Raw genomic sequence first — 55,735 nt, 5'->3', positions numbered from 1 at the left:
AACCTCTTCGCGCCGGGCACGGAGAAGACGCGGTCCGAGATCTACGCGATGGGCATGCGCAACCCGTTCCGGATCACCACCGACCCGGCGAGTGGGGCGCTGATGGTCGCGGACTACGGACCCGACGCCCGCGAGGCGGTGGCGGACCGCGGTCCGGAGGGCACGGTCGAGTACACCCGTATCACGGAGGCGGGCAACTTCGGCTGGCCGTACTGCGTAGGGAACAACACCCCGTTCAACGACTACGACTTCGCGACGAAGACGTCCGGCCCGAAGTTCGACTGCTCGGCACTGGTGAATGACTCGCCGAACAACACCGGGCTGCGGGAGCTGCCGCCGGCCCAGCCCGCGACGGTCTGGTACGCCTACTCCGCCTCGGCCGAGTTCCCGGAGGTGGGCACCGGTGGCGGCGGTCCGATGGGCGGCCCGGTCTACGACTACGACCCGGACAACACCTACCGCACCAAGTTCCCGGAGTACTTCGAGGGGAAGGCGTTCAACTACGAGCTGACCAGGGGCTGGTTCAAGACGTTCTCGTTCCAGAGCGAGGACCAGACCTTCACCGATCCCCGGTTCGACCCGGTGAAGGCGGGGGACCTCCAGTCGATCAACGGCATCTTCGAGGACATGGAGTGGAACCAGCCCTTCGACGCGGACTTCGGTCCCGACGGAGCGCTGTACGTCATCGACTTCGGCCTCGGCAGCGGCACGGGCCGCGGCGGCAGCAACGAGGGCGCGGGCATCTACCGGATCGACTACGTCGGCGACGGCCGGCTGCCCGACGCCAAGATCACCGTCGACCGGGACAGCGGGCCGGACCCGCTGACCGTGAACTTCTCCAGCGAGGGGTCGGGGCTGCCCGGAGACCAACCGGTGAGCTATGCCTGGGATTTCGACGGTGACGGCACCACGGACTCGACCGAGGCCGCCCCCTCGCACACGTACACCGCCAAGGGGCTGCACACCGCACGGCTCACCGTGACCGGCCCCGACGAACTGACGGCGCTCGCGGTGCAGGACATCACGGTGGGCAACACCCGGCCCGAGGTCACGATCCAACAGCCGCCGGACGGAGGGATGTTCAGCTTCGGCGACACGATTCCCTTCACGGTGGAGGTGACCGACGCGGAGGACGACGCAAGCGGTCCGATCGACTGCTCGCGGGTCGTGGTGCAGTCGCAGCTCGGCCATGACACCCATCTGCACCCGCTGGACAACTACACCGGCTGCGCGGGCGAGATCGTCACGGACGCCGGGGACAGCCACGGTCCGGGGCAGAACCTCTACTACGGGATCACCGCCCAGTACGAGGACAAGGGCGCACCGGACGCACCCGCGCTGACCGGCTCCACCTCGCTGACCCTGCGCACCTCCTTCCGCGAGGCCGAGCACCGTACGGCGACGGGCGGGGCCAACGGCGGTGCGGACATCGGCAGTCGGGCAGACGCGTCCGGCGGGAAGCGGCTGATCGAGATCGAGGACGGCGACTGGGTCAGCTTCGACCCGGTGAACCTCCAGAACGTCGACTCGGTGACGGTCGGCGCGTCGTCCGGCGGGCTCGGCGGCACCGTGGAGTTCCGCGCGGACTCCCCCACCGGCAAGCTGCTGGGCTCGGTGGAGATCCCGAACACCGGCGGCTACGACAAGCTGATATCGCCGACGACGGAGCTCAAGGATCCCGGCTCCACGACCACCCTGTACGCGGTCTTCACCAACCCCGACTGGAGTCCCGACAAGGCCGATCTGCTGTCGGTCGACTGGCTGCACTTCAACGGCCCCGGGGTGGAGAAGGAAGCCGGGACGACAGTGGCGGTGAAGGCCGAACCGGCTTCCGGCGCCGCACCGCTCGCCGTGTCGCTGAGCAGCACGGTCGAGCTCGCGGAGGGCCACACGATCGCCTCGTACCACTGGGACTTCGGCGACAACGTGAAGCCGTCCGGGCCCGAGGGCGCGACGGCGACGCACACCTACGACCGCAAGGGCGCCTACACCGCGCATCTGACGGTCACCGACGACAAGGGCGACACGAGCACCGGAGCCGTCCGCATCGACGTGAAGTGAGCCGATGCGCAGTGAATCGACGTGAAGTGAGGAGTCCTGTGGGAGCGGAGCACGTGAACGGAGCCCGAAGAGCCTTTCTCGGTACGGCGTTGGGGGCGGTGGCCGCCGTCGGACTGAGCGCCGCCCCGGCTGTCGCGGCCGGCCGGCGGGGCTGCCGGCGGATCCCGCCGTCGGGGATCGGGATGCACCTGTACACCATGCGGACGCCGCTCGCGGAGAACTTCGCGGGCACGCTGGAGCAGCTGGCGGAGATCGGGTACGCGACGGTCGGCGTCAGCGGACGGCACGGCAACTCCCCCGCCGCGATACGGCAGATGCTGGACCGGACGCGGCTCAAGGCGGTGCTGGAGCACGTCGGCTACGACATCGTGACCGGCTCCGGTCTGCCGCAGGCGCTGGAGGATGTCCACACCCTCGGCGGTCAGTGGATCGTGGTGCCGAGCCTGCCGGGTTCGCTGCACTCGCCGGACGGATACCGGGAGGTGGCACGGCAGTTCAACCGCGCCGGGCTGGCGGCCCGGGAGTCCGGGCTGAAGCTGCTCTACCACAATCACGGCAGCGACCATCAAGTGGTGGACGGCGTCAGCCTGTACGACATCCTGCTCGCCGAGACCGACCCGGAGCTGGTCGGCTTCGAGCTGGACCTGTACTGGGCGGCCGACGGCGGCTCCTCCGACCCGGGCGAACTGTTCGTCCGCCACCGGGGCCGCTTCCCCGCGCTCCATGTGAAGGACATGGCGCCGAACGGGGACTTCGCGGACGTCGGGTCGGGGATCCTGGACTTCCCGGCGATGTTCGACACCGCGCGGCAGGGCGGGGTGAAGCAGTGGCTGGTGGAGCATGACGCCCCGGCCGATCCGTTCGCCTCGGCGCGGGCCAGCTACCGGTATCTCTCCCGGCTGCGCTACTGAGCGACGGCGTCAACGGTCCGGCCCCGGGTGCGCGGTACGACGCCCGGGGCCGGACCGTGTCTCAGCGGTGGGCGGCGAGGAACTCCCCGTACCAGGCGAGGGTGGCGTCCAGCGCGGTCTCCAGCGGGGTGGGGGTGAGGCCGTAGGCCTTCTCGATGGCGGAGGAGTCGAGGATCTGCGGTTCGGTGTGCTGGTAGAACATCTCGGCGTACTCCGCCATGAAGGTCTCGTCGAACGGGCCGAAGGGGCGGGGCTCGGCGACGACGGTGAAGTCGATCGGGCGGCCGGTGCGTCGCTCGACGAGCGCGAGGATCTCACGGGTGGTGCGGGCCGGCGCGGTGGGCAGGTGCCACACCCGGCCGTCGGCGTCCGGGTGTTCGCCGAGCGTGGCGAGGCCGGCGGCGACGTCCTCGATGTAGGTGTAGCTGTGCGGCAGGTCGATGTCGCCGAGCGCGGGTACGGGCTGCCCGGTGAGCGCGGCGGGGAAGACGGCGCCGCCGAGCGTGGAGTTGAGGACCTCGGGCCCGACGAAGTCGGCTGAGCGCCCGAGGACGACGGGGAGCCGGCCCTCACGGTGGGCGGCGAGGTAGCGGGCGTCGAGCTCGGCGCGCATCCGGCCCTTGCGGGTGGTGGCGTTCCACGGGCTGTCCTCGGTCATCACCGCGCCGTGTGTCTCCCCGTACGGATAGACCGTGTCGAGCACGACCAGCCGCGCGCCCGCCGCCTCGGCCGCCCCGAGGACGGCCTCCTGGATCTTCGGCATGACCTCCACCTGGAGGTGATAGCCGACATTGACGCAGTGGTGGACGACCGCTGCCCCGGCCACGGCGGCGCGGGCACCTTCGGCGGTGGCGACATCGGCGGCGACCCGTTCGACGCCTTCGAGCGCGGGCCCGCTCCCCGACCGGTCGACCAGCCGGACGGGGTGGCCCCGGCGGACGAGTTCCCGGGCGAGGGCGGTGCCGGCGGGTCCGGAGCCGAGGACGGCATGGAGGGGCTGGGCGATGGTCATGTCAGATCCCTTCGGGGTGCTTACTTCTGTTAGAGACTATAACCATCGCTACGGCACCTCGCAATAGCTCTCGTTAGAACCCTTAACAGAAATGGGCCCGCCTACGGAGAGGGGCCCTGCCACGTATGCCCCGGCTGCGGGTCGACGGCGAACGGACGCTCCCCGAGGCACGGGCACTGCTGGAGCTGATACTCGGCGGCGGCCATCACGGCACCGGGCCCGAGATCGAACTGCTGGCACGCAGACTGCGCGCGGTCGGCGTCGTGGCCGAAGCGGTGCGGGCTCCGGGCACGTCCGGCGGATCGTGACCGGGTCGTCGCGACGGCACACCGCGGCCCGTAACGCGGTACGTGCCGGGCGGAATACCCGCCCGGCACGTACCGCTTCTCCTGTCGCCTCCTCGCGAGGACTCCCTCAGTCGTGCGCGGACACCGCCCCCAGCAGGTCGCGGATGTGCGCCGCCGCCGCCCGGAACTCCGGGCGGCCCAGCGTCTCGCTGTAGTCGCGCTCGGCGGGCAGACCCACCTCGATGATCTCCGTGACGGTGCCGGGGCGCGGGCTCATCACCACGACCCGGTCGGCCAGGTAGACGGCCTCCGAGATGGAGTGGGTGACCAGCAGGACCGTGGTGCCGGTGGTCCGCCAGATCCGGTTCAGCTCGGTGTTCATCTGCTCGCGGGTGAGGGCGTCGAGCGCGCCGAACGGCTCGTCCATCAGCAGGACCGGCGGTTCGTGCAGCAACGCCCGGCAGAGCGCGACGCGTTGCTGCATGCCGCCGGAGAGTTCGTGCGGATAGGCGTCCTCGAAGCCGGTCAGTCCGGTCATCCGGATCAGCTCGTCGGCCCGGCCACGCGCCTGGGCCGGTTCCATGTGGCGGATCTCCGCCTGGAGCAGGATGTTGCGGAGCGCCGAGCGCCACTCCAGCAGGGCCGCGCGCTGGAAGACGTAACCGATGTCGTGCCGGGGCCCGGTGACGCGCTCGCCGCCGAGGAGGACGTCGCCCGAGGAGGCGGTGAGCAGGCCGGCCACCAGCTTGAGGAGGGTGGACTTGCCGCACCCCGACGGCCCGACGATGGCGACGAACTCGCCCGGCGCCACATCCAGCGACACCTCGCTGAGCGCCGTGACATCACGCTTCTTGCTGCGGAAGCGGACCGCCACATCCGTGAGCCGGACCCCGGCCGCCGGGCCCGCCCCGGCCGCGGACGGGGCGCGCGGCGTCGTCTGCTGCTTCGGCATCGTCATCCCTTCAGCGCCGTCTTCGTGTCCCAGTACTCCCCCACGGCCTTCGGCTTCGTGACCATGCCCGCCTCGGCGAACACATCGATGGTCTGCTGCCAGTCCTCCTCGGTGTTGACGCCCGGCGCCTTGCCCTCGGTCGCCGCCGTGTGGAGCAGGGTCAGCGTCGTCGTGAACTGCTCGGACAGCACGGTCTTCGGCGGCAGTTGCTCGGAGGCGCCCTCCATCGCCGCCACGGCCGGTTCGGGCGCCTTCGCGGCGGCCGTCCAGGCCTCGCTGACCGCCTTCACCATGCGCTCCGCCACTTCAGGCCTGGAGCTGAGGATCTTCTGGCCGGCGAGCAGCCCGTTGGAGTAGAAGTTCAGCCCGTGCTCGGAGAAGCGGAGGTAGGAGACCGGCTTCTTGGCCTTGTCCTGCATGGTCGGGCCCTGGTCGCTGGCGTAGCCGAGCAGCCCGTCCGTCTTCCCCGAGATCACCGCGGCGATCTTGCCCGCCGGGTCGGTGTTCTGGACCGTGACGTCCGATTCCCCGATGCCGTTCTTCTTGAGGAAGATCGGGAAGGTCTTCGACAGCGCGTCCCCGGCCGTCCCGGCGATCGTCCGCCCCTTGAGGTCGGCGGGCCCCTCGATGCCCTTGGCGTCGAAGGACTGCACGGAGGCCGGGGTGGTCTGGAGGAAGACGCCGAGGCTCTTCACCTTGACGCCCTGGTCGACGCCCGCGAGCAGGGCCGGGGTGTCGGCCCAGCCGAAGTCGGTCTGCCCTGCGGCCGTCGCCTGGACGGTCTTCTGGGAGCCCTGGCCCGCCCGGATGTCCAGGTCGATGCCGTGCTTCTCGAAGATCTTCTGCTGCTTGCCGTAGTAGAACGGCGCGTGTTCGCCGTACGGATACCAGTTGAGCGTCAGCGTGACCTTGTCCAGCTTCTTGCCGGAGTCACTGGTGCTGGTCGAGGCGTCCTCGCCGCCGCAGGCGGTGGCCACCAGGACGAGAGGTACGACACCGATCAGGAGTCTGCGCGCATACATGGGCTGGCCCTTCTCACGAGGAGGTCGGTGCGTGTTTCAGTACGTGGTGGTGGCCGAGGTGTCCCGGCGGCTGGCGTGCCACGGCAGGAGCAGCTTCTCGGCGATCTCGACGACGACGAAGAGCACGACGCCGATCAGCGACATCACCAGCAGCCCCGCGAAGAGCATCGGGGTGTCGAGGTTGCCGTTGGCCTGGAGGATGACGTAGCCGAGCCCCTCGTTCGCCCCGACGAACTCGCCGACGACCGCGCCGGTCACCGCGAGGGTGACGGCCACCTTGAGGCCGGAGAACAGATGCGGCAGGGAGGCCGGGAAGCGGATCTTCACAAAGGTCTGCCAGGGCTTCGCCCCCATGGTGGCGGACAGTTGGAGCATCTCCGGGTCCACCGCCTTGAGCCCGGTGACCATCGAGATCACCACCGGGAAGAAGGCGATGAGCACGGCGATCAGGATCTTGGGGGCGATGCCGAAGCCGAGCCACACCACGAACAGCGGGGCGATGGCGATCTTCGGCACGACCTGGGCGAAGAGCAGGATCGGATAGAGCGTGCGCTCCACCGTCGAGGAGTACACCATCACCACCGCGGCGAGCACGCCGACGGCGACCGCGATGACGAAGCCGAGGAGCGTCTCGTACGTCGTCACCCAGGTGTGCTCCCAGAGGTAACCGCCCTTCGAGGTCAGGACGTCGAGGGTGGCCCCGGGCGACGGTACGAGATAGGGCTCGATCAGCTCGGCGGCCGCGATCGCCCACCAGACCACCAGCGCGGCCAGCAGCAGGGCGAGGGGCCGCCAGCTCTGCTCCGCCGCGCGGGCGAGCCGCTCGCCGGTCGTGGGACCCGCCCTGCGGGCGACCCCCGCCACATCGGCGGGGCGCTTGGTCAGCGCGCTCTGACTCACGGTGAACTCCCTGGACTTCGGGGGCAGTTGTGGAGAGCTGTGCAAGATGCGATGCTGCGGGCCTACCGTGAAGGCGCTTTCAGAAAGCGCTTTCTGGTAAGGTGCCGCCACGCTAATGACTGCTCCCTCGCACGGTCAATAGGTCGTCCCGAAGTTTCGGGGCCCTGCCACCACCGCACCCCTGGGGGTCGAGTTGAGTGAACGGGAAACACCGGTCCACCCCGATACGCGCCGCCGGGCCTCCGCCGCCCATGTGACGCTCGACGCGGTGGCGCGCGAGGCGGGCGTCTCGCTGGCCACCGCGTCCCGGGCGCTGAACGGCACCACCCGGGTCCGCGACGATCTGCGCGGCCGGGTCCGCGCGGCGGCCGATCTGCTCGGCTACATCCCCAACGCCCACGCCCAGGCCCTGGCGAGCGCCGAGGGGAACCGTACGGTCGGGCTGATCTGCCACGACGTCGGCGATCCCTACTTCGCGGGCATCGCCGGCGGGGTGATGCGCGCGGCCGCCGAACAGGATCTGCTGGTGATGCTCGCCTCCACCTTCCGCGAACCCGCCCGTGAGATCGCGTACGTCTCGATGCTGCGGGCCCAGCGCGCGCGGGCCATCCTGCTGATCGGCTCCGGCTTCCAGGACCGGGCCTGGGAGCGGGCGATGGACGCGGAGCTGGAGCCGTACGTCCGGGCCGGCGGGCGGGTCGCGGTGGTCAGCCGGCACCGGTCCATGCGGGTGGACACCGTGCAGCCGGAGAACCGGGCCGGGGCGGCGGCGCTCGCGGCCTCGCTGGTGGCGCTGGGGCACCGGGAGTTCGCGGTGCTGAGCGGGCCGCCCGAACTGACCACGGTGGCCGACCGGTTGACCGGATTCCGCGAGGGGCTGGCCGGGGCGGGCATCACCCTGGAGCGGGTGGTGCGGGGCGCGTTCACCCGGGAGGGCGGGCACACGGCGACACGGCAACTGCTGGCCGCCGGGGGGCCGCGGCCGACCTGTCTGTTCGCGGTGACCGATGTGATGGCGGTCGGCGCGCTCGCCGCGCTGCGGGAGGCCGGCATACGCGTGCCCGAGGACATGTCGCTCGCGGGCTTCGACGACATCCCCGTCGTACGCGAGGTGTCGCCGCCGCTGACCACGGTGGCGCTGCCGCTCACCGAGATGGGCGAGCAGGTGATCGCCCTCGCGTTGCGGACACCGTCGGGAGCGGGGCGCTCCCGGGTGCTGCGGATCGAGGGGAACGTGGTCCTGCGGGGCAGCACCGGTGCGCCGCCCGGGAGTTGAGCGGACCGGACCGGATACGGGGAGCGGTCGGAGTCAGAGCGGGTGGTGGCCCTCCCGGTCGTCGATCTGGCGGACGAGTTCATGGGCGAGCGACTTGATGGTGTCGAGCCCGGCCCGCCCCCAGGGGCGCGGCACGGTGTCGACGGCACAGACGGTGCCCAGCGCGATGCCGGTGCGGTCGATCAGCGGCGCCCCGAGATAGGAGCGGATGCCTATGTCGTCCACCACCGGATTGCCCGCGAACCGCGGGTAGTCGCAGACGTCGTCCAGGACGAGGGCCTTGCGCCGGACCAGAACATGGGGGCAGTAGCCGTGGTCGCGGGCCATGTACCGGCTGCTGCGGCTGCTGCCCGCCGCCGCCGAACCGAGGTCCTGACCACCGCGGTTGCCCGCCGGGGTGTGCAGTCCGGCGAAGAACTGCCGGTTCTCGTCGATGAAGTTGACCATCGAGAAGGGCGTGGCGGTCACTTCGGCCACCTTGTCGGCGAAGGCGTCGAAGTTGTCGTAGGAGGCGTCGGGGCGTTCCCCGAGATCCAGCTTGCGCAGCCGCTGTGCGCGGGCCGGGCCGTGCCGGTCGGTGGGCGTCAGGAGCATCCTGCCGGTGGCGAAGGATGTCACGGGTGGGCTCCGAAGGTCTGCAGCGGTGCGGGGGCCGTGGTGGCGTTGATGAGGTGTTGTACGAGGGTGACGAGGGCGCCCGTGCCGGAGCTGGCGATCCGGGCGTCGCACAGGACGACGGGCACCTCGGGCCCGAGGTCGAGCGCGGCGCGGACCTCGTCCGGTTCGTAGCGGTAGGCGCCGTCGAACTCGTTGACGGCGACGATGAATCCGATGCCGCGCCGTTCGAAGAAGTCCACCGCGGCGAAGCATTCGGCGAGGCGTCGGGTGTCGGCCAGCACCACGGCTCCGAGCGCGCCCTGGGAGAGTTCGTCCCACATGAACCAGAAGCGCTCCTGGCCCGGTGTGCCGAACAGATAGAGCACATGCTGCTCGGAGAGGGTGATACGGCCGAAGTCCATGGCGACGGTGGTGGCCGTCTTGGACTCCACGCCGTCCAGATTGTCGGTCCCCACACTGACCTGGGTGAGCAGTTCCTCGGTGGACAGCGGGGCGATCTCGCTGACCGCTCCCACGAACGTCGTCTTGCCGACGCCGAATCCGCCGGCGACCAGGACCTTGAGGGCGACGGGAAAGAACTCGGAGGTTCCGGGGCGGTCAGAGCTGTCGTCGTAAACCATCGAGCACTGCCTCCAGCAGGGATCGGTCGGTGGGCATGTCATGGAAAGCGGGAGCGTGCGCGGTGACGGCGCCGCAGGCGACCAGGTCGGAGAGGATGACCTTGGCGACGACCGCGGGCAGCCGGAGGTGTGCGGCGATCTCGGCGACGGACATCGGCCCTTCGCACAGGCCGAGGGCCACGGTGTGCTCGGGGCCGAGCGGGATGTCCGGCTCGATGCCGGTGGCCATGATCAGGGACAGCAGGTCGAACGCGGTGGACGGCCGGGTGCGGCCGTTGCTGATCGTGTACGGGCGGATCAGCCGGCCGGCCGCGTCGTCGAGCAGGGGCCCGTCCTGCGGGGCCGGCATCCTCAGATCCCCGGGGTGAACGGCGCCCCGGCCGGCTGCCGGATCGGGGTCGTCAGATAGGGACGGACACTCTTGACCAGCATCGCCATCTCGTAGCCGAGCACCGCGGCGTCCGCCTCGCGCCCGGAGAGGACGGCGAGACAGGTGCCGGATCCGGCGGTGGAGACGAACAGCAGTGTGGAGTCCAGCTCGACGACCACCTGCCGGACGTCCCCGTTGTCGCCGAAGCGGGCCCCGGCACTGCGGCCCAGTGAGTACAGACCGGCGGCGAGGGCCGCCATGTGGTCGGCGCTGTCGGGGTCCAGGCCGTGCACGGATTTCACCAGCCCGTCGGCGGAGAGCAGGACCGCGCTGCGGGTGTACGGCACGCGTTGGACCAGCCCGCTCAGCAGCCAGTCCAGGTCCGAGACCTGGCCGGACGGCATATCGCTCGTCATGGTGTCTACTCCTTGAAGGTGGTGTCTTTACGGGGTTCCGGGACGGCACGGCCCGGCAGGAAGGACTCGGCCGCGAACGCTCCGGGCTCGCCCGCCGCGTGGTCGTGGGAGCTTTCGGCCTGGCTGCCGGGCCGGTACGCCGAGGTGTCGTGCGGGTACGCGTCGGGCGGATAGCTGTCCGGCACGGGCAGGCCGGCCGCGGGGAGCGCGTGGTCCGGCAAGGGCGTCCGGGCCGGACCGGGGCGGTCGGGCGGGGCGGTGGCTCCGCGTACGGGAAGGGGCGAGAGGGACTCCAGGGGGGCGTCGAGCGCGGTCCGGCCCCCGTTGCCCGTGCCGCCGTGGTCTCCGTAGCCGCCGTCGGGGCCCTCCTCCTCGGCGGTCTGGGCCTCGGCGAGGTCGACGCCGCGTCGGAAGGCGGCCATGAGACCCGGGTCGTGCAGGGCGTGCTCGTCCTCGACGCGCGGGGCGGGCGCCTCGCGCAGCTGCGGTACGAGGCTTTCCTGGTTCGTCCGCTTGGGCAGCTCGGGCCGGGCCGGGGCCGGAGCCGGGCGGTCGTCGCGCTCGTGGACCGCCGCCGGTTCGGGCCGGTGGTCGCGCTCGGGCGGGGAGGCGGGCGGGGCGGGACGGTCGATGCGCTCGGCGCGCAGCGGGAGGGGCGGGGCCTCGCCCGCGGGCGGTCGCGGGCTGCCGTTCTGTCCGGCGGCAGGTGCCCGGGACGGGCCGTCGGCGGGCGCCGGGGCCGTCGGCCGGGGCGTGCCGCTCCCGCTTCCGCTTCCGTTCCCGGCCTCGACGGGCGGCCGGTGCACGGCGCCGGGGGGCGGTACGGGCACGGCGTCGGGCGACGGCGGGGCGTCCGGGTCGGCGCCGAGCAGCGACTGCGGGAGGACCAGCACCGCCTGCGTACCGCCGTAGATGTTGCTCTGGAGGCGGACGGCGATGCCGTGACGGCGGGCCAGCGCCGAGACGACGAACAGGCCGATCCGGCCGTCCTGGAGCAGATGGGCGACGTTGACCTGGTCGGGGTCGGAGAGCAGGGCGTTCATCCGCTTCTGCTCGTGGTCCGGCATCCCGAGGCCGCGGTCCTCCACCTCCAGGGCCAGCCCGGCGGTGACGTGCTGGACGCGCAGCAGCACCTGGGTGTGCGGGGCGGAGAAGACCGTGGCGTTCTCGACCAGCTCGGCCAGGAGGTGGATCACGTCGGCGACGGCGTGGCCGCGCAGGGTGCCTTCCATCGGCGGGACCAGCTTGACCCGGGGGTACTGCTCGACCTCGGCGATGGCCGAGCGGAGCACCTCGGTCATGGTGACCGGGTTGCTCCACTGCCGCCGGGAGACGGCCCCGCCGAGCACGGCGAGGTTCTCCGCGTGGCGGCGGATCCGGGTGGCGAGATGGTCGACGTGGAAGAGGCCCTTGAGGAGGTCGGGGTCCTCGACCTCGTGTTCCAGCTCGTCGAGGATCTGGATCTCGCGGTGGACGAGGGATTGCAGCCGCCGCGCGAGGTTGACGAAGACCTCGACCTTCTGTTCGTTGCCGGCGCTGCTGAAGAGCTGGGAGGCCTGGACGACGGCGGTGACGGCCGCGTCCTGGGCCCGCGCCATCTCCTGTCCGAGCAGGTCGAAGGCGTCGGCCCCGGGCGCGGCCGGTTCCGACGGCCGCCGGGCGGCGACGGTTTCGCCGTTGCGGAGCTGTTCCATCACCCGTTGCAGCTCGGCCTGGCCCTGGGCGCTGGCCCGGCGGAGCGTGAGCGCCCGGTCGAGCACCTGGCCGGCCACCCGGTTGGCGCCGAGGTAGGCGGCCGCTACGGCGGCGACCGCCAGGGCGGCCGATCCGCCGAGCGCCGCCCAGAGGCTGGGCGAGGAGGCGACGGCTCCGGCGCGGACGGTGAAGATGACCGCGGCGGCTCCGCTGAGCACCGCGGCGATGGCCGGGAGCAGCGCGGTCCGCAGCAGCTGGGGACGTATGCGGGCGTCGGGGGAAGGCCCTGCGGCGCGCGGCCTGCTCGGGGCCGAGTGGGCGCGCGTACCGGGGCGGCCGTGCCGCCCGCCCTCACGGCGGTCCGGTCGCGCGTCGGGTGCGCGAAGTTGAGACATCAGCGTCCTCGGTACAGGGGGCACCGGGGATCGGCGGTCGTGCCGGCGTCCATCAGGTGGCCCCTACGGTGGTCGGTCAGGCTCGGGTCATCGGTCGGGCAGGCCCGAACGTTATGAGCCCACCGTTGATCACCGGGCACACACGGTAGTCGTCAATGACGTATGCGCGACGGGCAGTTGTCGAACTTGCCCGCCATCCGTCCCACTCTGGTATGACGGCTCGCACGCGCGCCCGATTGCGCCGCGTTGACCCCGAATCGCCCCGCACCGCCGACGGCTGCCCACATGCTGGACACATCGCGTGCGGCGAAGCCGCGCGAGGGGTGCCGATTGCGGGTTCACCCGCAGGTAGGACACCGCCCGAAGGGGCGAAGGGCGGGCCGGTTACCATATGAGCGCCGCCTAGCTCGAAAGATAAACTTGTGACTGTCAATGACGACTCGTTCACCAACTGGATGCACCGCGAGGAGATCGCGGAGTCGATGATCCCGATCATCGGGAAGCTGCACCGCGAGCAGGACGTCAACGTCCTGCTGCACAGCCGCTCCCTGGTGAACAAGTCGGTGGTCAGCATCCTCAAGACCCACCGCTTCGCCCGGCAGATCGCCGGTGAGGAACTCATCGTCACCGAGACCATGCCGTTCCTGCGGGCGCTGACGACGCTCGACCTCGGCCCGTCCCAGATCGACATAGGCATGCTGGCCGCGACGTACCGGGCCGACGGGCGCGGTCTCTCCGTCGAGGAGTTCACCGCCGAGGCCGTCGCCGGGGCGACGGGCGAGAACAAGATCGAGCGCCGTGCGTCGCGCGACGTGGTGCTCTACGGCTTCGGCCGCATCGGCCGGCTGCTGGCCCGTCTGCTCATCGAGAAGGCCGGCTCGGGCAACGGCCTGCGTCTGCGGGCCATCGTCGTCCGCAAGGGCTCCGGCCAGGACATCGTCAAGCGCGCCTCGCTGCTGCGGCGCGACTCGATCCACGGCCAGTTCCAGGGCACGATCACCGTCGACGAGGCGAACAGCAAGATCATCGCCAACGGCAACGAGATCAAGGTGATCTACTCCGACGACCCGACGACGGTCGATTACACGGCGTACGGCATCAAGGACGCCATCCTGATCGACAACACCGGCCGGTGGCGCGACCGCGAGGGCCTCTCCAAGCACCTCCAGCCGGGCATCGCCAAGGTCGTGCTCACCGCGCCGGGCAAGGGCGACGTCCCGAACATCGTGCACGGCGTCAACCACGACACGGTCAAGCCGGACGAGCGGATCCTGTCCTGCGCGTCCTGCACGACCAATGCGATCGTGCCGCCGCTGAAGGCGATGGCGGACGAGTACGGTGTGCTGCGCGGGCACGTCGAGACGGTCCACTCGTACACCAACGACCAGAACCTGCTGGACAATTACCACGGTTCGGACCGTCGTGGCCGTTCGGCGGCGCTCAACATGGTCATCACCGAGACCGGGGCCGCCTCGGCCGTCGCGAAGGCGCTGCCCGACCTCGACGCGCCGATCACCGGCAGCTCGATCCGGGTCCCGGTGCCGGACGTCTCGATCGCGATCCTCAGCCTGCGGCTGGAGCGCGAGACCACCCGCGAGGAGGTCCTCGACTACCTCCGCAACGTCTCGCTGGCCTCGCCGCTCAAGCGCCAGATCGACTTCATCAGCGCGCCCGACGCGGTCTCCAGCGACTTCATCGGCTCGCGCCACGCCTCGATCGTCGACGCGGGCGCCACGAAGGTCGACGGCGACAACGCGATCCTCTACCTCTGGTACGACAACGAGTTCGGCTACTCGTGCCAGGTCATCCGGGTCGTCCAGCACGTCTCCGGCGTGGAGTACCCGACCTACCCGGCCCCGGCGGTCTGACCCGGCAGGCCGCTTCGGTACGCCGCCCGGTGCCCGGCAGGCCTCCTGCCGGGCACCGGCGTATCTCCCGGCCTACGCCCGGCGCCGGGTGTCCGCCTCGCCCGCACCGGCCGGGGCCAGTCGTTCGGTGGGCCCGCCGAAGTCGAGGAAGAGCTCCCGCTCGGCGAGGAGCCACCGGCCGTCGACCGCCCGGAACGTGTCCTCGTAGTGCCCGACCTGCACGGGAAGGCGCGGCGGCAGCATCCCGCCGGAGTGGCCGTCCACGCGGTACGTCGTGAAGTACGTGCTCGCCGTCGCCGTCGAGGCGGACGTCAGGGTCACCAGGATGTTGGTGCACAGCCGGCGCGAGAGCCGGTCGGCGGGGCGGCCGCCGAAGTAGGCGCGCAGGGCGTCCCGGCCCTCGATCCGCCGGTCCCCCTCGGCCCATTCCCAGACCCCGTCGGGGGTGAACAGCTCGGCCACGTCGCCGGGTTCACCCAGATCGAGGGTGCGAACGAACTCGACGACCAGCCGTTCGCAGGCACGCTCGGCGATCAGACGGTCCAGGGGGCCCGGCAGTTCCGGGGGATTCAGCGCGTCGGTGTCCATCTCCCCTTCCTATCAACGTGTCCCGGGGCCGCACGACGTGTTTTCGGAGGCCCCGGGACGGCTCACACCGCGTCGGCGTCCAGTCCGGTCAGCCGGGCCGACTCGTCCCACAACGCCCGCGCCATGACCGCGTCCTGGGCGCGCTTCGACGTCCGGGCGGGTGCGGGCGCGCCGCGGGTCTCGCCGAGGTGGGCGGGGCCGTAGTAGGAGCCGCCCGGGGCGTCCGGCAGCGTCGCCGCGTACAGGACGGGCAGGGCGCCCTTCGAGGCCGGCTGGGTGTAGAGGCGCGAGGTCCGCTCCAGCTTCGCGGCCCAGTTCCGCCCGGCCAGGCGCGGTCCGGCCTGCCCCAACTCCGTTGCCGACAGGCCGGGATGGGCCGCGAGCGCGATCAGGTCACGGCCGGCGGCGCGGGCCCGCCGGTCCAGCTCGTTCGTGAACAGCAGGTTGGCGAGCTTGGACTGGCCGTAGGCCCGCCACTTGCCGTACGAGCGCTCGGCGTTGAGGTCGTCGAGATCGATGCGGCCGATCCGGTGGCCGAGCGAGGAGAGGGTCACCACCCGCGCCGGGCCCCGGGTTCCGAGGACGGGCAACAGCCGGTGCGTCAGGGCGAAGTGACCCAGGTGGTTGGTGCCGAACTGCATCTCGAACCCGTCCGCCGTGCGCAGTGGCGGCAGGGCCATCACCCCGGCGTTGTTCACCAGGAGGTCGAGCCGCCCGTCGGCCTCCTTCTCGATGGTCTCCGCGGCCTCGGCCACACTGCCGAGATCGGCCAGATCGAGGCGGACGAGCCGGGCGTCCGAGCCGGGGGCGGCGCGTCGGACGGCGTCCACGGCGCGCCGGCCGCGCTCCGGATCGCGGCACGCGAGAAGCGTACGGGCGCCCGAGCGGGCCAGGACGAGGGCGGTCACCGCGCCGATGCCGCTGTTGGCACCGGTGACCACGGCGGTGGTGCCGCCGAGGTCGGGCATGTCGTCAAGAGTCCAGGAGTGCATGGGGCACGCCTCCCCCGTGTCGGCGTCGCCACACGTGCGGGGCCACCGCGCGGGCCGGGCTCAGACCTGGCCGAGGTCCGAGCTGACCCACCGTTCGGGGCGCAGGGTGATCACGACCTGCTCGCCGTGGTTCTCCCAGGCGAAGTCCACGTAACCGGCGACCTTCTCGGCCGGGAGGTAGCGGGCCGACATCTGCTCCAGGTCGGCGCGGGTGGCGGGGCGGGTGTCGACGACGGGCCCCTCGACGGAGACGTACCGGATGGTCGGCTCGAGCCGGTCGACGAGCAGCGTGAACCGGCCTGCGGCGGCGATCAGTTCGGCCTTGCGCGAGGTGCGGCCGGTGAGGATCCGGACGTCGCCGCCCGCTTCGTACGCGTACCAGATCGGCACGTTGAGCGGGGCCCGGTCAGCGTCCCCCGACGCGACGGCGAGTGCGGCGACATGGGGTTCGGCGAGGAACTGTTCGCGCTCTTCACAGGTGAGTGCCACGGGAGGCTCCTTCTCGTACGGGGATGCGAGGGCTGCCCCAGTGTGCCCCGCGCGCCGGGTCTGTCCCCCGGTCCCCGCCGTCGGCGTGTCCTAGGCGGTTCCCTGGACGCGGGAGACTTCCTCGGTCCGCCGTACGACGGCCGCCCCGCGCAGAGCGACGGCGCACCAGACGGCCACGAGCAGCAGACCGACGGCGGCGATTCCGGCGACTTCGAGGGGCTCCGGCCGCCAGCCGAGAGACAGCCGCGTGCCGATCATGACCACGCCGATGGCGGCCGTCTCCGGTTCGTAGACGGGCACCTTGGCAGCCACGAACCGCAGGACGGCGGACAGAACCAGACCGATCGCGGTCCAGCCGAGCAGATAGGGCCAGAGCGCTCCGGGAGCGGCGGGCGGCAGTCCGAACTCCTCCGGTCCGATACGGAAGAGCGCGCCCACCCATCCGAGTGCCACCCCGGCGGCGGTGACGGCGAGGGCCCACAGCGCATGGCGCCAGAGAGGGCCGGGCCGCACCTCCGCGTCCTCGGAGTCGACGGGGTCATAGGGAAGTTCGTTGACAGAGCTCACAGGATCGTTCATGCACGATGAGACGCGTACGGGGCGCGGTTCGTTGCGCGTTCGGGCGGCGACTAGGCTCCCTGGCATGAGCAGCGGCCATGACGACGAGCCGATATTCGTCCGCTCGAACTGGGGAACAAGTCGCTATGTCTACAACCCGAGAAATCCGATCGGGATGGGCCTCATCATCGGCTCCCTGTTGTTCGCCGCCGGGGCCATGTACTACCTCCACGCGAGTTCCTCCTGGAGCGAGGGCGAGCTGCGCGACGCCGTGAACGTGGCCGTCCGGGAGCTGGAGGCGACGCCGCAGACCCTGGGCTCGTGGACCGGCGGATACAAGAGCATGATCCGCGACGCGCTGGAGGAGAGCGGTGAGGGCCCCTCGACCGGCGGCGTGGTGTACGTGGAGGCGGCGAACGACCCCTACGACGAGGACGCGAACCCCTCCGTCGACCTGTTCGAGGTCAGGGCGAAGGACGTCGACGCCGCGTTCTGTCTGAGCGTGTCGCCGCCGGAGCCGGAACCTGGACTGACGGGTGTCGAGGTCAGCCTCTCCATCGCCGTCGACGAGGGCGGGTGCTGAACCCGACCGGCGTCGATCCGGAGCGGATCCGGACTGGCGGAGTTCCGGCGGGACGCGATCGAGGTCTACGCGGTGTCCCGGCTGGGCCGAGTCGCCGAAGGGCCGCCGCCGGACGGACCGGCGGCGGCCCCGGGCCTGGGGCCGGAGAGCGGTCAGCGCTCCCCGGCGAGGTCCAGATCGCCTCGGGCCGCCGCCCCGGGCCCGGGGCCCCGGCCGGGTCCCTGCTGCTCCTCGGTGCGGCGCCACGGACGGGCGAGCGGCGCGGACAGCGGTCGCCACCACGGCTCCACGGGAAGCGTTCCGGCCGGTTCGAACGGTTCGCCCGGCCGGGGGAACGCCACCGGCTGCCCGGCGTCCTCGCCTGCGTCCTTCGTCCATTCGCCCGGCTCCGCCCAGGCGTGCGGGGCCAGGTTGAACGTGCCCCAGTGGATCGGGAGCAGCACGCCGTGCGGGCTGCCGCCCTGGAGGTCCAGATGGGCGCGCATGCCTTCGGCCGGGGTCATGTGGATGTCCGGCCAGTACTCCGAGTACGCACCGATCTGGATCATGGTGGCGTCGAAGGGCCCGTGCTCGGCCCCGATGTCCCGGAAGCCGGGGAAATAGCCGGTGTCCCCGCTGTGGTAGATCCGGTGTTCCGGACCCGTGACGGCCCAGGACGCCCAGAGGGTGTGCTGCCCGTTGCGCAGCCCGCGCCCGCAGAAATGGCGTGCGGGGGTGGCGGTGAGGCTGATTCCGGCGACCGTCGCGGTCTCGTTCCAGTCGAGCTCGTGCATCCGGGCCGCGGGCACGCCCCAGCGCTCCAGATGGGCTCCGACGCCGAGCGGCACGGCGAAGACCGTGTCGGTGCCGGCCAGGGCGCGGATCGTCGGCAGGTCGAGGTGGTCGTAGTGGTCGTGGGAGATCACGACGACGTCGACCGGGCCGAGCGCGGCCAGCGGCAGCGGGGTGGGGTGCAGCCGCTTGGGCCCGGCGAACGGGAACGGCGAACAGCGCTCGCCCCAGACCGGGTCGAACAGGATCCGCCGGCCGTCGATCTCGGCCAGCACGCTGGAATGGCCCATCCAGGTCAACCGGAGGCCGGAGGCGGGCGGTGCGGCCAGATCGGCGAGGGTCGTGGCGTGGACCGGCACAGTACCCGTCGGCATCCGGCGGGCCCGCTGCTCCTTCTGGAAGTAGATCTTGGCGAAATCGACGGTGGAACCGGAGGGCCTGATCCGGGCCCCCACCGGGTTCTGGAACGCTCCGTCGACGAAATGGGGCGAGCGGCGGATGCGCTCCATCCGCGCTCCGGCCGGGTCGGCCCCGAAGGACTCGGTGCGCATCGAACGCAGTTTCGTGCGGAGCGGAAGCAAGTAGTCAGCGCCGGTCACAACATCTCCTGAGGGAGTCGGTGTCGTCTCATTATGGTCGGCCTGTACGACAGGGCGAGCAGAAGATGCTGAACGGGGCAGCCGCTCCGGCCGGTGGCGGCATCAGCCAAGCCGCTGCCCGTAGACATGGTCGATGTGCAGGGTGAGCAGCACCCTGCGGTCCTCCACCATGGCCCGCCGGTAGTCGTCCCAGTCCGGATGCTCGCCCTTGACGTCCCGGTAGAGCGTGATCAGGGCCTCCACCGTGGCGTCGTCCGGTGCCGCGGCGGGCGGGGTAAGCTCGGCGGTCCCGTCGGCGACGGTCCAGGCCCAGCGGTCGTCACTGGTGACGTGGTAGCTCGCCCGGGGGTCCCGCCGCAGGTTACGGGTCTTGGCCCGGCCCTCGGTGATCGAGACGCGGACCACCCGTTCCTCCGGATAGTAGGCGTGATTGACGTTGGACAGCTGAGGGCGGCCGTCCTGTTTCAGCGTGACCAGTACACCGCCGTCGTGCTCGCCGAAGAGGCGGAGCAGTGCTTCCTGTGCCGGTTCGATTCGCGTCATGCAGGGTCCAACGTCCGGGCCGGTCGGAGGATTCCGGTGCGCCGGGATCTCCGCGCTCGCCGCGCCGGTTGCTCCGGACGCCGTCCCACCATCGCTGACCTGGCGTATTGGTTAGGGTGACCCGGTGGCTAGAGTCCGGTTGAACGTGGCGGAGCGGCGTGAGGAGCTGCTGCGCGCCGCGGTCGAGCAGATCGAGGTCCGCGGGGTCTCGTCCGTGCGGATCGCCGACGTCGCCTCGGTGCTGGGGGTGAGCAACGCGCTCGTCCTCTACCACTTCTCGACCAAGGAGAAGCTGGTCGCGGCGGCGTTCGCGTACGCGGCCGAGGCCGACCTGGCCCATCTCCGCAAGCTGCTGGCCCGGCGCACCACCGCCGTACGACGACTGCGTGCGGCGGTGCGGTGGTACGCGCCGACGGGGCAGGCCAAGGGCTGGCGGCTGTGGATCGAGGGCTGGGCCGCCTCCCTGCGTGACCCCGCCCTCCGTGAGGTCGCGGGCGACCTCGACCAGCAGTGGAAGGCGGAGCTGGCCCAGGTCATCGAGGAGGGGGCCGCCGCCGGAGAGTTCCGGTGCGAGGATCCCCGGTCGGCGGCCTGGCGGCTGACCGCCCTGCTGGACGGGATGGCGGTGCAGACGACCTCGTACTCCGGTCCGCTCTCCCGGGCCACGATGCTGCGGTGGACCGACCAGGCGCTCGCCCGCGAGCTCGGCATCGACCTCGCGGAGCTGACCGGTTCGCCGGTCGCGGACGCGTCGACCGACGGCTGAGAGCGGACCGGCCTTCGGGTCAGGTCTGCCGCATCGGTGCGTAGGCCGCCCCCTCCAGGCCGAACGTCCAGGCCACCCCGTCCTTCGCGGTCCGGGTGGCGGGCGGCACGCGCAGCCAGTAGGTGCGGTGCGTGCCGTCCGGCTCGGGGGTGGAGTTGACCACCTCGACCATCACCACGTCCTCGTCGCCGTCGAGGGCGATGCGCCAGAGGATGCCGGTCTCGTCGCGGTGGACGGGCTCGGCGCCCGACTCGGCGAGATAGCGGTCGTAGCCGTAGTACTCCAGCATCACGCGGCGCAGCTCCGCGTTCTCCTCGGCCCGGATCCGCTCGGGCGTGAGCGAGGACAGCTCGGCGAGGAACGCGGCCGGAACGGGCATGCCGCGCCAGGCGTGCAGGGCGAAGCCGTCCCCGTACGCCAGGGCCGGTCCCTCGCCGTGGTCGAGCCGGCCCGCCTCGTCGCGGTGGAGGACGTCGGGCCGCTCGCTGATGACCACGGCGTTCTCGTAGGGCCACCACCAGCCGGCGTTGCGGGCCACCTCCGCGAGACCCGTCAGCCGGTCGCCGCGCCCGTCGAAGGCGGCGAGCCACGCGGCGTCGTGCTGGCCGAGCACGGCGTCCAGGAGCACCAGCCGCACGGCGCCCTCGTCCGCCGGCCGGGGCGCCAGGTCGGCGACGACACCGGTCCGTATCCGGTCGGCGAGCGCGGCCGTGGTCTCCCACAGCTGGGCGCCGGTGGCGGACCAGAGCGCCGACCAGCCCGCCGGGCCGAGCTCGTCGTACATCCGGCGGCGTTCGGCGGCCCACGGGCGGGTGCGGACCTCCTCACGCACCGGCCGTCCGGCGTCGGTCAGCTTCTCCACGATCCCGACGGCGGCCCGGGGCGACGCGGCCCAGATGATCCGCTCCGGCTCGGCCAGGCCCGCGGTGCGGTAGGCGCGGCGCACACCGGCCTCGGCCGCCGCCCGGTCCGCCCGGCCGGTCGCCGCCGCCACGCTCCGCCAGGTAGTCACGTTCTGCATCGGTTGTCCCCGTCCCCTGCTGTGCTCGTCCGCTGTTCTCGTCAGCTGTTCTCGTACGGAACTGAAAGGCTGTGCTCGTTCTGGATGGTTGTGCTCGTGCTGTGTATGGCCGTGCCTGCTCAGGCGTGCCGGTGGTGCGCGCTCAGTCCGCCACGATGCGGATCGCGCCCGGTGCGTACTCGCGCTGCCGCACGACGCGGAACCAGCCCTTGGGAAGGGGGATCACCGCGTGTTCCTCGTGCACCACCCGTCCGCCCTCGGGGAGATGGAGCAGCATCGGGCCGAACTGCCCCGCCTCCCTGATCAGCCGGCCGGGGCCCTGCACGGCGTGCGCGTGCCCGGTGACTTCGCCCAGCGCGATCACCAGCCGCCCCCGCCCGTCGCGCAGTTCGCCCGGGGCCTCCAGGAAGGGGGCGGGCACCGCCGACTCGTCCAGCTCCATGATCAGTACATCGCCCTGCCGGTACACGGACGTCTCCCCTCGTCGCGGCACCCGCTGTGCCGACCCTGCGAAAAACGCTACGGGCAGGGTCTGACAACGGGCCCCCGCCAACGCCCGGAACGGGTCCCGGCGGCGGCGTTGTCAGTGCGGCTTGATAAACCTTGCGGACATCAGCCGTCCCAGGATCAGGAGCTCAGGGCCATGTACGGTGCACAGCATCTGCACGAGTTCGGCGGCCTTCCGGCCGTCGACTTCCAGCGCACGACCGACGCGGGCTCCCGGCCCGCCGCGGATGCCGCGGCCTGGCGCCTCTACGTCGATCCGTACGGGGGCGACGAGGACCGGGACCGTCCCTGGGCGGAGGAGTTCGCCGACTTCCTGGAATCGGTCGACCCGGCCGGGGTGCGGGCCCTGATCATCGGTCAGTGGGGCGAGGCCTACGAGGAGAACTCCTCCGTGCCGATCGGTCTGCTGATCGCCGCCGCCGACCGGCTGACCTCGCTGGAGTCGGTGTTCATCGGGGATCTGGAGGCCGAGGAGGCCGAGATCACCTGGATCCAGCAGTCGGATGTGACGGCGCTGCTGGCGGCCTTCCCCGCGCTGACGGAGCTCGGGGTGCGCGGCGGCTCGGAGCTGCTGTTCCCGCCGACGAAGCACGAGCGGCTGCGGGCGCTGACGATCCAGGCGGGCGGGCTGCCGGTCGAGGTGGTGCGCGGTGTGCTGGACAGCGAACTGCCCGCACTGGAGCGGCTGGACCTCTGGCTCGGGGTGTCCGCCTACGAGGGCGACACCAACGTCTCCGACCTCGCCCCGCTGCTCTCCGGCACCCGTTTTCCCCGCCTGAACCACCTGGGCCTGCGCAACAGCGAGATCCAGAACGAGATCGCCGCGGCCGTCGCCTCCGCTCCGGTCGTCGCCCAGCTGCGGGTGCTCGACCTCTCGAACGGCACGCTGGGCGACGAAGGCGCGGCCGCTCTGCTGGAAGGACAGCCGCTGACCCATCTGGAAGCCCTCGATCTCCACCACCACTTCCTCAGCGGGGCGATGGAAACGCGGGTCCGTTCCGCTCTGGAGCCGCACGGGGTGCGCGTCGATCTCTCCGAGAAGTGCGAGCCCTGGGGCGACCGTGGCGTCGAGGGCCGCTACACCGCCGTCTCGGAGTAGGGGCAGGGTGTCATGACGTACCTCGGTATTGAGCATCTGGAGCACTTCCACGGCCTGCCGGTCCACACTCCGGATCCGTCGTCCGGCACCCTGCCCACCGCCGATTCGGTGGCCTGGCGGCTGGTGTGCGACTACGACGAGGACGCCGGCTTCGCCGCTCTCTGGGAGCAGTTCCTGGAGACGGTGGACACGACCCGGGTCCGAGCCCTCGTCATCGGCCCCTGGTGGAACGGCGAGTACACGCCCTTCGATCCGGTGGTGGAGCTGATCGTCGCCCACGCCGAACGCTTCCCGGCGCTGCGCGGGCTCTTCCTCGCCGATGTGGTGGGCGAGGAGTGCGAGGTGTCCTGGCTGAAGATGTGCGACATCACTCCGGTGCTCGAAGCGCTGCCGTCGCTGGAGGAGTTCGGTGTGCGCGGCTGCGGCCAGGAGGGACTCACGCTGCGGCCGCTGCGCCATGCGGCGTTGAAGTCGCTGCGCTTCGAGTCCGGTGGTCTGCCCGGCGAGCTGGTGCGGGCGGTCGCCGCGAGCGAACTGCCCGCACTGGAGCGGCTGGACCTGTGGTTCGGCAGTACGTGGTACGGCGGCGACGCGACGATCGACGATGTCCGGCCGGTCCTGGCGGGCGGCCTGTTCCCGCGGCTGCGCCACCTGGGTCTGCAGAACAGCGAGTTCCAGGACGAGATCGCCACGGCGGTGGGTTCCGCGCCCGTCGTCGCCCAGTTGGAGACCCTGGCGCTGTCGATGGGCACCCTGAGCGACACGGGCGGCGAGGCGCTGCTCAACGGGCAGCCCCTGAGCCACCTCTCCCTGCTCGACCTCCGCCATCACTACCTCACCGACCCGATGGTCGACCGCATCAGGACCGCGTGCACACCCGCAGTCGTCGAGGCCGACGGGGCCGAGGACGACTACGCCGACCCGGACGACGAGGACGACGAACCGGAACGCTATGTCGCGGTCAGCGAGTAGCCCCGGCGACGGCCCGCTGCCGCGCCTCGCGGTCGTCGGCAATCCGGACAACCGCCGCGTGGCCTTCTTCCGGGATGCCGTGCGCACCGCCGGCCTCCCGGCGGCCCGGGTCGTGTCCTGGCTCCAGGTGCTGCGCGGCGAGGCGGTGTTCACGCCCGGCGAGAGCGTACGGATCGATTCGCCCGGTGAGGACGCCGAGGTGGAGCGGCTGCTGCGCGGGGTCGACGACCCGACCCGGGTGGAGGGCTCGGCCCGGTGGTACGCACGGTTCACCGCCGCGGTGGAGGAGGTGGCGGGCGCGGCCACGGCCGCGGGCGCCGAGGTGCTGGGCTCCCCCGGTGACATCGCCGTGCTCTTCGACAAGCGGCTGTGCCACGGGCTGCTGGACCGGGCGGGGATCTCCGTGCCCGCCTCGCCGACGTCCGGTTCCGGGGCGGCGCCGGTGCGCGGCTGGTCCGACGTACGGGAGGCGCTGCGCGAGCACCGGATGCCCCGGGCGTTCGTGAAGCTCGCGCACGGCTCCTCGGCCTCCGGGGTGCTGGCGGTGGAGACGGCGGGCCCCGGCCGGGTCCGGGCCACCACCTCGGTGGAACGGGACGCGTCGGGGCGGCTGTTCAACTCGCTGCGGGTGCGGCGCTACACCTCGGAGCGGGAGGTCGGCGCGATCGTCGACGCGCTGGCCCCGGACGGGCTGCACATCGAGCGCTGGCTGCCGAAGGCGTCCCAGCGGGGGCGGGCCGCGGATCTGCGGATCGTGGTGACCGGCGGCCGGGCGACGCACGCCGTGGTGCGGACGAGCACGAGCCCCATGACCAATCTGCATCTCGGCGGCGCGCGCGGTGACCTGGGCGAGGTCCGGGCCGCCGTGGCGGCGGCGGGCGGCTCCTGGCGCGAGGCGCTGGCCCTGTGCGAGCGAGCAGCGGCCTGCTTCCCCGGGACGCTCTGCGTGGGCGTCGATCTGCTGCCCACGGCCGGCTGGCGGCGCTTCGCCGTCGGCGAGGTCAACGCCTTCGGCGATCTGCTGCCCGGGCTGACCGGTCTGCCGGGCAGCGGCGCCGAGGGCCTGGACACCTATGCGGCGCAGGTCGCCGCCGTACTCGACCGAGCAAGGAACCACCGTGCCGTCACCGCTTCCTGAACCCACCGCGCCCCACGAGCCCCACGAGTTCCACGGGCCCGGCGGCTCCGGGCGGCCCGACATGGCCGAGGTCGTGGGCAGCCACGATCTGCTGCTGGTCACCCTGGACACCCTGCGCCACGACGTGGCCGTCGAGCTGGCCGCCGCCGGGCGCATCCCCCACCTCGCCCGGCACCTGCCCGGGGGCGGCTGGGAGGAGCGGCACGCTCCGGGCAGCTTCACCTACGCCTCGCACCAGGCGATGTTCGCCGGGTTCCTGCCGACGCCCGCCTCCCCCGGGCCGCATCCGCGGCTCTTCGCGGCGCGGTTCGCGGGCAGTGAGACGACGGCGGACGGCACGTTCGTGTTCGACACGCCGGACCTGGTGTCGGGGCTGGCCGCCGAGGGCTACCGCACGGTGTGTATCGGCGGGGTCGGCTTCTTCAACCGTCAGGGGCCGCTCGGTTCGGTGCTGCCCGGCATGTTCCAGGAGAGCCACTGGGAGCCCGGCTTCGGCGTCGCCTCGCCCACGTCGTTCGAGGAGCAGGTGGCCAGGGCGGAGAAGGTCGTCGCGGCGCTCCCCCGGGACCAGCGGCTGTTCCTCTTCGTCAACGTGTCCGCCCTGCACCAGCCGAACTGGTTCCATCGGCCCGGGGCGACCCGCGAGGCGGGCGACTCCCGCGCCACGCACGCGGCGGCCCTGGAGTACGTGGACCGGCACATCGGCCGGCTCTTCGCCGCGGCGAGCAGCCGCCGCCGTTGCTTCGCCATCGTCTGTTCCGACCACGGCACGGCCTACGGCGACGACGGCTACACCGGTCACCGGCTCGGCCACCCGGCCGTCTGGACCGTCCCGTACGCCCACTTCTTCCTCGAACCACCCGCATGCGAACCACCCGCGTGCGAGACATCCGCGTGCGAGACATCCGCATCGCCAGAACCGGGGGCCGCCCGATGACGCTCACCACCCGTACTCCCGCGCCGCCCGCCGTCCGGCCGTACGAGAGCTACGTCTACGCCTATCCGCACAAGACGGCCTACCGGCCGCTCGCGGACCGCCCGTCGCTGCGGTCGCTGTGGGCGGCGGAGCCCAAGGACGCGCTCTCCCTCTATCTCCACATACCGTTCTGCGAGGTCCGCTGCGGCTTCTGCAACCTCTTCACCCGGATCGGCGCGCCCGAGGAGCTGACGACGCGCTATCTGGACGCGCTGGAGCGGCAGGCCGTGGCCGTGCGGGAGGCTCTGGGCGACGAGGAGCCGGTGCGGTTCGCGGCGGCGGCGTTCGGCGGCGGCACGCCGACGTTCCTGACCGCCGGCGAGCTCGAGCGGCTCTGCGACATCGCGGAGAAGCGGATGGGCGCCGACCTGGGCGCGGTCCCGCTCTCCGTGGAGACCTCGCCCGCCACCGCCACCGCCGACCGGCTGGCGGTGCTGGCCGACCGGGGCACGACCAGGATCAGCATCGGCGTGCAGAGCTTCGTGGACGAGGAGGCGCGGGCCGCGGTCCGCCCGCAGCGCCGGGCCGATGTGGAGGCGGCGCTCGGCCGGATCCGCGAGGCCCGGATCCCGGTGCTGAACATCGACCTGATCTACGGCATCGACGGGCAGACCGAGCGCAGCTGGCTCGCCTCGCTGGACGCGGCGCTGGCCTGGCGGCCGGAGGAGCTGTACCTGTATCCGTTGTACGTCCGCCCGCTCACCGGTCTGCACCGCCTGGGCGCCGCGGCCGGCGCCGAGGCGCGGGCCCTGGAGGACGCCGCCTGGGACGAGCAGCGGCTGCGGCTGTACGCGATGGGGCGGGACCATCTGCTGGCGCACGGCTACGAGCAGGTGTCGATGCGGATGTTCCGGCGGACCGACGTCCCTCGGGAGCAGGAGGGTCCCGAGGACTACGCCTGCCAGACCGACGGCATGATCGGCCTGGGCTGCGGGGCCCGTTCGTACACGGCGGCCCTGCACTACTCCTTCGACTACGCGGTGGACATGCGGGAGATCCGGTCGATCATCGACCGTTTCACCGCCACCGAGGACTTCTCCCGGGCCGAGGTCGGCCGGTATGTCGATGTGGCCGAGGCGCGCAGGCGGCATCTGCTGCAGTCGCTGCTCCAGGCAGCGGGGCTGCCGGTGGCGGACTACCGGGCGCGGTTCGGTACGGATCCGGGCGCGGACTTCCCGGCCGAGCTGGCGGAGTTCGCGGCCCGGGGCTGGCTGGACTCCTCGGCCCCGGAGGGGCTGCTGCGGTTGTCCCCGGCGGGTCTGGCCCACTCCGACGCGCTGGGTCCGGCGCTGTTCTCGCCCGGGGTGCGGGCGGCGATGGCCGCGTACGAGCGGAAGTGAGCCGGACATGGACCTGACGATTCTCTACCGGGGCCCGCTCGCCTCCTGCGACTACGACTGTCCGTACTGCCCGTTCGCCAAGCGGCGGGACAGTCGCGCGCAGCTCATGGCGGACCGGGAGGCGCTGGAGAGGTTCACCTGCTGGGCGGCGGCACAGACGGGCGACCGGCTGTCGGTGCTGTTCACTCCGTGGGGCGAGGGCCTGGTGCGCTCCTGGTACCGGCGGGCGCTGACCGAGCTGTCGCGGCTGCCGCACATCGCCCGGGTCGCGATCCAGACGAATCTGAGCGGCCGCACCGACTGGCTGGCGGACGCCGATCCGGAGCGGATCGCGCTCTGGTGCACGTACCACCCGGGACAGACCCCGTACGACCGGTTTCTGGGCAAATGCCGGGATCTGTCGGCGAAGGGTATCCGCTACAGCGTGGGCGTGGTGGGGTTCGACGAGCACCTGGAGGAGGCGCGGCGGCTGCGGGCGGCGCTGCCCGGGGAGGTCTACCTCTGGGTGAACGCCGCCGAGGGCCACACGTACACCGACGCGGAGGCGGCGCGGTGGACGGAGCTGGATCCGCTGTTCCCCTACAGCCGTGATCCGCACCGCTCGGCGGGGCTGCCCTGCCGGACGGGCGAGTCGGTGATCTCGGTGGACGGCGACGGCACGGTGCGGCGCTGTCACTTCGTCAAGGCGGAGCTGGGCAATCTCTACGACGGCAGCTACCGCCGGGCGCTCGGCCCGCGGGCCTGTCCGCTCGCCGTGTGCGACTGCCACATCGGCTATGTGCATCTGGAGTCGCTGCCGCTGTACGACGTCTTCGCGGGCGGCGTCCTGGAGCGGATACCGGCGGAGCGCCCGCCGGGCACGCCGCCGGACGGGCTCGTGGTGCCGAACGCGTCCCGGCGCGCGTTGCCCCTGCTGGAGCCCTGAACGCCCGGCCGCTACAGCGGCAGCAGGTCGGGACGCTTCGCCTCGACGTGGTCGCCGGAGGACTCGCCGCGCAGCCGTCGCCCGATCCACGGCACCAGGTATTCGCGGGCCCACTGGATGTTGTCGCGCCGCTCGTCGAAGGGGCTGCGCTGGGCCTGCGGCGGCCATGGCTGGTCGGGGTCGGCGGGCACGGCGTGGCCGAGGACCTGGGCGGCGCGCAGGGCGACGCGGGTGTGGCCCTCGGGCGAGAGGTGCAGCCGGTCGGCGTCCCACGCGCGCCGGTCCTGGACCGAGCGCAGCGACCACAGGTCCAGCACGGGGCACTGGTAGCGGTCGGCGATGGCCCGCAGATGGACGTTGTACGTGGCGATCTTGCCGCGCATGTGGCGCAGCACCGGAACGCCCCGGGTGTCGAAGCCGGTGGTGACCATGACCGTGCCGACGGCGTTGCTCAGGTCGGCGACCGCACGCTCGAAGCGCTCGGCGAGGTCGTCGGGGTCGGTGCCGGGCCGGATGATGTCGTTGCCGCCCGCACAGAAGCTGACCAGGTCGGGGGCCAGTTCCTTGGCACGGGGGATCTGCTCCTCGACGATCTGGTCGAGGAGACGTCCTCGTACGGCGAGATTGGCGTAGCGGAAGTCCCCGTGCGGGGAGTCCTCGGGGCCGGCCTCCGTGTCGGGGGCCGGGAGCCGGTCGGCGAGGAGCACCGCGAAGCGGTCCGCCCAGCCGACATAGGTCCCGTCGGGGCCGGGGTCGCCGACGCCCTCGGTGAAACTGTCGCCAATCGCCGCGTACGACCCGATGATGTGCTGCTGGTTGTTTCTCGAATCGTCTGCCACAAGGACTTATCCTGCATCGTCCGATGTGACCTACGCGACCGTAATACGGGGTTGACGGGTGGTGAGATAGACCACCCGGTCAGGTTTTGGTAAAGCCGGAATAAAGGGAGGGGCGGTGCGCCGCCGCGCACCGCCCCTCGGACACTTCCGGTCCTGCTCGGTCAGACGGAGACGCCGTGCTGACGCAGGTACGCGATCGGGTCGACGTCCGAGCCGTAGCTCGGGCCGGTGCGGACCTCGAAGTGCAGGTGCGGGCCGGTGGAGTTGCCGGTGGAGCCGGAGAGGCCGATCTGCTGGCCGCCGGTGACGGTCTGGCCGACGGAGACGTTCAGCGAGGACTGGTGGGCGTACTGCGAGTACATGCCGTCCTCGTGCTGGATGACGACCTCGTTGCCGTACGAGCCGCTGTTGCCGGCCGAGACCACGGTGCCCGGTCCGATGGCGAGGACGGGGGTGCCGGAGGCGGCCTGGAAGTCCGAGCCGGTGTGGTAGCCGCTGGACCAGCTGGCGCCGGAAGCGCGGTACTGGGTGGTGACGTTGGCGTTGGCCAGCGGGGCGGACCAGCCGGAGCCGGTGGCCTCGGAGGAGCCGGTCTGCGCGGAGGCGCCGGAGCCCTCGGAGTCGTCGGCGGAGATGGTGTCGCCCTTCGGGGCTTCCTTCGGCGCGGCCTTCGGGGCCGGAGCGGCCTTCTTCGGGGCGGCCTCGGGAGCGGCGGACTTCTCGGCCGGGGCGGAGCCCTTGGCGCCGAGGGTCAGCTTCATGCCCGGGTGGATCAGGCCGGGGTTCTCGCCGACGGTGGAGCGGTTGTCCTGGTACAGCTTCTGCCACCCGCCCTTGAGCTGGTGCTCGGCCGCGATCTTCGACAGGTAGTCGCCGGAGACGACGGAGTACGCCTTCGGGGCGGCCTTCGACGCGGCGGGAGCGGCCGACGGGGCGGTGTGCGCGGCGGCGACCGAGGCGGCGGCGGGCTTCGCGGCGGGAGCGGCCCGGTCGGCGGCGCTCGCGATGCCGGCGCCGATGAGCGGGAGGGCGAGTGCGGCGCCACCGGTGCCCGCGGCGAGGACGCCGCGGGAGATCGGGCCGGACTTCGGACGACGGTGCTTACCCTTTGCGGGCATGGGGGATTTCCTCTCCGGCGCCTGCGAGGTGAGCTGTCGGGTTCGGGCTGGAGATGCCCGGTCGCGTTGCGGCGACTTCACCCCGAGCCGGTCCGGATCGCTCCGGACCGGCGGCTTACCTGGTTCCCCCGCTCCTGCCACACGTGAGTGGGTGGGTGCGAATTCCGGGCGGCGGCAGGATTAGGCGGTCCGTCCGGATTGCGGCGACCGTAAACCGGTCAGGACGAGCGGAACAAGCCATCGGTTGCGCGCCGGAATCATCGATTCGATATCGCATCGGATTTCCCGTCACACTCCGTGGATTACGGATCTTGGATTTCCTTACGGGCAAGGGAAATACCCCGGGGCGCGCTCACCACGGTCCGTCACGGATATGATCCCGCTCACCTCTGAAATCCCATCTCCCCCATTAGCGGGGCATGTTCTGCGAAATACACCAATACGGACATGCCGTCGGCGGTGCTCCTGACGCCGGGTCAGTCCGGCCTCGTCGGCACCCCGCATCGAGGTGTCGACCGTGATGATTTTCTGTCGAATCGATGTCGTATCGTCACGGGAGCGCCCTCGCCGGCGAGCCGCGCCGACGCCAGAGATCCCAGGAGCCCCCGTGACGCAGCAGGTGCCGCAGGTCCCGCCGACAGAGACCGTGCTGACCGGAGTCCGCAACTTCCGCGACGTGGGCGGGCTCCCCACCACGGACGGGCGGCGCACCGCCTTCGGCCGGCTCTACCGCAGCGGCCACCTGGCGCACGCCACCGCCGAGGACGCGGCCTTCCTCGGCGGGCTCGGACTGCACACGGTCTTCGACTTCCGGCACTCCGCCGACCACCGCCTCGACGGTTACGACATCGAGCTGCCCGGTGTCCGCAATGTCAGCATTCCGCTCTCCGACCCGGCCGACGGCGCGGAGTTCTGGCGGCTGGTGAGCGACGGGAACATCGAGCAGCTGCGCTCGGTCCTCGCGGACGGCAAGGGCGTCGACCGCATGATCCGGATGTACCGCGCGACGATCGAGGACCGCACCGTCGAGCACAGCCGGGTGCTGCACGCGCTGGCCGAGGACAGCGTCCCGGCCCTGATGCACTGCGCGGCGGGCAAGGACCGGGCCGGTCTCTCGATCGCGGTCGCCCTGCTGGCGGTCGGCGTGGAGGTGGAGGCGATCGAGGAGGACTACCTCAAGTCCAACGACCTCCACCGCCGCTACAACGTGAAGCGCTCCGACGCGTCCGAGGCCGGTATGTCGCCCGAGGTGCTGGAGCTGCTGGACCCGCTCTTCGGGGCGCGGCCGGCCTACCTCGCGGCGGCCTTCGCGACCATCGAGGAGAACTGGGGCACGACCGACCGCTACCTCACCGAGGGGCTGAAGATCTCCTCCGGTACCCGGGAGCGGCTGCGCGAGCGCCTGCTCGACCAGGACTGACCCGCCCGGCGGCGGGCCGTCACTTGCTCCCGGCCACCACGAAGAGCAGGTAGAGGAAGCCCGCGATGACGTGGCCCGCCACCAGGTAGGCGAAGAGCCGGATGACGACGCCGCGCGGCATCCGCTTCTCCTGCGGGTCCTCGTTCACGCGACGTCCGGGGCCCAGCGGGTCGTAGTGTTCGGAATCGGACATGACGGTCCTCTCTGTCGGCCTCGCGGCCGGTGGAGCGAAGGATGGAGCCGGCGGGGACGGCCGGTCAGCGCGCGTGGAGGGCGTTGCCGAGACAGAGCTCGGCGGCGGGACTCTGCAGCAGGGTGTGGACGAAGAGCAGCTCCGCGCCGCCGCGGTCGACGGCCGCAATCCGGTGCGGGGTGAGCGAGTCGAAGTGGGCGCTGTCGCCGGGTTCGAGGTCGTGCACGGTGTCGCCGAGCCCGACCCGCAGCCGCCCTTCCATGACGTACAGCCACTCCTCGCCGGGATGGACCCGGACCAGGTCGCCCTGGGCCCCGTACGGAACACGTACCCGCAGGGCCTGCATCGCGCGGCCGGAGCCGCCCGCCTGCCGGTACATCCAGCCGTCCGCCTCCGCCCCCTCGAAGCCGCCGCCGCGGACGATCGCGTCCCGTTCGGGCGGCTGCTCGCCGAGGAGCTCGGAGACCGTCGTACCGTAGATACGGGCCAGCCCCAGCAGCATCGGCAGCGAGGGCTGCCGGCGGCCGGTCTCCAGCCGGGAGAGATGGGCCGGGGAGAGCCCGGCCCGCCGGGCGGCGGTCTCCAGGGTGAGACCACGGCTTCGGCGCAGGTCACGCAGTCGGGGTGCGACGCCGGGGAGCTCGTCCGGCACCCCTTCGTCCGGAGGGTTCATGGATCCATTGGGCCAGTATCTTTCCTCCGAGGCAAATAACTTGCCCCGGAGGCAAAGGGGCGCCCGTCAGCGGTTGGCCACGGCCTGCTTGACGAGAGTGCGGCCGAAGTCCCACATCAGTCCGCCGCCGCTGTGCGCGTCGTCCATGACGGACGTGAACGCCGCCACGAAGCGGTCCACCTCGGCGTCCCCGATGACCAGCGGCGGAATCAGCTTGATCACTTCCAGATGGTCGCCGGAGACCTGGGTGAGGATCCGGTGCTTCTGGAGCAGCGGCACCACGACCATCTGGGCGAAGAGCCCCTTGCGGGCCGCCTGGAGCATGGTCCAGCGGCTGCGGAGCTTCAGCGACGACGGCCGGCCGAACTCGATGCCGATCATCAGCCCGCGCCCGCGGACCTCGTGCAGCAGCTCGTAGCGGTCCACCAGGGCCGCCAGCCGCTCGCGGAGCAGATCGCCGGTGCGCCGGGCGTTCGCGACGGTCTCCTCGTCCTCCATCACGGTCAGGACGGCGAGCCCGGCCGCCATCGCCTGCGCGTTGGAGCCGAAGCTCGCGGAGTGGACGAGGACCCGGTCCATCGAGGAGTAGACCTTGCGGAAGATCCAGTCCTTGCCGAGGGTCGCGCCGACGGGCACATAGCCGCCGGAGAGCGCCTTGGCCACACAGACCAGATCGGGCTCCACGCCCTCCTCGTGCTGGTAGGCGTAGAAGTCGCCGGTCCGGCCCAGGCCCGTCTGCACCTCGTCGGCGATCAGGAGCGCCTTGTGCCGGTGCAGCAGCTCCTGGGCCTGCCGCAGATAGCCGGGCGGCGCGGCGTGCACGCCCTTGCCCTGGATCGGCTCGACGACCAGCGCCGCGACATCGCCCCGCTTCAGCTCGCGGCGCAGCGCGTCCAGATCGCCGAGCGGCACGGCCGTGTCGGGGAGCAGCGGGGCGAACCCGTCGCGGAAGCCGCTCTCCCCGTTGACCGACAGGGATCCGGTGGTGAGCCCGTGGAAGGCGTGGTCGCAGTAGAGGATCCGGGGCCTCCCGGTGGCGTACCGGGCGAACTTCAGCGCCGTCTCGACCGCTTCCGTACCGCTGTTCCCGAAGAAGACGCGGTCCAGGTGCGGGCTGTGGGTCAGCAGCTTCTCGGCGAGCAGTCCGGGCAGCGGCTGGCAGTCGAAGCGGGTGAGGTCGGCCAGCTGGGCGTCCAGGACGTCGTGCAGGGCCTGCCGGACGACGGGGTGGTGGCGGCCCAGGCCCATGACGCCGAAGCCGGCGAGCATGTCGAGGTAGTCGTCGCCCTCCGCGTCCCAGAAGTACGCGCCCTCGGCGCGCTCGTAGACCTTGTCGAAGCCGATGGTGTGGAGCATGCGCGGCAGCTGGTGGTTGAGGTGGCGCGCGTGCAGCTCGTACCGCTCGGACCCGCGCTCGGCGAGGAGCCGCGCCAGATCGAAGCCCTGGGATCCGCCGTCCGTCATCGCCCGCTCTTCTCCTTCGGATGTGCTGCGTCGTGCGGCCGGCCGCCCCGGGAAACCCGCGGCGGCCGGCCGTACCTCGTCGGTCACCGGCTCACCGGTTGCTGGTGACGGTCTCCCGGGCCGCGCGCAGGGATTCCTTGAGGGACCCCATCGTGGCGAGCACCGCCGTGGGCTCGTAGCCGCAGTGCGCCATGCAGTTGGCGCAGCGCGGGTCCTTGCCGCGGCCGTACTTGTCCCAGTCGGTCTCCTCGATGAGCTGACGGTACGTCGGTACGTAACCGTCGCTCATCAGGTAGCACGGGCGCTGCCAGCCGAAGAGCGAGTAGTTCGGGATCGCCCACGCGGTGCACGGGAAGTCCGCCTTGCCCTCCAGGAAGTCCAGGAAGAGCGGCGAGTGGTTGAGCCGCCAGCGGGCCCGGTTGCCGCCCGCGAAGGCCTTCTTGAAGAGTTCGCGGGTCTGGTCGACGCCGAGGAAGTGCTCCTGGTCGGGGGCCTTCTCGTAGGCGTAGGCGGGCGAGATCATCATCTCGTCGACCTTGAGGTCGTCGTTGAGGTAGTTCAGGACCTCGATGATGGTCTGCGGGGTGTCGGTGTTGAAGAAGGTGGAGTTGGTGGTGACGCGGAAGCCGCGCGCCTTGGCCTCCTTCATCGCGGCGACGGCCTCGTCGAAGACGCCTTCCTTGGCGACCGACTCGTCGTGCCGCTCGCGCAGCCCGTCGATGTGGACGGCGAAGGCGAAGTACGGGGACGGAGTGAACTTTTCGAGCTTCTTCCGCATCAGCATCGCGTTGGTGCAGAGGAAGACGTATTTCTTCCGTGCGACGAGCTGGCGCACGATCTCGTCGATCTGCGGATGCATCAGCGGCTCGCCACCGGCGATGGACACCATGGGGGCCCCTGATTCGAGCACCGCGCCCACCGCCTGGGCGACCGGCATGCGCTGCTTCAGGACACCGGCCGGGTGCTGGATCTTGCCGCATCCCTCGCAGGCGAGGTTGCAGGCGAACAACGGCTCCAGCTCGACGATCAGCGGGAACTTCTCACGCTTGCGGAGCTTCTGTTCGAAGAGATACGTCGCAACCTTGATGGTCTGGCGGAGCGGCATGGCCATCTAGCTCACCTCCTGGGGAGCAGTAAAGATCGGTGCCATTCGTAGAAAGCCGGAAGGACGGCACGAAGAACGCGGAACGCCGATATTCCACCGCGTACGGTGCCGATGCGGACGAGCTCATGCTCTGGAGCGTCCACGACCACCCGGACGGCCGCAACCGGGCGCGGTCCGTGACACAGGGCGGTACGCAGTGTCGCGGCGGACTCCATGTCCACCGCGATGGCCCCGCCCGCCCGCAGCGCGGCCCGCTCGGAGCCCCGTACGACGTGGTCGGAGCCGGTCAGGGGGCCGGTGTGGACGGTGCGGCCGGGGACGGCCCTGGCGAGGGCGGCGACCAGGACGCCGGTGCCGGTGCAGGGGGTGGTGCCGTCCACGTCCCGGGTCTCCTCGGCGACGACCAGGTCCCCGGGGTGCATCCCCGGGAGGAGGCCGGCGCAGAACCCGGAGGCGATCACGGCGGCGTCCGGAACCCCGTCGGGGCCCAGGAGGCGCGCCACGGCCGTCTCCGCCGCCCGGGGGCCCATTCCGGTGCGCAGGACCCGGACCGGGCCCGGGGCGCCCCTGCCACTGCGCAGGGCCACCTGCTCGATGCCGAGGGCGCAGGCGACCAGCAGCGGCGGCACGGGGCTCCCGGGCCCTCTCGGATCGTCCATCAGGCCCCCTCGACGGCGTCCGCGCGGTCGGCGAACGGGTCGCCGTACACGTAACGCCCGAGTGCGGTGAGCGGGAAGACCTGGCGGTAGAGGTGGTAGTTGATGGAGAAGTCCCAGGGGAAGCCGGTGCCGGTGAAATACGGCTCGTCCCAGGAGCCGTCGGCCTGCTGCGCCTCGGTGAGCCAGGTGACGCCCCGGGCGACGGACGCGGTGTCCCGGCGTCCCGCAGCGAGGAGGGCGAGCAGCGCCCAGGCGGTCTGGGACGCGGTGGACTCACCGTGTCCGATCCACTTCTCCTCCTGGTAGGAGCGCAGGTCCTCGCCCCAGCCGCCGTCGTCGTTCTGGACGGACTCCAGCCAGCCGACGGCCCGGCGGATCGCGGGGTGTCCTGCGGGCAGTCCGGCGGCGATCAGGGCGGGCACCACGGACCCGGTGCCGTAGACGTAGTTGACGCCCCAGCGGCCGAACCAGGCGCCGCACGCCTCCTGTTCGGCGAGCAGCCACTCGATGCCCTCGCGGGTACGGGGGTGGTTCGCGAGTCCCTCGACGGCGAGCATCTCCACGACATGGCCGGTGACGTCGGCCGACGGCGGGTCGATGACCTCGCCGAAGTCGCAGAAGGGAAGCCGGTTGGGGAAGGGGCTGGTGTTGTCGGCGTCGAACGCGCCCCAGGCCCCGTTGCGGGACTGCATCCCGAGGTTCCAGCGGACCCCGCGGTCGATGGCCGCCTGCATCCGGGCGGGGTCGGGGTGGCGCACCCGGCGCAGCGCCAGGACGACTTCGGCCGTGTCGTCGATGTCCGGGTAGTTGTCGTTGTGGAACTCGAACGCCCAGCCGCCCGGGGCCAGTTCGGGTTTTCGCACCGCCCAGTCACCGGGTCGGGTGATCTCCTCGGCCAGCATCCAGTCGGCGGCCTTCACCAGCGCCGGGTGGTCGGGTCTGAGTCCGGCGTCGGCCAGCGCGATGGTGGCCAGGCAGGTGTCCCAGACGGGCGACTGGCAGGCCTCGACCATCCGGGCGCCGTCCTCGCGCCGGACGGCGAACCGGTCGAGCGAGGCCAGCCCGGCCTTCATCACCGGGTGGTCGAGGTCGTAGCCGAGCAGGTGCAGCGCGATGATGGAGTAGACGGCGGGCGGCTGGATCCCGCCCCAGCAGCCGTCGTTCTCCTGGCGCTCGATGATCCACCGGGCGGCCACGTTCATCGCGATACGGCGCAGCGGGCGCGGGGCGACCTTGTGATAGAGGTGCAGCCCTTTGTCGAGGCGCTGGAAGAGTCCGTCCCAACTGGCGGGCGGGGCGAGCTTCCTGGCCGGGTTGGGGTGGTCCGGGTCGGTGTGCAGCTCGTCCAGGGCGAAGGGCGCGGGGCGGACCGGGCGCTTCGCGGAGACGATGGTGAGCGGCACGATGGTCTGCCGGGCCCAGCAGCCGAAGTCGTAGATGTTGAGCGGGACCCACTTGGGGAAGAACATCAGCTCGGGCGGCAGTTCGGGGAGGTCGTCCCATTTCCACCAGCCGAACAGGGCCAGCCAGATGCGGGTGAAGACGCGGGCCGCCGCGATGCCGCCCTGCTCCCTGATCCAGCCGGAGGCTCGGGCCATGTGCGGTTCGTCGGGGCGGTCCCCGGCCAGCCGCAGGGCGACGTACGCCTCGATCGTGGCGGAGAGGTCGCCCGGTCCGCCGTAGAAGGTGTTCCAGGTGCCGTCGCCGAGTTGTTCGCCGCGGATGAAGAGGGCGGCCGCCCGGGTCGTCTCCGCGTCCTGGATGCCGAGGAACTGACGCAGGAGCAGGTCCTCGGCGTCCATCGTGACGTTGGTGGCGAGGTCGCCCTTCCACCAGCCCTGCTCGTCCTGTCTGCCGAGGAGGTGCTCCACGGAGCGTTCCGCGGCCCGTCGCGCGGCGGCGGTCACGTCGTCCGCGGCGGTGGTCGTGTCGGTCGGATCGTCGGCCGGGGCCCCGGAGAGGTTCGCGGCCCCGGTCGATCCGTCGGTCGTCGCTGTCATGAGCTTCCCCTTACGTGCAGTCGGTTCTCTGCTGTGCTGGGGTCTCCGTCGGCCGGCGCCCGGTGAGGGGCGCCGGCCGGCGACTGCGAGTCATATGCGGAAAGTGATCATCTCTTTCGTACCACCACGAAGTCGGCGAGCTCGGTGAGCTGCTCCCTCACCCGGTGGGGCATGTCGACGGCGTGCAGCGCCTCGATGGCGACCGCGTGCTGACGACGGGCTTCCTGGGCGGTCCACTCGCGGCCGCCCGCCTCCTCGATGAGTGCCGCGCGGGCGGCGAACTCCTCTTCGGAGAAGCTGTCGAAGTCGTTGCTCTTGGCGTCGGCGGCGAGCAGCTCGCCCAACCGCTCGGACGCCTCGCCGCCCGCGGCGAGCGCCGCGACGACGGGCAGGGACTTCTTGCGCTGGCGCAGGTCGCTCCAGGTCTGCTTGCCGGTGGACTCCGGGTCGCCCCAGATGCCGAGCAGGTCGTCGACGGCCTGGAAGGCGAGGCCGAGGTGATAGCCGTACGCCTCCAGGGTGTCGGCGGTGCGGTCGTCGGCGCCGCCGAGCACCGCGCCGATGGAGACGGCGCAGGCCAGCAGCGCGCCGGTCTTGTTTCCCTCCATCTCCAGGCACTCCTCGACGGTGACCCGCTCGCGGTGCTCGTAGGAGATGTCCTGGGCCTGGCCGTCGATGAGCTTGCGGGTGGCGGTGGTCAGCCGGCGGGCCGCGCGGCCCGCCTCGACCGTGCCGAGCTCCAGCAGCAGGTCGTAGGCGAGTGCGAAGAGCGCGTCGCCGACCAGGATCGCCTGGGCGGGGCCGTGCACCTTCCAGACGGTGTCGCGGTGGCGGCGCTGCTCGTCGCCGTCCATCAGGTCGTCGTGCAGCAGCGAGAAGTTGTGCACGAGTTCGACGGCCACCGCGCCGGGGATGCCGGCCTCGGCGGGGGCGCCGGCAGCTTCGGCGGACAGCAGGGCGAGCGCGGGGCGCACGGCCTTGCCGCCGTCGCCGTCCGAGGGCCGTCCCTCGGCGTCGATCCAGCCGAAGTGGTAGGCGGCGACGGTGTCCATGGGCGGCGCGAGCCGGTCCACGGCAGCCCGCAGGACCGGCGCTGACAGGGCTCGTCCGCGCTCCAGAAGCGCGGTGACGTCCGCGGTGTCCGCCACGGTGTCGAAAGCCGGATTCGCCGGGGTCACAGACTCTCCTCTTGTTCCGGTGGTACTGCTCATGCCGCCTCCTGCAGCGGATGTCCAAGGGGGCGGCCGAGGTCCTGGAGCGCCGCGTCGGCGGCACCGGCGCCGCTGCGCACGGCACCCTCCATCGTCGCGGGCCAGCCGGTGGCGGTCCAGGCCCCCGCCAGCTGAAGGCCGGGCAGCCGGGTGCGGGGGCCGGGGCGCAGCCGTCCGACGCCCGGGGCGGGCGCGAAGGTCGCGGTGCGCTCCCGGGTGACGAAGAAGTCGCGGATGCCGGCGCCGCGGGCGGCGGGCAGCAGCCGCTCCAGCTCGGGCAGATAGCGGGAGCGCAGTTCGGCGACGGGCAGGTCGATCTCGTCCTGGGCGGCCGACTGCGAGACGGCCAGATACTGCCCGGGGCCCGTGAGCCCCGAGGCGTGGGTGCGGTCGAAGACCCACTGCACCGGGGAGCCGATCGCGGCGAAGAACGGCCTGCGCAGCACCTTGCGGTCGTAGATGACGTGCACGTTGAGGATCGGGGCGTTGTCGATGTCGAGCAGCAGCTCCGGCTCGTCCAGCGCGCCCGCGGGCAGCAGGTCGTGGGTCTCGGTCTGCGGCACGGCCAGCACGACGGTGTCGGCGGTGATCCGCTCCCCCGCCGTCTCCACGCTCCAGCGGCCGTCCTCGGTACGGGTGAGGGAGCCGGCCTTGGCGCGCAGCTCGGTGCGGACGCCCGCGGTGTCCAGGGCCTTGCGGGCGAGGGTGTCGTGCAGTTCGCCGAGCGGCACGGCGGCCCAGCCGATGTCGGCGGCGCCGGGCTCGGAGAGCAGGCCGGTCTTGAAAACCTTCGCGGCGAGCGCCATGGAGGCGTTCGGGGCGGTGGCGTTCAGGGTGGCGACGCCGACGAGGTCCCAGAGGGCCTCGATGGTGCGCTCGGACTGGCCGTTGCGGCGCAGCCAGGTGGCGAAGTCGACGCGGTCCAGCTCGGGGTCGGCGGGGTCCAGGCGGCCGAGCGCGAGGGCGGCCCGGCCGACGCTCGCCTTCTCGGCGAGCGAGAGGTGCGGGTAGGCGGCGAGCCCGCCGGCGAGGTGCAGCGGTACGGGCAGGCCGGTGCGGCGGATCCGTCCCAGGCGCGGTCCGGCGGCCCGGCCGACGTCCAGCACGGGCACGTCGAGGCGGTCCTGGAGCGGGGCCAGGTGGGAGGCGTCGATCCGGTCGAGGAACCAGCGGTAGCCGGTGCAGCAGCGCAGGTAGACGTGCTGGCCGTTGTCGACGGTGAGGTCGCCGCGCTGGAAGGAGAAGGCGAGGCCGCCGAGGCGGGGCCGCCCTTCCAGGAGGGTCACGTCCAGTCCGGCGTCGGCGAGGCGGAGCGCCGCCGTGACGCCGGCGAGTCCGCCGCCGACGACGACGGCGACGGGGCGCGGGGTCTCGTCGCTCATGCGTGCCCCTCCCGTCGGGTCGTGGCCGTCTGCCGGGTCCTCACCCCGGAGATCGTCGCAGTCTGTGACGCGTCGGGCCACCGGAGGGTTGCCCGGCGGCCGGAGGTGCCGGCGTCCATCAGGATCGCCCCCTGGCGGTGAGCCGCGAGATGTGGCGGGCGTCCAGTCCGGACAGGCCGCGCACCGCGACATAGGCCTTCTCGTGGCCGGGCAGCGAGACCCGTCCGCGCAGGACGGCCTCGGGGTCGCGCTCGATCCGGTCGAGGAGGCGGCGATAGATTCCGGCCATCGCCGCGACGCAGGCGCCGCTGCGGCGGTCGAGCATCGGCAGCAGCCGGTAGCCCTCGGCGAACAGGGCGCGGGCGCGGCGGACCTCGAAGTGGATGAGGCCGGCGAAGTCGGAGCCGGGGGGCGGGGTGGTGCGGTGGAACCCTGCCGAGCAGCCGAATTTGGCCAGGTCGTCGGCGGGCAGGTAGGTGCGTCCGTTGCCGGCGTCCTCGCGGACGTCGCGCAGGATGTTGGTGAGCTGGAGGGCGAGGCCGAGGGTGTCGGCGTACTCCGCGGCGCGCTCGGCCCCGCGGGCGCCCGGCGCGGTGCCGAAGACGCCGAGGCTGAGGCGTCCGATGGCTCCGGCGACACAGCGGCAGTAGGCCTTGAGGTCGTCCCAGGTCTCGTAGGTCGCGCCCCGGACGTCCATCAGGACGCCGTCGATCAGCTCGTCGAGTCCGCCGAGCGGGAGCGGGAAGCGGCGGGCGGCGTCCGCGAGCGCGACGGCCACCGGGTCGGTGTCGTCCTCGTCGACCGCGTCCTTGCGGATCCGCTCCAGCAGCTCGCGGGTGCTCTCCAGCCGGGTCCGCTTGGTCTCCGGGTCCAGCTCCCCGTCGCCGATGTCGTCGACCCGACGGGAGAAGGCGTACAGCGCCGACATGGCCTGCCGCTTCTCGTACGGCAGCAGTCTGATGCCGTAGGCGAAGTTACGGGCCTGCTGTCCGGTGACGGCCTCGCAGTAACTGTATGCGGCCTGCACCGGCGGCGACATGTACGTCGTCTGTCCCTCCACGGTCCGGCTCACCTCTCTCCACGCGCTCTTCGCAAGACGATTCCCACTTCGCGCAGCAGGCTGGGCTTGGTGGGCTTGGGCGGTCCGGGCAGTACGTCGAATCCGGCGGCCGAGATCGCCGTGAGCGCGCTGCGGCCGCCCCCGACGAATCCGGCGAGGAGCAGCTTGAGCCTGCCGTCGACGCTGCCCACCAGCGGGGGGCCCTCGTCCAGCAGGTCGCTCGCACGCTGGGCCTCGTAGGCGATCAGGGCGCGCACGGAGGCACCGGCGGTGGGCGCGGCCAGGTCGGTCTCGGTGACCCGGAAGCGTTCCATGTCCTCGGCGGGCAGATAGATCCGGTCGCGGGCCAGGTCCTCGGCCACGTCCTGCAGGTGCTCGACGATCTGGAGCGCGGTGCAGACCGCGTCGGAGCGGCGGACGCGTTCCGGGCTCGTGGTGCCGGTGAGGGCGAGGACCAGGCGGCCGACCGGGTTCGCCGAGAGCTCGCAGTAGGCGGCGAGCTCGGCGTAGGTGCCGTAGCGGCGGATCTTCTGGTCCTGGCGGTTGGCCTCGATCAGGCCGAGGAAGGGCTCGGGGGTGAGCGCGCGGCGCCGCACGGTGGGGCGCAGGTTGCGCAGCAGCGGGTGGCGCGGCTCATCGCCGGTGGTGGCGAAGACCCGGTGGAGGTCGGCCTCGAAGGCGTCGAGCATGGCGAGGCGGTCGTCGCTCTGCTCCGGCTCCAGGCCGAGGTGGCGGGCGTCCGCGCCACCGGGTGCGAGGTCGCCGTCACCGATGTCGTCGACGAGCCGGGCGAATCCGTAGACCGCCATCAGGTCGTCGCGCCAGGCGCGGGGCAGGAAGAAGGGCGCCACGGGGAAGTTCTCGTCCGCGGCCTTGCCGAGGGTGGCGTCGCCGATGCGCGCCTCGGGGGGAGAGGTCACTGCGAACCGCCCGGCGCGGGGACGGCGAAACCACGTCGGAGCTGGAGATCTTCCGTCATTGCCGTCACATCTCCCGTTCTACACTGCTGACCCAAAACAACCCTTTTCGGACACGCCGTTCATTCTTCCGAGTGCACTGCGGCAGAGCGGACGGTGCCGGGGCGTATCGCCCTACTTGCCATGAATCAGCACCGCTACAGCTTACGTTGTACAGCTCACAGCGGACCGGCGGGGTGGAGCGCCCGCCGCCGCTTCCCGGCCGTGTCCGTCAACCTTCCCCGCGTACGGCGGAATTGACGTCATCCGCCGGGAGGAGATCGCCCCTGGGGGCCTACTGCGGGCGGTCTGCCGGGCACCGCACGGCCCCCGCCGGAACGGTCCGGCGGGGGCCACGGGGAGAGCTGGGGCTACTTGCCCGTTTCGCGTTCGTACGCCTTGAGGACTTCCTCGGTGGGGCCGTCCATGAGGAGCTCGCCCTTCTCCAGCCAGAGCGCGCGGTCGCAGGTGTCCCTGATCGACTTGTTGTTGTGGCTGACCAGGAAGACCGTGCCCGCCTCCTTGCGCAGCTCGCGGATCCGCTCCTCGGAGCGGACCCGGAACTTGCGGTCGCCGGTGGCCAGCGCCTCGTCGATCATGAGGACGTCGTGGTTCTTGGCGGCGGCGATCGAGAAGCGCAGTCGCGCGGCCATGCCGGAGGAGTACGTCCGCATCGGCAGGGTGATGAAGTCGCCCTTCTCGTTGATGCCGGAGAAGTCGACGATCTCCTGGTAGCGGGAGCGGACCTCGGCCTGGGTCATGCCCATGGCCAGGCCGCCGAGCACGACGTTGCGCTCGCCGGTCAGATCGCTCATCAGCGCCGCGTTCACGCCGAGCAGCGAGGGCTGGCCGTCCGTGTACACCTGGCCGGATTCGGTCGGCAGCAGACCGGCGATGGCGCGCAGCAGCGTCGACTTGCCGGAGCCGTTGGTGCCGATGAGGCCGATGGCCTCGCCGCGGTAGGCGGTGAAGGAGACCCCGCGGACCGCGTGCACCTTCCGGACGCCGCGCGGCTCGCCCTTGCCCCGCCGCATCATGCGGCTCAGCGCGGCGGTGGCGCTGCCGCGGCCGCCGCCCGTGCCGTTGACGCGGTACACGATGTGCACGTCGTCGGCGATCACCGTGGGGATGCGTCCCTGTGCGTTGTCGTCAGCCACGGCCGTACCGCTCCTCCGCCTTCCAGAAGTACACGAATCCCACGACGCCCAGCAGCACGGCCCAGCCCAGGCCGACGGCCCAGACGTGGTCCGGCAGGTTCTCGGAGCCGTAACCGTCGATCAGCGCGAAGCGGACCAGGTCCATGTAGACCGCCGCCGGGTTGTACTGCAGTACGTCGGCGATCCAGGCCGGCTTGTCCTTGAGCATCACCGGGATGGAGAACATGACGCCCGAGGCGTACATCCAGGTGCGCATGACGAACGGCATCAGCTGCGCGAGGTCGGGGGTCTTGGAGCCGAGCCGCGCCATGACGAGGGCCAGACCGGTGTTGAAGAAGAACTGGAGAATCAGGGCGGGGATCACCAGGAGCCACGACAGCGAGGGGTAGCTGCCGAAGATGACGGCGACCGCGACCAGCACGATCATCGAGAACAGCAGCTGCTGGAGCTGCTGGAGCGAGAAGGAGATGGGCAGCGAGGCCCGGGGGAAGTGGAGGGCCCGGACCAGGCCGAGGTTGCCGGAGATGGCCCGGACACCGGCCATGACCGAGCTCTGGGTGAAGGTGAAGACGAAGACGCCGGTGACCAGGAACGGCACGAAGACGTCGTGGGGAATCCCCTCCCTGGTCCCCAGGATCAGCCCGAAGATCAGGTAATAGACACAGGCGTTCAGCAAGGGCGTGACCACTTGCCACAGCTGGCCGAGCTTGGCCTGGCTGTACTGAGCGGTCAGCTTCGCCCGGGAGAAGGCCAGGATGAAGTGGCGTCGGCCCCAGAGCTGTCGCATGTACGCGAACAGCCCCGGCCGGGCGCCGCTCACGGTCAGGCCGTACTTGGCGGCCAGCTGGGCCGCGCCGAGGCCCTCGTCGGCGGACGGCGGGGTCCCGAGGGCTACCCCACCGTCGTGGGTCGTGTCACTCACAAGTTGAAACTCTCGTCTTCACGCGCAGCCAGTCGCGGGCGCGGCTCAGGCGGACAGGTTCCGGAAAGAAAATACGCCTCATGCTCTCAGAGGAAAGCCTCTCAGATGACCGGAGGTCGGCCCAGCCTCGTCAGCCGCCACACCGTACGCCACTTCATCGGACGCCGAGGCCCGCAGGGCGTCGACCAGCCTTCCCGGAAACCGCCGAACCATGCCTTCAGCGCGGGCGGTGACGGACGCCTCACCAGGGTCAGCAGCAGCCAGACCCCGAGGTAGAGGGGGACCAGCGGGGCGGGCAGGTTCCGGCGGGCGAGCCAGACCCGGTTACGGGCCACCATGCGGTGGTAGACCGCGTGCCGGGACGGGGCGGTGGTGGGGTGGTTCAGCACCATGTCCGCGCGGTAGTCGATCATCCACCCCGCGTCCAGCGCCCGCCAGGCCAGGTCCGTCTCCTCGTGCGCGTAGAAGAAGTCCTCCGGCAGCGGGCCCACCTCGGCGATGACCTTGGTGCGTAGCGCGTTGGCGCCGCCGAGGAACGTCGTCACCCGCGAGGAGCGCATCGGGTCGGCGGCCCGCAGCCGGGGCACGTGCCGCCGCTGGGTGGCGCCGGTCTCCGGGTCGGCGATCCGGAAGGTGACGATCCCCAGCTTCGGATCGGCCTCGAACGCCTGCCGGCACAGCTCGGCGGTGTTCCGGTTCGGCAGCAGCCCGTCGTCGTCCAGGAAGAGCAGCGCGTCCACGTCCGCACCGCAGGGGCCGAACGCCTCGATGCCGACGTTGCGGCCGCCGGGGATGCCCAGGTTCTCGGGCAGTTCCACCGTGCGCACCCCGGCGGGCACATCGGGCACCGGGGCGCCGTTGCCGACCACCACGACCTCGATCCGGTCACCGTGCTGGGCGGTGACCGAATCGAGGAGGGCGCGGAGCTCGTCCGGGCGGTTGCCCATGGTGATGATCACCGCGCCCAGTTTCATGGGGAAGGTCACTTCAGCCTGCTGGACGCCAGGACGGACACCAGGTGCAGCAGGGTCTGCAGCAGCGCGATGCCGGCCATGACCGCCACGGTCAGGCGGGTGTAGAAGAGGTCGCCCCCGATCGCGTCCACGACGGCCACCACGAGGATCACCAGGGATGCCTCGATGCCGAGGATCAGCCGGTGGAACTTGAGCGCGGCGGCGGCCTTGCGGGCCAGCGCCACGCCGGAGGAGCGCGGCTCGGAGGCCGCCTCCTTGACCGGCGGCAGCCCGCCCTGGTGGCGGGCCACGCCCACCAGGTCCGTCTCGGCCTTGATCAGGATCGCGCCGAGCGCGGCCAGCGTGCCGAGGAAGGCCCAGAGCCAGTCGATCCGGCCCTCGCCCCAGATGTCGGCGGCGCGCAGGCCGAGGCCGACGAGCACCGCCGCGTCGCACAGATAGGCGGCGACCCGGTCCAGATAGACCCCGCTGAGCGAGTACTGCTTCTTCCAGCGGGCCAGCTCGCCGTCCACGCAGTCGAAGAGCAGGTAGAGCTGGACCATCACCACACCGAGCACGGCGCCCCAGACGCCCGGCACCAGCAGCGCCGGGGCGGCCAGCGCACCGGCCAGCGTCATCACGTACGTGACCTGGTTCGGCGTGACGCGGGTGTTGACCAGGTAGCGGTCCACGCGCAGCGAGACCTCGCGCATGTACATGCGCCCGGCCCAGTGCTCGCCGCTGCGCCGGTCCTTCACCCCCGGGGGGTGCACGACCGGACGGAGTTCAGCTACTGATGGTCGAGGCATAGTCGGCGTACGCGTCCCTGATCTGGTCGGTGGACAGGTTGAGGTGCTCCAGGACCGTGAAGCGTCCCGGACGCGTCTGCGGCGCGTAGTCGACGGCCTTGACGAACTCGTCGACGCTGAACCCGATCTCCTCCGGCAGGACCGGCAGACCGTGGCGGCGCAGTATCGATGCCATCAGGAGCGACTCCTGGCGGGCACCGCGCAGATGCATGGCGAAGCAGGCGCCGAGGCCGACCTGCTCGCCGTGGCTGGCCGCGCGCTGGGGGTAGAGCAGGTCGAAGGCGTGGTTGATCTCGTGGCAGGCGCCGGACGCCGGGCGCGAGTCGCCCGCGACCGACATCGAGATACCGGTGAGCACGAGCCCCTCGGCCAGCACCTTCAGGAAGGCGTCGTCGCCGACGCCGCCCGGGTGGCGCAGCACGGCCTCGCCGGCCTGGCGGGCCATCGCGGCCGCGAGTCCGTCGATCTCCTCGCCGTTGACCTCGTGGGCCAGCTCCCAGTCGGCGACGCAGGAGATGTTCGAGATCGCGTCGCCGATGCCGGAACGGACGTAACGGGCGGGCGCCTCACGGATCACGTCGAGGTCGATGACCACGGCGATCGGGGTGGGGACCCCGTAGGAGCCGCGCCCGTTGTCGTTGTCGAGCGTGGCGACCGGCGAGCACAGGCCGTCGTGCGAGAGGTTCGTCGCGACGGCGACCAGCGGGAGGCCGACCCGCGCCGCGGCGTACTTCGCCACGTCGATGATCTTGCCGCCGCCGAGGCCGACGACGGCGTCGTACCGGTTGCCCTTGATGCCGTCGGCGAGCTTCACCGCGGAGTCGATCGTGCCGTCGGAGACCGGATACCAGTCGGCACCCGGCAGGACCGGAGCGAGCCTCTCCCTGAGGGCGCGCCCGGAGCCGTCGCTGATCGCGATGGCGAGCTTGCCCGAGGTGGAGATCCGCTGATCGGCCAGAAGACCCGCCAGATCGTCCATGGCGCCGCGCCGGATGTCGACGACGACCGGGGACGGAATGAGCCGGGTCAGTACTGGCACGCGATCTCACGGCCCTTCTTGAGGTCGTCGTGGTTGTCGATCTCGACCCAGGTCACGGTGCCGATGGGGGCCACGTCCACGGTGAAGCCGCGGTTGACCAGCTCCTGGTAGCCGTCCTCGTAGTAGAGGTCGGGGTCGCGCTCGAAGGTGGTCTTCAGCGCGTCCGCCAGCTCCTCGGCGGCCTCGGCCTCGATGAGGGTGACGCCGATGTACTCACCGGTCGCGGTGGCCGGGTCCATCAGCTTGGTGATGCGCTGAACTCCCTTGCCCTCCGCGGTGATGACCTTCATCTCCTCGTCGGCGAGGCTCTTCTCGGTGTCCAGGGCGAGGATGATCTTCTGGCCCTTGCCGCGGGCGTCCAGAAGGGTCTTCTCGACGGAGACCGGGTGCACGGTGTCGCCGTTGGCGAGGATCACGCCGCGCTTGATGACGTCACGGGCGCACCACAGGGAGTAGGCGTTGTTCCACTCCTCGGCCTTGTCGTTGTCGATCAGCGTGAGGGTGAGGCCGTAGGTCGCCTCCAGCTCGGCCTTGCGGGCGTAGACGGCCTCCTTGCGGTAGCCGACGACGATCGCGACCTCGGTGAGTCCGACCTCGGCGAAGTTGGCGAGCGTGAGGTCGAGGACCGTCTTGTCGCCGTCGACAGGGACGAGCGCCTTGGGGAGCGTGTCCGTGTAGGGGCGCAGACGTCGTCCTGCACCGGCTGCCAGTACGAGGCCGATCATGCGAGTTCTCCTTCGTCGTGTACGGCGGGCGCCGAGGAGGACACCCAGAAGCGGATGGACTCCACGAGCACCACCAGAGCCACGGCGACCGCGAGCGCGGTCAGGGCCGTGGTGAAACCTGAAGCGTGGGTGAGTACGGCGGCGAGGACGGCCACCAGCGCGGTACGGCCCTCGTGTCCACCGATCGTCCGCACCAGCCACTGGGGCGGCGCGCCGGTGCCTCCGCGAATGCGGTACACCGTGTCGTAGTGATGGTAGGCGACGGCCGAGACCAGCCCGAAGGCCGCCGGAACGGCGTGCGGGACGTCGCTGCGGGCCGCCAGCACCAGGATCGTGACGTACTCCGCGGCCCGGAAGAACGGCGGCACCAGCCAGTCGAGCGCGCCCTTGAGCGGGCGGGCGACGGCGAGGCCGGAGAGGACCACGTACACCGCCGCGGCGGCGACGGTGAGCCAGCTGCCGTACGGGAGGAAGAGCGCCCCGCCGATCATCACGAGCGTGCCGAGCAGGGCGACGGCCGGAGCGGTGAACGCGCCCCGGAGCCCGGGGGCGACGGCCGCGACGCCCTGGGCGAGCGGGCCGGAGTCGGCGAGGTCCGCCAGGGCCTGCGCGGCGCGGTCGGTACGGCGCGCCTTGCGGGTCAGCGAGCGCAGCAGACGGCCCGCTGTGGTGTAGCAGGCGGCGAGCGCGCAGCCGATGAGCAGGGCGTAGAAGACGATGCGGGGCGTGGTGAGCGCGGTGAGGACCGCGATCATGGCCCAGCGCTCGCCGATCGGCAGCACGATCATCCGGCGCGCCCAGACCGTCCAGCCGACGCTGTCGAGCTTGCCGGAGAGGGCGGCGGTGGGGCTGGTGTTGGCGACCGCGTCGTGGTTGGCCTCGTTGAACGAGAAGTCCACGACATGGCGGCAGGCCTGGAGGACCATCGCGCCCAGCGCCAGGACCCATACGTCGTCACCGCCGCGTACGGCGCCGATGGCGAGCCCCGCGTAGTACGCGTACTCCTTGGCCCGGTCGAAGGTGGCGTCCAGCCAGGCCCCCATCGTGGAGTACTGCAGCGAGTAGCGGGCGAGCTGCCCGTCGGTGCAGTCCAGCACGAAGGAGACCATCAGCAGGATCCCGGCGGCGACATAGCCGCCCCGGGTGCCGGTGGCCGCCGCGCCCGCCGCGATCAGCGCGGTGATCAGCGAGGCGGTGGTGACCTGGTTCGGGGTGAGGTTGCGGCGGGCGCACCAGCGGGCGATGTAGCGGGAGTAGGGGCTGATGCAGAAGGTGGTGAAGAAGCCGTCGTGCGCCTTCACCGCGCTGCGCAGCCGTACGGCCTCGTCGTCGACCGAGGCGAGGCCCGCCTCGGCGGCGGCCCGCTGCTCCGGGTCCGTGGGGACGGCCGCGACGAGCGAGCCGAGGGCGGGGCGCTGTACGGCGGTGCCGTCGGCCTCCAGTGCCACGGCGATCCGGCCGGGGACGGTGCGGTCCTCGGGCGCGGGGTCGGTGTCCGGCTCGACGACCGGGGCGCCCGCGCCGACGGCGGCCGTGGTGCGCCGGAGCGCACTCAGCAGGGCGCCGCGCGCCTCGGGCCGGGCGGTGAGCGCGCCGGGCACGGTGGCGACGGCGAAGCGCGGGTCGGTCAGTCCGAGCCGCAGCGCGTGGACGTGGCCCACGAAGCGCGGGTCGACGAGGGCGACCCGGCGGCCGGCCGGAACGGCGGCGAGCAGGGCTGCGGCGTCACCGGCGTCGACGGCGGTCTGCACATCGAAGCCCAGGGACCGCAGATCGTCCGCGAGCGACGACCCGGGTACCGGCGTACCGGTGAGGATGGCGGTCGACAGACGAACTCACTCCTTGGCACTGACGGGGACGACACACGGCCGCACGGCCACGAGACGGGCCGGCGGCGTGTCGGCTGAGGCTATCCGATGAACGGAAGGCTGAGTTCACCACCCGTTTGTGCGCTGTTCGGGTGGATCCGCAAGCGCGGTCGCCGTTCGCGATCATCATCATCGATCGGGGGCCCGGCCCACAAACCCGCGGGCCGGGCCGCGGACGGCGGGCCCTTAGGCTGACGGTCATGACATGGCTGATCACAGGCGGGGCGGGTTATATCGGGGCACACGTGGCGCGGGCCATGGTGGCGGCGGGCGAGCGGGTCGTGGTGCTCGACGACCGCTCCAGCGGCATCGTGGACCGGCTGCCCGAGGACGTGACCCTGGTGGAGGGCTCGGCCTCCGACCGGGCCCTGCTGGACCGGGTGCTGGCCGGGCACACGGTGAGCGGTGTGGTGCATCTCGCGGCGAAGAAGCAGGTCGGCGAGTCCGTGGAGAAGCCGCTGCTGTACTACCGGGAGAACGTCGCCGGGCTGGGCGTGCTGCTGGAGGCCGTGGTCGCGGCGGGTGTGCGGCGCTTCCTCTTCTCGTCGTCGGCGGCCGTCTACGGCGTACCGGACGTGGAGCTCATCACCGAGGAGACGCCCTGCCTGCCGATCAACCCGTACGGCGAGACCAAGCTCACCGGGGAGTGGCTGGTGCGGGCCACCGGGAAGGCCCACGGGATCTCGACCGCCTGTCTGCGGTACTTCAACGTGGCGGGCTCCGCCGCACCGGAGCTCGCGGACACCGGGGTCTTCAACATCGTGCCGATGATGTTCGAGCGGCTGACGCGCGGCGAGGCCCCGCGGATCTTCGGTGACGACTACCCGACGCCGGACGGCACCTGCGTCCGCGACTACATCCACGTCGCCGACCTGGCGGAGGCGCACCTCGCCGTCGCGCGGCGGCTGGACGGGGCGGACGCCGTCGACCTGACGCTGAACGTCGGCCGGGGCGAGGGCGTCTCGGTGCGGGAGCTGGCCGAGGTGATCGGCGAGGTGACGGGTCACGGACTCGAGCCGGTGGTGGAGCCGCGCCGGGCCGGTGACGCGCCGAAGGCGGTGGCGTCGGCCGCGCGGATCACCGAGGAGCTCGGCTGGACGGCACGGCGGAGTGTGCGCGAGATGGTCGAGTCGGCCTGGGAGGGCTGGCAGCTGCGCCATCCCGAGGCCCGTCCGTGATCGGTTCCCCGTGGCGTCGGTGATCGTGTCAACGCCCTGACCTGCGGAACGTTTCCGCAGGTCAGAGCACATGACAACGGTGTTCAGTCCCGTGTTGCCCCATACCCCCCACCCGTAGTTCACTGGCCTGGTCGGGGCGGTTCCGCCCCGGCGCGTCCTAGGGACCTGGAGGCGTTTCGCATGGGGGCTGGCCACGATCACGGACATACGCACGGCGGGCCGCCTGCGACCGGCACGGCGGCCGCCGCGTACCGGGGCAGGCTCCGGGTGGCCCTCGCGATCACGCTGAGCGTGATGGTGATGGAGATCGTCGGCGGCGTCCTCTCCGACTCGCTGGCCCTGATCGCGGACGCCGCCCACATGGCCACCGACGCCCTGGGGCTCGGCATGGCGCTGCTCGCCATCCACTTCGCCAACCGCCCGGCCGGCCCGAACCGCACCTTCGGCTTCGCCCGTGCGGAGATCCTGGCGGCCCTCGCCAACTGTCTGCTGCTGCTGGGGGTCGGCGGCTATCTGGTCTTCGAGGCGGTCGAGCGGTTCATCACCCCGGCCGAGACGAAGGGCGGACTCGCCATCGCGTTCGCCGCGGTCGGCCTGGTGGCCAACATCGTCTCGCTGTCCCTGCTGATGCGCGGGCAGAAGGAGAGCCTGAACGTGCGGGGCGCCTATCTGGAGGTGATGGCCGACACCCTGGGCTCGATCGCCGTGATCGTCTCGGCGGGCGTCATCATGGCGACCGGCTGGCAGGCCGCCGACCCGATCGCCTCGCTGGCGATCGGCCTGATGATCGTCCCCCGGACGGTGAAGCTGCTGCGGGAGACCCTGAACGTGCTGCTGGAGGCGGCGCCCAAGGGCGTGGACATGGCGGAGGTACGGGCCCACATCACGGCGCTGCCCGGAGTCCTGGACGTCCACGACCTGCACGCCTGGACGATCACCTCGGGCATGCCGGTGCTCTCCGCCCATGTGGTGGTGCGCCAGGAGATGCTGGACTCGATAGGACACGAGAAGGTTCTGCACGAGCTGCAGGGCTGCCTCGGGGACCACTTCGACGTGGAGCACTGCACCTTCCAGCTGGAGCCGAGCGGCCACGCCGAGCACGAGGCGCACCTCTGCCACTGAGAGGCGCGAGGGGTCGGTGCTAGGGTGGAGTCGCTGAGACGTTCGAGTCTCGTGGTGGAGCGGAACCCGGTGTCACCGGGACCTTTCGAGAGGAGCTGAGGTTGATGACGGTCGCGACGACGCCTTCCCGGCGCAGCAATCGGTCCTTCCTCATCTCCAGGGTTTCCGGCTAGGTCCACCTTCTTCGCGGATCGGGTCGGAGCCCTCACACGCAAGGGTTCCCACGTTGACCGACCACACCGACGACGCCTCGCGCACCGAGGCGTTCTTCACCCTGCACCACCGTCTTCCCCGGCAGAGTCCCGGCTCCGACGCGACCACGCGCCGGCTGCTGGAACTCGCCGGTCCGCTGCCCGACCGTCCGCGCGTCCTCGACCTGGGCTGCGGTCCGGGCCGTGCCGCTCTGCTGCTCGCCGCCGAGGCGGGCGCCGAGGTGACCGCGGTCGACCTGCACCAGCCGTTCCTGGACGAGCTGCGTGCGGCGGCCGTGGCCCGTGGCCTCGGCGACCGGATCCGTACGGTCCGGGCCGACATGGGCGATCTCACCGGCCCCGCGTTCCCCGAAGGGGCCTTCGACCTGATCTGGGCCGAGGGGTCGGCGTACTGCATCGGGTTCGACACCGCCGTCCGCGACTGGCAGCGGCTGCTGGCCCCGGGCGGCTCGATGATGATCTCCGAGTGCGTCTGGACCACGGACGCGCCGTCCGACGGGGCGCGCGGCTTCTGGGACCGCAACGGATCCCTGCGCACCCTGCCGGAGACCACCGCGGCGGCCGTCGCCGCGGGCTGCACGGTCCGCGCCGTGCTGGTCCAGCCCGAGAGCGACTGGGACGCGTACTACGCACCGCTCGCCGAGCGGGTCGCGGACACCGACCCGGGCGCTCCCGGTATGGAGTGGGCGCTCGCGGCCACCCGCGAGGAGCTGGCGGTGCGGCGGGAGCACGGCACGGAGTACGGCTACGCCGCCTATGTCCTGCGCCCGGCCGATCCTCGGTGGGCCACCCGGCCGGAGACACCGGCGGACCGTACGGCCGTGCACGCGGTCAACACGGCCGCGTTCCCGACCCGGGACGAGGCCGACCTCGTGGACGCCCTGCGGGCCGACCCCGAGGCCTGGCTGCCGGGCCTGAGTCATGTCGCCGAGGCTCCGGACGGGTCTCTCGCGGCGTACGCGCTGCTGACCCGCTGCCGGGTCGGCGACGCCCCGGCGCTGGCGCTGGCCCCGGTGGCCACCTCCCCCGCCCACCAGCGGCAGGGTGCGGGGCAGGCCGTGGTCCGGGCGGTGCTGGACGCCGCCCGGGTGCGCGGTGAGGCGCTGGTGCTGGTGCTCGGTCATCCCGAGTACTACCCGCGCTTCGGTTTCGTGCCGGCCTCGCGCTACGGGATCCGGCCGGGTTTCGAGGTTCCGGACGAGGCGATGATGGCCCTGGTGCTGGACGATTCCGTCCCGGTTCCGGCGGGCATGATCCGTTATCCGGCGGCCTTCGGGGTCTGACGGCCCGTCCGCCCCGCCGCGCTCGCAGGGCGCGGCGGGGCGGACATGCCCGGACCCGAAGTGCGGACAAGCGGCTTTTGTACGGCAGACTTGACCGGACTCCAGGGGCCCGGCGCACGAGGCCGGGAACCAAAGCGAAGGATGGGTATGCCGACCACACCAGCCACCGCGACGCACAGCTCGTCGAACGGCACCGCAGAAGCGATCATGCTCGAACTGGTCGACGAGAACGGCACCACGATCGGCACCGCGGAGAAGCTGGCGGCCCACCAGGCCCCCGGGCAGCTGCACCGCGCGTTCTCGGTGTTCCTCTTCGACGAGCAGGGGCGGCTGCTGCTCCAGCGCCGGGCACTCGGCAAGTACCACTCCCCCGGTGTCTGGTCGAACACCTGCTGCGGACACCCCTATCCGGGCGAGGCGCCGTTCGCGGCCGCCGCCCGGCGTACGTACGAGGAGCTGGGGCTCTCGCCCTCACTGCTGGCCGAGGCGGGCACGGTCCGCTACAACCACCCGGACCCCGCTTCGGGTCTGGTGGAGCAGGAGTTCAACCACCTGTTCGTGGGAATGGCGCAGGAGGCCCTGAAGCCGGACCCCGAGGAGGTCGGGGAGACGGCCTTCGTGACGGCGGCGGAGCTGGCGGAGCGGCACGCGCGGGCGCCGTTCTCGGCGTGGTTCATGACGGTGCTGGACGCGGCACGGCCGGCGATCCGTGAGCTGACGGGGCCCTCCGCCGGCTGGTGAGCCCTCGCTCGTCCCCGTACGGGGCGGTCAGAGCTGCGTCTTCAACGGCAGCGCCGCCCAGATGATCTTCCCGCCGCTCGCGGTGTGCTCGACGTCGCAGGTGCCGCCCGCCTCCGCGGTGACGACCTTGACCAGCAGCAGGCCCCGGCCGCCGGTCTGGGCGTAGTCCGTCTCCAGGGCGGTGGGGCGGTAGGGGTGGTTGTCCTCGACCGAGACGCGGACCCAGTCGGCGGCGATGGCCACCTCGACGGCCAGCTCGGGCGAGAGGAGCGCCGCGTGCTTGACGGCGTTGGTCACCAGCTCCGAGACGATCAGCAGGAGCCCCTGGAGGATGCCGTCCTCGATGGGCACGCCCTGCCGCCCGAGCAGATCGCGTACGGCGTGCCGGGCGCTGGGCACGGACGCGTCCACGGCGGGGGCGGTGAAGCGCCACTCCCCCTCGTACGACACGGGGTCGGCGGGGGCACTCCCGAGGCTCTCCATCGTCCGGCACCAGCTCTCACTCGCACTGCACTGACCGTCGAGTAAAGAGTGTTGGGAATGGCCTGGTCCGGACCGTGCCACTGATCGGAAGTAGCCAGGTATCGGCGCTATTCGACCGAACGAGCACATCTCTGCAAGCCCAGGGACTACTTCTGCTCTTCTTCTGGTGACTTGATCGGCTCGTCCGAGGTCGGGGCAGTTTCATCGAGCCGCTCCGAGACCATGCTGACGATGCGGCGGCCGCCGATGCCGATGGCGATCAGGCCGAGCCCGTCGAACAGCAGGGCCAGCGAGAAGAAGCAGCCCAGGACGTACAGGCTGCTGTGCGGCCAGTCGAAGAGCACCAGCAGCCCCAGCAGCAGCCCGAAGGCGCCCTGGAGCAGCGTCCACCCCATCTGCGGGCCGCGTACCACGACACTGCCGACCAGCCGGAAAACCCCGCCGGTCAGGAAGAGCAGGGCGGCGAACATGGTGAGCGCCTCGGCCGTGCCCTCGGGATGCTTGATGACGACGACGCCCGCTGCGATGTTGAGGGCCGCGACGACCACACCCAGCCAGAAGTAGTTGGTGCCGCGCGACTCGATCGCGTGCAGCAGTCCGACGAGGCCACCGACGAGCAGCAGCCAGCCGAAGAGCAGCATCGAGGTGAGGGTGGCGACGCCGGTGTAGACGAGACCGATGATGCCCGCGATCACCAGCAGCGCGCCGAGCAGCGCCAGCCAGCCGAAACTGCGGCTGAGCTTCCTGCCCTCGGCTGTGGGTTCGTTCATCGACAGCTCCTCACGGTGCGTGCCCGGCTCACGACCCCTTCTTGATCATAGGTTCGAACCCCCCGGATAGCATCCGGCCCATGGACCGTACGGAACCGAGCCTGATCCCGTCCGTCGAGCGCG

57 protein-coding genes and 1 riboswitch (2 of these 58 only partly in view) are annotated in these 55,735 nt (G+C 71.6%); of the genes, 19 read left to right on the top strand and 38 right to left on the bottom strand.

What is annotated here, in order from left to right:
- Positions 1–2,061, top strand: the 3' portion of a protein-coding gene (locus KV381_RS32495) for a ThuA domain-containing protein (protein ID WP_030076495.1). It extends 1,440 nt beyond the left edge of the window; only the last 2,061 of its 3,501 coding nucleotides appear in the window; its start codon lies off the left edge, out of view; its stop codon occupies positions 2,059–2,061.
- 182 nt (positions 2,062–2,243) lie between these two features.
- On the top strand, positions 2,244–2,972 hold the full coding sequence (locus KV381_RS32490; RefSeq protein WP_234024517.1) for a sugar phosphate isomerase/epimerase: 729 nt from the start codon (positions 2,244–2,246) through the stop codon (positions 2,970–2,972).
- A gap of 61 nt (positions 2,973–3,033) precedes the next feature.
- Here KV381_RS32490 and KV381_RS32485 read toward each other — a convergent pair whose 3' ends face one another.
- Entirely contained in the window at positions 3,034–3,984 is a 951-nt protein-coding gene (locus KV381_RS32485) for an NAD-dependent epimerase/dehydratase family protein (RefSeq protein ID WP_030076491.1), read from the bottom strand.
- Positions 3,985–4,109: 125 nt separating this feature from the next.
- Here KV381_RS32485 and KV381_RS32480 point away from each other — a divergent pair, with 125 nt between their 5' ends.
- Positions 4,110–4,292: a hypothetical protein gene (locus KV381_RS32480; RefSeq protein ID WP_210764224.1), complete on the top strand. Its 183-nt coding sequence runs from the start codon at positions 4,110–4,112 to the stop codon at positions 4,290–4,292.
- A gap of 106 nt (positions 4,293–4,398) precedes the next feature.
- On the opposite strand, the gene KV381_RS32475 is transcribed toward KV381_RS32480, so the two are convergent.
- The 3 genes from KV381_RS32475 to KV381_RS32465 are packed head-to-tail and all read right to left on the bottom strand — an operon-like array spanning position 4,399 to position 7,145.
- Positions 4,399–5,229: an ABC transporter ATP-binding protein gene (locus tag KV381_RS32475; RefSeq protein ID WP_030623174.1), complete on the bottom strand. Its 831-nt coding sequence runs from the start codon at positions 5,227–5,229 to the stop codon at positions 4,399–4,401.
- A complete protein-coding gene (locus KV381_RS32470) occupies positions 5,226–6,245 on the bottom strand; it encodes an ABC transporter substrate-binding protein (protein ID WP_030623177.1) in 1,020 nt (339 codons plus the stop codon). Before KV381_RS32470 ends, KV381_RS32475 begins: the two co-directional genes overlap by 4 nt.
- 36 nt (positions 6,246–6,281) lie before the next feature.
- The gene (locus tag KV381_RS32465; RefSeq protein WP_030623180.1) at positions 6,282–7,145 is read right to left on the bottom strand and encodes an ABC transporter permease; all 864 of its coding nucleotides are present in this window, start codon (positions 7,143–7,145) and stop codon (positions 6,282–6,284) included.
- 253 nt (positions 7,146–7,398) lie between these two features.
- On the opposite strand from KV381_RS32465, the gene KV381_RS32460 reads away from it, so the two are divergent.
- Entirely contained in the window at positions 7,399–8,421 is a 1,023-nt protein-coding gene (locus KV381_RS32460) for a LacI family DNA-binding transcriptional regulator (protein WP_030076481.1), read from the top strand.
- 33 nt (positions 8,422–8,454) lie between these two features.
- On the opposite strand, the gene KV381_RS32455 is transcribed toward KV381_RS32460, so the two are convergent.
- From KV381_RS32455 to KV381_RS32435, 5 genes are read right to left on the bottom strand one after another with little or no spacing between them, the layout of a single operon-like run.
- Entirely contained in the window at positions 8,455–9,039 is a 585-nt protein-coding gene (locus tag KV381_RS32455; RefSeq protein ID WP_030076479.1) for a GAF domain-containing protein, read from the bottom strand.
- Entirely contained in the window at positions 9,036–9,659 is a 624-nt protein-coding gene (locus tag KV381_RS32450) for an ATP/GTP-binding protein (protein WP_030076477.1), read from the bottom strand. The genes KV381_RS32455 and KV381_RS32450 overlap by 4 nt, the downstream gene beginning before the upstream one ends.
- Positions 9,637–10,008 (bottom strand): DUF742 domain-containing protein, encoded by a 372-nt coding sequence (locus KV381_RS32445; protein WP_030076475.1) that lies wholly within the window; start codon positions 10,006–10,008, stop codon positions 9,637–9,639. The genes KV381_RS32450 and KV381_RS32445 overlap by 23 nt, the downstream gene beginning before the upstream one ends.
- Before the next feature lie 2 nt (positions 10,009–10,010).
- Positions 10,011–10,445, bottom strand: coding sequence for a roadblock/LC7 domain-containing protein (locus KV381_RS32440; protein WP_030076473.1), 435 nt, complete (start codon positions 10,443–10,445; stop codon positions 10,011–10,013).
- Between the two features lie 5 nt (positions 10,446–10,450).
- Positions 10,451–12,535, bottom strand: a complete 2,085-nt coding sequence (locus tag KV381_RS32435; RefSeq protein WP_030076471.1) for a sensor histidine kinase KdpD — start codon at positions 12,533–12,535, stop codon at positions 10,451–10,453.
- A gap of 422 nt (positions 12,536–12,957) precedes the next feature.
- Here KV381_RS32435 and KV381_RS32430 point away from each other — a divergent pair, with 422 nt between their 5' ends.
- Positions 12,958–14,403 carry a glyceraldehyde-3-phosphate dehydrogenase gene (locus KV381_RS32430; protein ID WP_030076469.1) on the top strand — a complete coding sequence of 482 codons (1,446 nt, stop codon included), beginning with the start codon at positions 12,958–12,960 and terminating at the stop codon, positions 14,401–14,403.
- A 72-nt stretch (positions 14,404–14,475) separates the two neighbouring features.
- Here the strand turns inward: KV381_RS32430 and KV381_RS32425 are convergent, their stop codons facing one another.
- From KV381_RS32425 to KV381_RS32410, 4 genes are all read right to left on the bottom strand, one after another.
- Complete coding sequence (locus KV381_RS32425; RefSeq protein WP_030076467.1) at positions 14,476–14,991, bottom strand: nuclear transport factor 2 family protein; 516 nt, start codon at positions 14,989–14,991, stop codon at positions 14,476–14,478.
- A gap of 62 nt (positions 14,992–15,053) precedes the next feature.
- On the bottom strand, positions 15,054–15,983 hold the full coding sequence (locus tag KV381_RS32420; RefSeq protein ID WP_030076465.1) for an oxidoreductase: 930 nt from the start codon (positions 15,981–15,983) through the stop codon (positions 15,054–15,056).
- A gap of 60 nt (positions 15,984–16,043) precedes the next feature.
- On the bottom strand, positions 16,044–16,472 hold the full coding sequence (locus KV381_RS32415) for a pyridoxamine 5'-phosphate oxidase family protein (protein WP_218786922.1): 429 nt from the start codon (positions 16,470–16,472) through the stop codon (positions 16,044–16,046).
- 90 nt (positions 16,473–16,562) lie between these two features.
- The gene (locus KV381_RS32410) at positions 16,563–17,039 is read right to left on the bottom strand and encodes a hypothetical protein (protein WP_230543502.1); all 477 of its coding nucleotides are present in this window, start codon (positions 17,037–17,039) and stop codon (positions 16,563–16,565) included.
- A gap of 76 nt (positions 17,040–17,115) precedes the next feature.
- On the opposite strand from KV381_RS32410, the gene KV381_RS32405 reads away from it, so the two are divergent.
- Positions 17,116–17,613 (top strand): hypothetical protein, encoded by a 498-nt coding sequence (locus KV381_RS32405; RefSeq protein WP_086777587.1) that lies wholly within the window; start codon positions 17,116–17,118, stop codon positions 17,611–17,613.
- A 152-nt stretch (positions 17,614–17,765) separates the two neighbouring features.
- Here the strand turns inward: KV381_RS32405 and KV381_RS32400 are convergent, their stop codons facing one another.
- Positions 17,766–18,983, bottom strand: a complete 1,218-nt coding sequence (locus KV381_RS32400; RefSeq protein ID WP_030076460.1) for an MBL fold metallo-hydrolase — start codon at positions 18,981–18,983, stop codon at positions 17,766–17,768.
- 102 nt (positions 18,984–19,085) lie between these two features.
- Positions 19,086–19,526 carry a PPOX class F420-dependent oxidoreductase gene (locus KV381_RS32395; protein WP_218786921.1) on the bottom strand — a complete coding sequence of 147 codons (441 nt, stop codon included), beginning with the start codon at positions 19,524–19,526 and terminating at the stop codon, positions 19,086–19,088.
- Positions 19,527–19,650: 124 nt separating this feature from the next.
- Between KV381_RS32395 and KV381_RS32390 the strand changes: the two genes are divergently transcribed.
- A complete protein-coding gene (locus KV381_RS32390; RefSeq protein ID WP_030623203.1) occupies positions 19,651–20,292 on the top strand; it encodes a TetR/AcrR family transcriptional regulator in 642 nt (213 codons plus the stop codon).
- Between the two features lie 19 nt (positions 20,293–20,311).
- Here KV381_RS32390 and KV381_RS32385 read toward each other — a convergent pair whose 3' ends face one another.
- Both KV381_RS32385 and KV381_RS32380 read right to left on the bottom strand, forming a co-directional pair.
- Positions 20,312–21,313, bottom strand: a complete 1,002-nt coding sequence (locus KV381_RS32385) for a DUF6745 domain-containing protein (protein WP_218786920.1) — start codon at positions 21,311–21,313, stop codon at positions 20,312–20,314.
- A gap of 142 nt (positions 21,314–21,455) precedes the next feature.
- Complete coding sequence (locus KV381_RS32380) at positions 21,456–21,782, bottom strand: hypothetical protein (RefSeq protein WP_218786919.1); 327 nt, start codon at positions 21,780–21,782, stop codon at positions 21,456–21,458.
- Between the two features lie 174 nt (positions 21,783–21,956).
- On the opposite strand from KV381_RS32380, the gene KV381_RS32375 reads away from it, so the two are divergent.
- The 6 genes from KV381_RS32375 (at position 21,957) to KV381_RS32350 (ending at position 28,270) form a co-directional block, all read left to right on the top strand.
- Complete coding sequence (locus tag KV381_RS32375; protein ID WP_193462766.1) at positions 21,957–22,919, top strand: STM4015 family protein; 963 nt, start codon at positions 21,957–21,959, stop codon at positions 22,917–22,919.
- A gap of 12 nt (positions 22,920–22,931) precedes the next feature.
- A complete protein-coding gene (locus tag KV381_RS32370; RefSeq protein WP_218786918.1) occupies positions 22,932–23,891 on the top strand; it encodes an STM4015 family protein in 960 nt (319 codons plus the stop codon).
- Positions 23,872–25,029: an STM4014 family protein gene (locus tag KV381_RS32365; protein WP_218786917.1), complete on the top strand. Its 1,158-nt coding sequence runs from the start codon at positions 23,872–23,874 to the stop codon at positions 25,027–25,029. The genes KV381_RS32370 and KV381_RS32365 overlap by 20 nt, the downstream gene beginning before the upstream one ends.
- Before the next feature lie 61 nt (positions 25,030–25,090).
- Entirely contained in the window at positions 25,091–25,966 is an 876-nt protein-coding gene (locus KV381_RS32360; protein ID WP_256995258.1) for an STM4013/SEN3800 family hydrolase, read from the top strand.
- Positions 25,963–27,345, top strand: coding sequence for an STM4012 family radical SAM protein (locus KV381_RS32355; RefSeq protein WP_218786916.1), 1,383 nt, complete (start codon positions 25,963–25,965; stop codon positions 27,343–27,345). The genes KV381_RS32360 and KV381_RS32355 overlap by 4 nt, the downstream gene beginning before the upstream one ends.
- Positions 27,346–27,352: 7 nt before the next feature.
- Positions 27,353–28,270: an STM4011 family radical SAM protein gene (locus tag KV381_RS32350; protein ID WP_218786915.1), complete on the top strand. Its 918-nt coding sequence runs from the start codon at positions 27,353–27,355 to the stop codon at positions 28,268–28,270.
- A gap of 11 nt (positions 28,271–28,281) precedes the next feature.
- Here KV381_RS32350 and KV381_RS32345 read toward each other — a convergent pair whose 3' ends face one another.
- Positions 28,282–29,109, bottom strand: coding sequence for an SGNH/GDSL hydrolase family protein (locus KV381_RS32345; RefSeq protein WP_030623226.1), 828 nt, complete (start codon positions 29,107–29,109; stop codon positions 28,282–28,284).
- A gap of 161 nt (positions 29,110–29,270) precedes the next feature.
- Complete coding sequence (locus KV381_RS32340; protein WP_218786914.1) at positions 29,271–30,227, bottom strand: LysM peptidoglycan-binding domain-containing M23 family metallopeptidase; 957 nt, start codon at positions 30,225–30,227, stop codon at positions 29,271–29,273.
- Positions 30,228–30,232: 5 nt separating this feature from the next.
- Positions 30,233–30,391, bottom strand: a riboswitch (cyclic di-AMP (ydaO/yuaA leader).
- Between the two features lie 443 nt (positions 30,392–30,834).
- Between KV381_RS32340 and KV381_RS32335 the strand changes: the two genes are divergently transcribed.
- On the top strand, positions 30,835–31,647 hold the full coding sequence (locus KV381_RS32335; protein ID WP_030623233.1) for a tyrosine-protein phosphatase: 813 nt from the start codon (positions 30,835–30,837) through the stop codon (positions 31,645–31,647).
- 19 nt (positions 31,648–31,666) lie between these two features.
- Here KV381_RS32335 and KV381_RS32330 read toward each other — a convergent pair whose 3' ends face one another.
- From KV381_RS32330 to KV381_RS32250, 17 genes are all read right to left on the bottom strand, one after another.
- Complete coding sequence (locus KV381_RS32330; RefSeq protein ID WP_167396290.1) at positions 31,667–31,840, bottom strand: DUF6126 family protein; 174 nt, start codon at positions 31,838–31,840, stop codon at positions 31,667–31,669.
- 64 nt (positions 31,841–31,904) lie between these two features.
- Positions 31,905–32,513, bottom strand: a complete 609-nt coding sequence (locus tag KV381_RS32325) for a helix-turn-helix domain-containing protein (RefSeq protein ID WP_030623236.1) — start codon at positions 32,511–32,513, stop codon at positions 31,905–31,907.
- A 66-nt stretch (positions 32,514–32,579) separates the two neighbouring features.
- Complete coding sequence (locus KV381_RS32320; RefSeq protein ID WP_218786913.1) at positions 32,580–33,977, bottom strand: aspartate aminotransferase family protein; 1,398 nt, start codon at positions 33,975–33,977, stop codon at positions 32,580–32,582.
- A gap of 91 nt (positions 33,978–34,068) precedes the next feature.
- A complete protein-coding gene (hpnH, locus tag KV381_RS32315) occupies positions 34,069–35,088 on the bottom strand; it encodes an adenosyl-hopene transferase HpnH (RefSeq protein ID WP_098026228.1) in 1,020 nt (339 codons plus the stop codon).
- A gap of 5 nt (positions 35,089–35,093) precedes the next feature.
- Positions 35,094–35,741 (bottom strand): 1-hydroxy-2-methyl-2-butenyl 4-diphosphate reductase, encoded by a 648-nt coding sequence (locus KV381_RS32310; RefSeq protein WP_086777576.1) that lies wholly within the window; start codon positions 35,739–35,741, stop codon positions 35,094–35,096.
- Positions 35,741–37,741, bottom strand: coding sequence for a squalene--hopene cyclase (gene shc, locus KV381_RS32305; RefSeq protein ID WP_098026227.1), 2,001 nt, complete (start codon positions 37,739–37,741; stop codon positions 35,741–35,743). Before shc ends, KV381_RS32310 begins: the two co-directional genes overlap by 1 nt.
- A 107-nt stretch (positions 37,742–37,848) precedes the next feature.
- Positions 37,849–38,952 carry a polyprenyl synthetase family protein gene (locus tag KV381_RS32300; protein WP_030623252.1) on the bottom strand — a complete coding sequence of 368 codons (1,104 nt, stop codon included), beginning with the start codon at positions 38,950–38,952 and terminating at the stop codon, positions 37,849–37,851.
- Positions 38,949–40,334, bottom strand: a complete 1,386-nt coding sequence (gene hpnE / locus KV381_RS32295; protein WP_218786912.1) for a hydroxysqualene dehydroxylase HpnE — start codon at positions 40,332–40,334, stop codon at positions 38,949–38,951. Before hpnE ends, KV381_RS32300 begins: the two co-directional genes overlap by 4 nt.
- A 118-nt stretch (positions 40,335–40,452) precedes the next feature.
- The gene (hpnD, locus tag KV381_RS32290) at positions 40,453–41,373 is read right to left on the bottom strand and encodes a presqualene diphosphate synthase HpnD (protein WP_179889538.1); all 921 of its coding nucleotides are present in this window, start codon (positions 41,371–41,373) and stop codon (positions 40,453–40,455) included.
- 29 nt (positions 41,374–41,402) lie between these two features.
- Positions 41,403–42,314, bottom strand: a complete 912-nt coding sequence (gene hpnC / locus KV381_RS32285; protein WP_218786911.1) for a squalene synthase HpnC — start codon at positions 42,312–42,314, stop codon at positions 41,403–41,405.
- A gap of 407 nt (positions 42,315–42,721) precedes the next feature.
- Positions 42,722–43,507 carry an ABC transporter ATP-binding protein gene (locus KV381_RS32280; RefSeq protein ID WP_030076415.1) on the bottom strand — a complete coding sequence of 262 codons (786 nt, stop codon included), beginning with the start codon at positions 43,505–43,507 and terminating at the stop codon, positions 42,722–42,724.
- Positions 43,500–44,429 (bottom strand): ABC transporter permease, encoded by a 930-nt coding sequence (locus KV381_RS32275; protein ID WP_030076413.1) that lies wholly within the window; start codon positions 44,427–44,429, stop codon positions 43,500–43,502. The genes KV381_RS32280 and KV381_RS32275 overlap by 8 nt, the downstream gene beginning before the upstream one ends.
- Positions 44,430–44,530: 101 nt before the next feature.
- Positions 44,531–45,403, bottom strand: a complete 873-nt coding sequence (locus tag KV381_RS32270) for a glycosyltransferase family 2 protein (protein WP_218787344.1) — start codon at positions 45,401–45,403, stop codon at positions 44,531–44,533.
- 8 nt (positions 45,404–45,411) lie between these two features.
- The gene (locus KV381_RS32265) at positions 45,412–46,191 is read right to left on the bottom strand and encodes a CDP-alcohol phosphatidyltransferase family protein (RefSeq protein WP_078611032.1); all 780 of its coding nucleotides are present in this window, start codon (positions 46,189–46,191) and stop codon (positions 45,412–45,414) included.
- A complete protein-coding gene (locus KV381_RS32260) occupies positions 46,169–47,230 on the bottom strand; it encodes an iron-containing alcohol dehydrogenase family protein (RefSeq protein ID WP_030623265.1) in 1,062 nt (353 codons plus the stop codon). Before KV381_RS32260 ends, KV381_RS32265 begins: the two co-directional genes overlap by 23 nt.
- Entirely contained in the window at positions 47,218–47,955 is a 738-nt protein-coding gene (locus KV381_RS32255; protein ID WP_030076405.1) for a sugar phosphate nucleotidyltransferase, read from the bottom strand. The genes KV381_RS32260 and KV381_RS32255 overlap by 13 nt, the downstream gene beginning before the upstream one ends.
- On the bottom strand, positions 47,952–49,706 hold the full coding sequence (locus tag KV381_RS32250; RefSeq protein WP_218786910.1) for a DUF5941 domain-containing protein: 1,755 nt from the start codon (positions 49,704–49,706) through the stop codon (positions 47,952–47,954). Before KV381_RS32250 ends, KV381_RS32255 begins: the two co-directional genes overlap by 4 nt.
- A gap of 317 nt (positions 49,707–50,023) precedes the next feature.
- Between KV381_RS32250 and galE the strand changes: the two genes are divergently transcribed.
- The 4 genes from galE (at position 50,024) to idi (ending at position 54,359) form a co-directional block, all read left to right on the top strand.
- Complete coding sequence (galE, locus tag KV381_RS32245) at positions 50,024–51,001, top strand: UDP-glucose 4-epimerase GalE (protein WP_103536886.1); 978 nt, start codon at positions 50,024–50,026, stop codon at positions 50,999–51,001.
- 180 nt (positions 51,002–51,181) lie between these two features.
- Entirely contained in the window at positions 51,182–52,123 is a 942-nt protein-coding gene (locus tag KV381_RS32240; protein WP_103536887.1) for a cation diffusion facilitator family transporter, read from the top strand.
- Positions 52,124–52,349: 226 nt separating this feature from the next.
- Positions 52,350–53,618, top strand: a complete 1,269-nt coding sequence (locus tag KV381_RS32235) for a bifunctional class I SAM-dependent methyltransferase/N-acetyltransferase (RefSeq protein WP_218786909.1) — start codon at positions 52,350–52,352, stop codon at positions 53,616–53,618.
- Between the two features lie 147 nt (positions 53,619–53,765).
- Positions 53,766–54,359: an isopentenyl-diphosphate Delta-isomerase gene (gene idi / locus KV381_RS32230; RefSeq protein WP_030076395.1), complete on the top strand. Its 594-nt coding sequence runs from the start codon at positions 53,766–53,768 to the stop codon at positions 54,357–54,359.
- Positions 54,360–54,386: 27 nt separating this feature from the next.
- Here idi and KV381_RS32225 read toward each other — a convergent pair whose 3' ends face one another.
- Complete coding sequence (locus tag KV381_RS32225) at positions 54,387–54,842, bottom strand: ATP-binding protein (RefSeq protein ID WP_218786908.1); 456 nt, start codon at positions 54,840–54,842, stop codon at positions 54,387–54,389.
- 146 nt (positions 54,843–54,988) lie between these two features.
- Positions 54,989–55,612 (bottom strand): HdeD family acid-resistance protein, encoded by a 624-nt coding sequence (locus tag KV381_RS32220; RefSeq protein ID WP_030076392.1) that lies wholly within the window; start codon positions 55,610–55,612, stop codon positions 54,989–54,991.
- Positions 55,613–55,692: 80 nt separating this feature from the next.
- Between KV381_RS32220 and KV381_RS32215 the strand changes: the two genes are divergently transcribed.
- Positions 55,693–55,735, top strand: the 5' portion of a protein-coding gene (locus KV381_RS32215) for an enoyl-CoA hydratase/isomerase family protein (protein WP_086777583.1). The gene runs 725 nt beyond the window's last position; the window shows 43 of its 768 coding nt (coding positions 1–43); its start codon is at positions 55,693–55,695; its stop codon lies beyond the right edge, outside the window.

It is taken from the genome of Streptomyces sp. WY228 (assembly GCF_019287315.1).
GTDB classification, from domain to species: domain Bacteria; phylum Actinomycetota; class Actinomycetes; order Streptomycetales; family Streptomycetaceae; genus Streptomyces; species Streptomyces caviscabies.
The sequence above is the reverse complement of the archived record's forward strand: the minus strand, read 5'-3'. Positions and strand labels throughout refer to the sequence as shown.

Coding starts and splice junctions, on each gene's coding strand:
- KV381_RS32395 (WP_218786921.1), bottom strand. CDS start 19,526: ATGACGCGAATCGAACCGGCACAGGAAGCACTGCTCCGCCTCTTCGGC.
- KV381_RS32405 (WP_086777587.1), top strand. CDS start 17,116: ATGAGCAGCGGCCATGACGACGAGCCGATATTCGTCCGCTCGAACTGG.
- KV381_RS32240 (WP_103536887.1), top strand. CDS start 51,182: ATGGGGGCTGGCCACGATCACGGACATACGCACGGCGGGCCGCCTGCG.
- KV381_RS32255 (WP_030076405.1), bottom strand. CDS start 47,955: ATGATCGGCCTCGTACTGGCAGCCGGTGCAGGACGACGTCTGCGCCCC.
- KV381_RS32480 (WP_210764224.1), top strand. CDS start 4,110: ATGCCCCGGCTGCGGGTCGACGGCGAACGGACGCTCCCCGAGGCACGG.
- hpnE (WP_218786912.1), bottom strand. CDS start 40,334: ATGAGCGACGAGACCCCGCGCCCCGTCGCCGTCGTCGTCGGCGGCGGA.
- KV381_RS32300 (WP_030623252.1), bottom strand. CDS start 38,952: ATGAGCAGTACCACCGGAACAAGAGGAGAGTCTGTGACCCCGGCGAAT.
- KV381_RS32490 (WP_234024517.1), top strand. CDS start 2,244: ATGCACCTGTACACCATGCGGACGCCGCTCGCGGAGAACTTCGCGGGC.
- KV381_RS32470 (WP_030623177.1), bottom strand. CDS start 6,245: ATGTATGCGCGCAGACTCCTGATCGGTGTCGTACCTCTCGTCCTGGTG.
- KV381_RS32320 (WP_218786913.1), bottom strand. CDS start 33,977: ATGACGGACGGCGGATCCCAGGGCTTCGATCTGGCGCGGCTCCTCGCC.
- hpnH (WP_098026228.1), bottom strand. CDS start 35,088: ATGGCCATGCCGCTCCGCCAGACCATCAAGGTTGCGACGTATCTCTTC.
- KV381_RS32265 (WP_078611032.1), bottom strand. CDS start 46,191: ATGCCTCGACCATCAGTAGCTGAACTCCGTCCGGTCGTGCACCCCCCG.
- KV381_RS32485 (WP_030076491.1), bottom strand. CDS start 3,984: ATGACCATCGCCCAGCCCCTCCATGCCGTCCTCGGCTCCGGACCCGCC.
- KV381_RS32330 (WP_167396290.1), bottom strand. CDS start 31,840: ATGTCCGATTCCGAACACTACGACCCGCTGGGCCCCGGACGTCGCGTG.
- KV381_RS32310 (WP_086777576.1), bottom strand. CDS start 35,741: ATGGACGATCCGAGAGGGCCCGGGAGCCCCGTGCCGCCGCTGCTGGTC.
- KV381_RS32385 (WP_218786920.1), bottom strand. CDS start 21,313: ATGCAGAACGTGACTACCTGGCGGAGCGTGGCGGCGGCGACCGGCCGG.
- KV381_RS32440 (WP_030076473.1), bottom strand. CDS start 10,445: ATGACGAGCGATATGCCGTCCGGCCAGGTCTCGGACCTGGACTGGCTG.
- KV381_RS32375 (WP_193462766.1), top strand. CDS start 21,957: ATGTACGGTGCACAGCATCTGCACGAGTTCGGCGGCCTTCCGGCCGTC.
- KV381_RS32435 (WP_030076471.1), bottom strand. CDS start 12,535: ATGTCTCAACTTCGCGCACCCGACGCGCGACCGGACCGCCGTGAGGGC.
- KV381_RS32350 (WP_218786915.1), top strand. CDS start 27,353: ATGGACCTGACGATTCTCTACCGGGGCCCGCTCGCCTCCTGCGACTAC.
- idi (WP_030076395.1), top strand. CDS start 53,766: ATGCCGACCACACCAGCCACCGCGACGCACAGCTCGTCGAACGGCACC.
- KV381_RS32340 (WP_218786914.1), bottom strand. CDS start 30,227: ATGCCCGCAAAGGGTAAGCACCGTCGTCCGAAGTCCGGCCCGATCTCC.
- KV381_RS32445 (WP_030076475.1), bottom strand. CDS start 10,008: ATGCCGGCCCCGCAGGACGGGCCCCTGCTCGACGACGCGGCCGGCCGG.
- KV381_RS32450 (WP_030076477.1), bottom strand. CDS start 9,659: ATGGTTTACGACGACAGCTCTGACCGCCCCGGAACCTCCGAGTTCTTT.
- KV381_RS32360 (WP_256995258.1), top strand. CDS start 25,091: ATGGCCGAGGTCGTGGGCAGCCACGATCTGCTGCTGGTCACCCTGGAC.
- KV381_RS32325 (WP_030623236.1), bottom strand. CDS start 32,513: ATGAACCCTCCGGACGAAGGGGTGCCGGACGAGCTCCCCGGCGTCGCA.
- galE (WP_103536886.1), top strand. CDS start 50,024: ATGACATGGCTGATCACAGGCGGGGCGGGTTATATCGGGGCACACGTG.
- KV381_RS32420 (WP_030076465.1), bottom strand. CDS start 15,983: ATGCACTCCTGGACTCTTGACGACATGCCCGACCTCGGCGGCACCACC.
- KV381_RS32225 (WP_218786908.1), bottom strand. CDS start 54,842: ATGGAGAGCCTCGGGAGTGCCCCCGCCGACCCCGTGTCGTACGAGGGG.
- KV381_RS32475 (WP_030623174.1), bottom strand. CDS start 5,229: ATGACGATGCCGAAGCAGCAGACGACGCCGCGCGCCCCGTCCGCGGCC.
- KV381_RS32355 (WP_218786916.1), top strand. CDS start 25,963: ATGACGCTCACCACCCGTACTCCCGCGCCGCCCGCCGTCCGGCCGTAC.
- hpnD (WP_179889538.1), bottom strand. CDS start 41,373: ATGTCGCCGCCGGTGCAGGCCGCATACAGTTACTGCGAGGCCGTCACC.
- KV381_RS32370 (WP_218786918.1), top strand. CDS start 22,932: ATGACGTACCTCGGTATTGAGCATCTGGAGCACTTCCACGGCCTGCCG.
- KV381_RS32220 (WP_030076392.1), bottom strand. CDS start 55,612: ATGAACGAACCCACAGCCGAGGGCAGGAAGCTCAGCCGCAGTTTCGGC.
- KV381_RS32425 (WP_030076467.1), bottom strand. CDS start 14,991: ATGGACACCGACGCGCTGAATCCCCCGGAACTGCCGGGCCCCCTGGAC.
- shc (WP_098026227.1), bottom strand. CDS start 37,741: ATGACAGCGACGACCGACGGATCGACCGGGGCCGCGAACCTCTCCGGG.
- KV381_RS32270 (WP_218787344.1), bottom strand. CDS start 45,403: ATGAAACTGGGCGCGGTGATCATCACCATGGGCAACCGCCCGGACGAG.
- KV381_RS32365 (WP_218786917.1), top strand. CDS start 23,872: ATGTCGCGGTCAGCGAGTAGCCCCGGCGACGGCCCGCTGCCGCGCCTC.